The sequence below is a fragment of the Enterobacter sp. 03-F-07-AD-ECC genome (genome assembly GCF_047530935.1).
In the GTDB taxonomy this organism is placed as follows: Bacteria; Pseudomonadota; Gammaproteobacteria; order Enterobacterales; family Enterobacteriaceae; genus Enterobacter; species Enterobacter cloacae.
Map to the genome: position 1 here is coordinate 1 of NZ_JBLKBZ010000007.1, position 55,005 is coordinate 55,005.

61 protein-coding genes (1 of these 61 only partly in view) are annotated in these 55,005 nt (G+C 52.0%); 27 read left to right on the forward strand and 34 right to left on the reverse strand.

Going from position 1 to position 55,005, the window contains the following annotated elements; translation table 11 throughout:
- The coding region (locus ACMWKA_RS12460; RefSeq protein WP_071957402.1) for an IS110 family transposase at window positions 1-92 on the reverse strand (92 nt) is incomplete at its 3' end.
- 160 nt (window positions 93-252) lie between these two features.
- Here ACMWKA_RS12460 and pepT point away from each other — a divergent pair.
- A complete protein-coding gene (gene pepT, locus ACMWKA_RS12465; protein ID WP_414760297.1) occupies window positions 253-1,476 on the forward strand; it encodes a peptidase T in 1,224 nt (407 codons plus the stop codon).
- 99 nt (window positions 1,477-1,575) lie between these two features.
- Complete coding sequence (locus tag ACMWKA_RS12470; RefSeq protein ID WP_094084117.1) at window positions 1,576-2,067, forward strand: REP-associated tyrosine transposase; 492 nt, start codon at window positions 1,576-1,578, stop codon at window positions 2,065-2,067.
- Window positions 2,068-2,110: 43 nt separating this feature from the next.
- On the opposite strand, the gene ACMWKA_RS12475 is transcribed toward ACMWKA_RS12470, so the two are convergent.
- From ACMWKA_RS12475 to rluE, 8 genes are all read right to left on the reverse strand, one after another.
- Window positions 2,111-3,232, reverse strand: coding sequence for a cupin domain-containing protein (locus ACMWKA_RS12475; protein ID WP_014831472.1), 1,122 nt, complete (start codon window positions 3,230-3,232; stop codon window positions 2,111-2,113).
- A 91-nt stretch (window positions 3,233-3,323) separates the two neighbouring features.
- Window positions 3,324-4,787: a two-component system sensor histidine kinase PhoQ gene (gene phoQ / locus ACMWKA_RS12480; protein ID WP_029881973.1), complete on the reverse strand. Its 1,464-nt coding sequence runs from the start codon at window positions 4,785-4,787 to the stop codon at window positions 3,324-3,326.
- The gene (phoP, locus tag ACMWKA_RS12485) at window positions 4,788-5,459 is read right to left on the reverse strand and encodes a two-component system response regulator PhoP (protein ID WP_013097083.1); all 672 of its coding nucleotides are present in this window, start codon (window positions 5,457-5,459) and stop codon (window positions 4,788-4,790) included. It abuts the gene before it with no gap.
- 123 nt (window positions 5,460-5,582) lie between these two features.
- On the reverse strand, window positions 5,583-6,953 hold the full coding sequence (gene purB / locus ACMWKA_RS12490) for an adenylosuccinate lyase (protein WP_048971508.1): 1,371 nt from the start codon (window positions 6,951-6,953) through the stop codon (window positions 5,583-5,585).
- 19 nt (window positions 6,954-6,972) lie between these two features.
- Window positions 6,973-7,602, reverse strand: a complete 630-nt coding sequence (gene hflD, locus ACMWKA_RS12495) for a high frequency lysogenization protein HflD (protein WP_414760298.1) — start codon at window positions 7,600-7,602, stop codon at window positions 6,973-6,975.
- A gap of 27 nt (window positions 7,603-7,629) precedes the next feature.
- The gene (mnmA, locus tag ACMWKA_RS12500; RefSeq protein WP_013097080.1) at window positions 7,630-8,742 is read right to left on the reverse strand and encodes a tRNA 2-thiouridine(34) synthase MnmA; all 1,113 of its coding nucleotides are present in this window, start codon (window positions 8,740-8,742) and stop codon (window positions 7,630-7,632) included.
- Between the two features lie 40 nt (window positions 8,743-8,782).
- The gene (locus tag ACMWKA_RS12505) at window positions 8,783-9,256 is read right to left on the reverse strand and encodes an NUDIX hydrolase (protein ID WP_029881976.1); all 474 of its coding nucleotides are present in this window, start codon (window positions 9,254-9,256) and stop codon (window positions 8,783-8,785) included.
- 9 nt (window positions 9,257-9,265) lie between these two features.
- Window positions 9,266-9,919 (reverse strand): 23S rRNA pseudouridine(2457) synthase RluE, encoded by a 654-nt coding sequence (gene rluE, locus ACMWKA_RS12510; RefSeq protein WP_029881977.1) that lies wholly within the window; start codon window positions 9,917-9,919, stop codon window positions 9,266-9,268.
- 117 nt (window positions 9,920-10,036) lie between these two features.
- Between rluE and icd the strand changes: the two genes are divergently transcribed.
- From icd to ACMWKA_RS12525, 3 genes are all read left to right on the forward strand, one after another.
- Window positions 10,037-11,287 (forward strand): NADP-dependent isocitrate dehydrogenase, encoded by a 1,251-nt coding sequence (icd, locus tag ACMWKA_RS12515; RefSeq protein ID WP_013097077.1) that lies wholly within the window; start codon window positions 10,037-10,039, stop codon window positions 11,285-11,287.
- A 397-nt stretch (window positions 11,288-11,684) separates the two neighbouring features.
- The gene (locus ACMWKA_RS12520; protein WP_062729823.1) at window positions 11,685-12,167 is read left to right on the forward strand and encodes a hypothetical protein; all 483 of its coding nucleotides are present in this window, start codon (window positions 11,685-11,687) and stop codon (window positions 12,165-12,167) included.
- A gap of 17 nt (window positions 12,168-12,184) precedes the next feature.
- A complete protein-coding gene (locus ACMWKA_RS12525; protein ID WP_029881979.1) occupies window positions 12,185-12,721 on the forward strand; it encodes a helix-turn-helix transcriptional regulator in 537 nt (178 codons plus the stop codon).
- A 142-nt stretch (window positions 12,722-12,863) separates the two neighbouring features.
- Here ACMWKA_RS12525 and ACMWKA_RS12530 read toward each other — a convergent pair whose 3' ends face one another.
- On the reverse strand, window positions 12,864-13,463 hold the full coding sequence (locus ACMWKA_RS12530) for a helix-turn-helix domain-containing protein (protein WP_029881980.1): 600 nt from the start codon (window positions 13,461-13,463) through the stop codon (window positions 12,864-12,866).
- A 561-nt stretch (window positions 13,464-14,024) separates the two neighbouring features.
- On the opposite strand from ACMWKA_RS12530, the gene ACMWKA_RS12535 reads away from it, so the two are divergent.
- Window positions 14,025-15,326, forward strand: a complete 1,302-nt coding sequence (locus ACMWKA_RS12535; RefSeq protein ID WP_230202352.1) for an oligosaccharide flippase family protein — start codon at window positions 14,025-14,027, stop codon at window positions 15,324-15,326.
- Window positions 15,327-15,476: 150 nt separating this feature from the next.
- Here ACMWKA_RS12535 and ACMWKA_RS12540 read toward each other — a convergent pair whose 3' ends face one another.
- The 3 genes from ACMWKA_RS12540 to ACMWKA_RS12550 are packed head-to-tail and all read right to left on the reverse strand — an operon-like array spanning window position 15,477 to window position 17,229.
- Window positions 15,477-15,785, reverse strand: coding sequence for a YciI family protein (locus ACMWKA_RS12540; protein WP_029881982.1), 309 nt, complete (start codon window positions 15,783-15,785; stop codon window positions 15,477-15,479).
- A 3-nt stretch (window positions 15,786-15,788) separates the two neighbouring features.
- A complete protein-coding gene (locus ACMWKA_RS12545) occupies window positions 15,789-16,424 on the reverse strand; it encodes an FMN-dependent NADH-azoreductase (protein WP_029881983.1) in 636 nt (211 codons plus the stop codon).
- A gap of 25 nt (window positions 16,425-16,449) precedes the next feature.
- Window positions 16,450-17,229, reverse strand: coding sequence for an alpha/beta hydrolase (locus ACMWKA_RS12550; RefSeq protein WP_029881984.1), 780 nt, complete (start codon window positions 17,227-17,229; stop codon window positions 16,450-16,452).
- A gap of 70 nt (window positions 17,230-17,299) precedes the next feature.
- Here ACMWKA_RS12550 and ACMWKA_RS12555 point away from each other — a divergent pair, with 70 nt between their 5' ends.
- The 5 genes from ACMWKA_RS12555 to ACMWKA_RS12575 all read left to right on the forward strand — a co-directional run bounded on the left by ACMWKA_RS12555 (window position 17,300) and on the right by ACMWKA_RS12575 (window position 22,197).
- Window positions 17,300-18,364 carry a GlxA family transcriptional regulator gene (locus ACMWKA_RS12555; protein ID WP_032618368.1) on the forward strand — a complete coding sequence of 355 codons (1,065 nt, stop codon included), beginning with the start codon at window positions 17,300-17,302 and terminating at the stop codon, window positions 18,362-18,364.
- Between the two features lie 330 nt (window positions 18,365-18,694).
- Window positions 18,695-19,330, forward strand: a complete 636-nt coding sequence (locus ACMWKA_RS12560; RefSeq protein ID WP_029881986.1) for a response regulator transcription factor — start codon at window positions 18,695-18,697, stop codon at window positions 19,328-19,330.
- A gap of 143 nt (window positions 19,331-19,473) precedes the next feature.
- Window positions 19,474-21,471 carry a BCCT family transporter gene (locus ACMWKA_RS12565; protein ID WP_038979854.1) on the forward strand — a complete coding sequence of 666 codons (1,998 nt, stop codon included), beginning with the start codon at window positions 19,474-19,476 and terminating at the stop codon, window positions 21,469-21,471.
- A gap of 61 nt (window positions 21,472-21,532) precedes the next feature.
- Window positions 21,533-21,880, forward strand: coding sequence for a DUF1304 domain-containing protein (locus tag ACMWKA_RS12570; protein WP_013097074.1), 348 nt, complete (start codon window positions 21,533-21,535; stop codon window positions 21,878-21,880).
- A gap of 71 nt (window positions 21,881-21,951) precedes the next feature.
- Window positions 21,952-22,197 carry a YmjA family protein gene (locus ACMWKA_RS12575; RefSeq protein ID WP_414760299.1) on the forward strand — a complete coding sequence of 82 codons (246 nt, stop codon included), beginning with the start codon at window positions 21,952-21,954 and terminating at the stop codon, window positions 22,195-22,197.
- Here ACMWKA_RS12575 and ACMWKA_RS12580 read toward each other — a convergent pair.
- Window positions 22,175-23,701: an EAL domain-containing protein gene (locus ACMWKA_RS12580; protein ID WP_414760300.1), complete on the reverse strand. Its 1,527-nt coding sequence runs from the start codon at window positions 23,699-23,701 to the stop codon at window positions 22,175-22,177. The genes ACMWKA_RS12575 and ACMWKA_RS12580 overlap by 23 nt on opposite strands.
- A gap of 248 nt (window positions 23,702-23,949) precedes the next feature.
- Here ACMWKA_RS12580 and ACMWKA_RS12585 point away from each other — a divergent pair, with 248 nt between their 5' ends.
- Both ACMWKA_RS12585 and ACMWKA_RS12590 read left to right on the forward strand, forming a co-directional pair.
- Complete coding sequence (locus ACMWKA_RS12585) at window positions 23,950-25,434, forward strand: diguanylate cyclase (RefSeq protein ID WP_414760301.1); 1,485 nt, start codon at window positions 23,950-23,952, stop codon at window positions 25,432-25,434.
- Window positions 25,435-25,713: 279 nt separating this feature from the next.
- Window positions 25,714-25,962 carry a GlsB/YeaQ/YmgE family stress response membrane protein gene (locus ACMWKA_RS12590; RefSeq protein WP_008500746.1) on the forward strand — a complete coding sequence of 83 codons (249 nt, stop codon included), beginning with the start codon at window positions 25,714-25,716 and terminating at the stop codon, window positions 25,960-25,962.
- A gap of 54 nt (window positions 25,963-26,016) precedes the next feature.
- Here ACMWKA_RS12590 and yoaJ read toward each other — a convergent pair whose 3' ends face one another.
- From yoaJ to ACMWKA_RS12605, 3 genes are read right to left on the reverse strand one after another with little or no spacing between them, the layout of a single operon-like run.
- A complete protein-coding gene (gene yoaJ, locus ACMWKA_RS12595; RefSeq protein ID WP_071830143.1) occupies window positions 26,017-26,091 on the reverse strand; it encodes a protein YoaJ in 75 nt (24 codons plus the stop codon).
- Window positions 26,092-26,190 (reverse strand): YoaK family small membrane protein, encoded by a 99-nt coding sequence (locus ACMWKA_RS12600; protein ID WP_014883431.1) that lies wholly within the window; start codon window positions 26,188-26,190, stop codon window positions 26,092-26,094. It lies immediately after the preceding gene.
- Window positions 26,191-26,235: 45 nt separating this feature from the next.
- On the reverse strand, window positions 26,236-27,264 hold the full coding sequence (locus tag ACMWKA_RS12605; RefSeq protein WP_029881992.1) for a sensor domain-containing diguanylate cyclase: 1,029 nt from the start codon (window positions 27,262-27,264) through the stop codon (window positions 26,236-26,238).
- 307 nt (window positions 27,265-27,571) lie between these two features.
- Here ACMWKA_RS12605 and ACMWKA_RS12610 point away from each other — a divergent pair, with 307 nt between their 5' ends.
- A complete protein-coding gene (locus tag ACMWKA_RS12610; protein WP_038979863.1) occupies window positions 27,572-27,826 on the forward strand; it encodes a DUF333 domain-containing protein in 255 nt (84 codons plus the stop codon).
- Window positions 27,827-27,906: 80 nt separating this feature from the next.
- Window positions 27,907-28,212: a hypothetical protein gene (locus ACMWKA_RS12615; protein ID WP_013097068.1), complete on the forward strand. Its 306-nt coding sequence runs from the start codon at window positions 27,907-27,909 to the stop codon at window positions 28,210-28,212.
- Here the strand turns inward: ACMWKA_RS12615 and ACMWKA_RS12620 are convergent, their stop codons facing one another.
- On the reverse strand, window positions 28,213-28,557 hold the full coding sequence (locus ACMWKA_RS12620) for a DUF488 domain-containing protein (protein WP_336242213.1): 345 nt from the start codon (window positions 28,555-28,557) through the stop codon (window positions 28,213-28,215). It lies immediately after the preceding gene.
- Window positions 28,558-28,658: 101 nt separating this feature from the next.
- On the opposite strand from ACMWKA_RS12620, the gene ACMWKA_RS12625 reads away from it, so the two are divergent.
- A complete protein-coding gene (locus tag ACMWKA_RS12625) occupies window positions 28,659-29,366 on the forward strand; it encodes a CTP synthase (protein ID WP_014831497.1) in 708 nt (235 codons plus the stop codon).
- 33 nt (window positions 29,367-29,399) lie between these two features.
- Here the strand turns inward: ACMWKA_RS12625 and ACMWKA_RS12630 are convergent, their stop codons facing one another.
- On the reverse strand, window positions 29,400-30,575 hold the full coding sequence (locus ACMWKA_RS12630) for a CynX/NimT family MFS transporter (protein ID WP_414760302.1): 1,176 nt from the start codon (window positions 30,573-30,575) through the stop codon (window positions 29,400-29,402).
- Between the two features lie 99 nt (window positions 30,576-30,674).
- Here ACMWKA_RS12630 and ACMWKA_RS12635 point away from each other — a divergent pair, with 99 nt between their 5' ends.
- Window positions 30,675-31,466, forward strand: a complete 792-nt coding sequence (locus ACMWKA_RS12635; protein WP_038979869.1) for an AraC family transcriptional regulator — start codon at window positions 30,675-30,677, stop codon at window positions 31,464-31,466.
- Here the strand turns inward: ACMWKA_RS12635 and ACMWKA_RS12640 are convergent.
- Window positions 31,450-31,896: a DUF441 domain-containing protein gene (locus tag ACMWKA_RS12640; protein WP_008500737.1), complete on the reverse strand. Its 447-nt coding sequence runs from the start codon at window positions 31,894-31,896 to the stop codon at window positions 31,450-31,452. The genes ACMWKA_RS12635 and ACMWKA_RS12640 overlap by 17 nt on opposite strands.
- Window positions 31,897-32,041: 145 nt before the next feature.
- On the opposite strand from ACMWKA_RS12640, the gene yoaI reads away from it, so the two are divergent.
- Window positions 32,042-32,146, forward strand: coding sequence for a small membrane protein YoaI (gene yoaI / locus ACMWKA_RS12645; protein ID WP_020690334.1), 105 nt, complete (start codon window positions 32,042-32,044; stop codon window positions 32,144-32,146).
- 21 nt (window positions 32,147-32,167) lie between these two features.
- Here the strand turns inward: yoaI and ACMWKA_RS12650 are convergent, their stop codons facing one another.
- The 3 genes from ACMWKA_RS12650 to yeaG all read right to left on the reverse strand — a co-directional run bounded on the left by ACMWKA_RS12650 (window position 32,168) and on the right by yeaG (window position 36,075).
- Window positions 32,168-32,668, reverse strand: a complete 501-nt coding sequence (locus ACMWKA_RS12650) for a YbaK/prolyl-tRNA synthetase associated domain-containing protein (RefSeq protein ID WP_013097062.1) — start codon at window positions 32,666-32,668, stop codon at window positions 32,168-32,170.
- 114 nt (window positions 32,669-32,782) lie between these two features.
- A complete protein-coding gene (locus ACMWKA_RS12655; RefSeq protein WP_013097061.1) occupies window positions 32,783-34,066 on the reverse strand; it encodes a YeaH/YhbH family protein in 1,284 nt (427 codons plus the stop codon).
- Window positions 34,067-34,140: 74 nt separating this feature from the next.
- Window positions 34,141-36,075 carry a protein kinase YeaG gene (yeaG, locus tag ACMWKA_RS12660; protein ID WP_013097060.1) on the reverse strand — a complete coding sequence of 645 codons (1,935 nt, stop codon included), beginning with the start codon at window positions 36,073-36,075 and terminating at the stop codon, window positions 34,141-34,143.
- Between the two features lie 431 nt (window positions 36,076-36,506).
- Between yeaG and ACMWKA_RS12665 the strand changes: the two genes are divergently transcribed.
- Complete coding sequence (locus tag ACMWKA_RS12665; protein ID WP_013097055.1) at window positions 36,507-37,253, forward strand: MipA/OmpV family protein; 747 nt, start codon at window positions 36,507-36,509, stop codon at window positions 37,251-37,253.
- A gap of 91 nt (window positions 37,254-37,344) precedes the next feature.
- Here ACMWKA_RS12665 and ACMWKA_RS12670 read toward each other — a convergent pair whose 3' ends face one another.
- Both ACMWKA_RS12670 and gapA read right to left on the reverse strand, forming a co-directional pair.
- Window positions 37,345-38,229 (reverse strand): D-hexose-6-phosphate mutarotase, encoded by an 885-nt coding sequence (locus ACMWKA_RS12670; protein ID WP_013097054.1) that lies wholly within the window; start codon window positions 38,227-38,229, stop codon window positions 37,345-37,347.
- Between the two features lie 72 nt (window positions 38,230-38,301).
- Window positions 38,302-39,297 (reverse strand): glyceraldehyde-3-phosphate dehydrogenase, encoded by a 996-nt coding sequence (gene gapA / locus ACMWKA_RS12675; protein WP_013097053.1) that lies wholly within the window; start codon window positions 39,295-39,297, stop codon window positions 38,302-38,304.
- A 341-nt stretch (window positions 39,298-39,638) separates the two neighbouring features.
- On the opposite strand from gapA, the gene msrB reads away from it, so the two are divergent.
- Window positions 39,639-40,052, forward strand: coding sequence for a peptide-methionine (R)-S-oxide reductase MsrB (gene msrB, locus ACMWKA_RS12680; protein ID WP_013097052.1), 414 nt, complete (start codon window positions 39,639-39,641; stop codon window positions 40,050-40,052).
- Between the two features lie 41 nt (window positions 40,053-40,093).
- On the forward strand, window positions 40,094-40,372 hold the full coding sequence (locus ACMWKA_RS12685; protein WP_013097051.1) for a YeaC family protein: 279 nt from the start codon (window positions 40,094-40,096) through the stop codon (window positions 40,370-40,372).
- A gap of 60 nt (window positions 40,373-40,432) precedes the next feature.
- On the opposite strand, the gene ACMWKA_RS12690 is transcribed toward ACMWKA_RS12685, so the two are convergent.
- The 4 genes from ACMWKA_RS12690 to sppA form a co-directional block, all read right to left on the reverse strand.
- Entirely contained in the window at window positions 40,433-41,689 is a 1,257-nt protein-coding gene (locus ACMWKA_RS12690) for a glycoside hydrolase family 18 protein (RefSeq protein WP_414760303.1), read from the reverse strand.
- 171 nt (window positions 41,690-41,860) lie between these two features.
- Entirely contained in the window at window positions 41,861-42,502 is a 642-nt protein-coding gene (gene pncA, locus ACMWKA_RS12695; RefSeq protein ID WP_246932025.1) for a bifunctional nicotinamidase/pyrazinamidase, read from the reverse strand.
- 9 nt (window positions 42,503-42,511) lie between these two features.
- A complete protein-coding gene (gene ansA, locus ACMWKA_RS12700; RefSeq protein WP_013097048.1) occupies window positions 42,512-43,528 on the reverse strand; it encodes an asparaginase in 1,017 nt (338 codons plus the stop codon).
- A gap of 63 nt (window positions 43,529-43,591) precedes the next feature.
- A complete protein-coding gene (gene sppA, locus ACMWKA_RS12705) occupies window positions 43,592-45,448 on the reverse strand; it encodes a signal peptide peptidase SppA (RefSeq protein WP_020690337.1) in 1,857 nt (618 codons plus the stop codon).
- A gap of 167 nt (window positions 45,449-45,615) precedes the next feature.
- Here sppA and ACMWKA_RS12710 point away from each other — a divergent pair, with 167 nt between their 5' ends.
- The 3 genes from ACMWKA_RS12710 to ACMWKA_RS12720 all read left to right on the forward strand — a co-directional run bounded on the left by ACMWKA_RS12710 (window position 45,616) and on the right by ACMWKA_RS12720 (window position 49,239).
- On the forward strand, window positions 45,616-46,167 hold the full coding sequence (locus tag ACMWKA_RS12710; protein ID WP_013097046.1) for an NAD(P)H nitroreductase: 552 nt from the start codon (window positions 45,616-45,618) through the stop codon (window positions 46,165-46,167).
- A 116-nt stretch (window positions 46,168-46,283) separates the two neighbouring features.
- The gene (selD, locus tag ACMWKA_RS12715; protein ID WP_014831513.1) at window positions 46,284-47,327 is read left to right on the forward strand and encodes a selenide, water dikinase SelD; all 1,044 of its coding nucleotides are present in this window, start codon (window positions 46,284-46,286) and stop codon (window positions 47,325-47,327) included.
- A gap of 4 nt (window positions 47,328-47,331) precedes the next feature.
- A complete protein-coding gene (locus ACMWKA_RS12720) occupies window positions 47,332-49,239 on the forward strand; it encodes a DNA topoisomerase III (protein ID WP_038979877.1) in 1,908 nt (635 codons plus the stop codon).
- A gap of 58 nt (window positions 49,240-49,297) precedes the next feature.
- Here the strand turns inward: ACMWKA_RS12720 and gdhA are convergent, their stop codons facing one another.
- A complete protein-coding gene (gdhA, locus tag ACMWKA_RS12725; protein ID WP_020688396.1) occupies window positions 49,298-50,641 on the reverse strand; it encodes an NADP-specific glutamate dehydrogenase in 1,344 nt (447 codons plus the stop codon).
- Window positions 50,642-50,869: 228 nt separating this feature from the next.
- Here gdhA and ACMWKA_RS12730 point away from each other — a divergent pair, with 228 nt between their 5' ends.
- A complete protein-coding gene (locus ACMWKA_RS12730; RefSeq protein WP_013097042.1) occupies window positions 50,870-51,142 on the forward strand; it encodes a YnjH family protein in 273 nt (90 codons plus the stop codon).
- Here the strand turns inward: ACMWKA_RS12730 and ACMWKA_RS12735 are convergent.
- Window positions 51,102-51,518 carry a pyrimidine (deoxy)nucleoside triphosphate diphosphatase gene (locus ACMWKA_RS12735; protein ID WP_045295809.1) on the reverse strand — a complete coding sequence of 139 codons (417 nt, stop codon included), beginning with the start codon at window positions 51,516-51,518 and terminating at the stop codon, window positions 51,102-51,104. The genes ACMWKA_RS12730 and ACMWKA_RS12735 overlap by 41 nt on opposite strands.
- 75 nt (window positions 51,519-51,593) lie before the next feature.
- On the opposite strand from ACMWKA_RS12735, the gene ACMWKA_RS12740 reads away from it, so the two are divergent.
- Together ACMWKA_RS12740 and ACMWKA_RS12745 are read left to right on the forward strand one after the other, a co-directional pair.
- The gene (locus ACMWKA_RS12740) at window positions 51,594-52,163 is read left to right on the forward strand and encodes a carboxymuconolactone decarboxylase family protein (RefSeq protein WP_057071569.1); all 570 of its coding nucleotides are present in this window, start codon (window positions 51,594-51,596) and stop codon (window positions 52,161-52,163) included.
- Entirely contained in the window at window positions 52,156-52,773 is a 618-nt protein-coding gene (locus tag ACMWKA_RS12745) for a CDP-alcohol phosphatidyltransferase family protein (protein WP_029881998.1), read from the forward strand. Before ACMWKA_RS12740 ends, ACMWKA_RS12745 begins: the two co-directional genes overlap by 8 nt.
- Here ACMWKA_RS12745 and ACMWKA_RS12750 read toward each other — a convergent pair.
- From ACMWKA_RS12750 to ACMWKA_RS12760, 3 genes are all read right to left on the reverse strand, one after another.
- On the reverse strand, window positions 52,770-54,077 hold the full coding sequence (locus ACMWKA_RS12750) for a sulfurtransferase (RefSeq protein WP_414760304.1): 1,308 nt from the start codon (window positions 54,075-54,077) through the stop codon (window positions 52,770-52,772). The genes ACMWKA_RS12745 and ACMWKA_RS12750 overlap by 4 nt on opposite strands.
- 73 nt (window positions 54,078-54,150) lie before the next feature.
- Window positions 54,151-54,771, reverse strand: coding sequence for an ATP-binding cassette domain-containing protein (locus ACMWKA_RS12755; protein ID WP_013097037.1), 621 nt, complete (start codon window positions 54,769-54,771; stop codon window positions 54,151-54,153).
- On the reverse strand, window positions 54,771-55,005 hold the 3' end of the coding sequence (locus ACMWKA_RS12760; RefSeq protein ID WP_222168290.1) for a thiamine ABC transporter permease. The gene runs 1,295 nt beyond the window's last position; 235 of the gene's 1,530 nt are visible here — the last part of the coding sequence; the start codon falls outside the window, past its right edge; its stop codon occupies window positions 54,771-54,773. Before ACMWKA_RS12760 ends, ACMWKA_RS12755 begins: the two co-directional genes overlap by 1 nt.

Below are 55,005 nucleotides of genomic sequence, written 5' to 3' on the forward strand. Positions count from 1 at the left end.
TTACGGTAAACAGCCTTCCCGCGACGATCCTGGCAATGAATATGGAAAGAGTTTTTACCCAGATCGATACCAATGAGCGCAATGTTTTCCATGATAGTTCTCCGAATGAAAGCCTGTCCTCAGCATAGTACCGGGAAGGAGGGAGTGACCATCTCATTAAATATTCTCGTTTGCGGGATAAAAGTGACCTGACGCAATATTTGCGTTTTGATGCTTATTGATAATGTTGTCACAAAAAGTGAGGGTGACTGCATGGATAAATTACTTGAGCGTTTTTTACAGTACGTTTCGCTGGATACCCAATCTAAACCGGGTGTCCGCCAGGTGCCAAGCACCGAAGGCCAGTGGAAGTTATTAAACCTGCTCAAAGAGCAGCTTGAGGCCATGGGGCTGGTCAATGTCACCCTGAGCGAAAAAGGCACTGTGATGGGAACGCTGCCTGCCAATGTCCCCGGCGATATTCCGGCGATTGGCTTTATCTCCCATGTCGACACCTCTCCGGATTTTAGCGGTAAACATGTTAATCCGCAGATTGTGGAAAACTACCGTGGCGGTGACATTGCGCTGGGAATAGGTGACGAAGTGCTTTCGCCGGTGATGTTCCCGGTGCTGCACCAGCTGCTTAGGCAGACGCTGATCACCACGGATGGCAAAACGCTGCTGGGGGCGGATGACAAAGCGGGTATCGCGGAGATCATGACGGCACTGGCGGTGCTGAAAGGAAAAAATATTCCGCACGGTGATATCCGTGTGGCCTTTACGCCGGATGAAGAGGTGGGCAAGGGGGCGAAACATTTTGATGTCGAGGCCTTTAACGCGCAGTGGGCCTATACCGTGGACGGCGGTGGCGTGGGCGAACTGGAATTTGAAAACTTCAATGCCGCGTCCGTGACCATCAAAATTGTGGGTAATAATGTGCATCCAGGCTCCGCCAAAGGCGTGATGGTGAATGCGCTGTCGCTGGCGTCCCGTATTCATGCGGAAGTCCCGGCGAATGAGAGCCCGGAGCAGACCGAAGGTTATGAAGGTTTTTATCACCTGACCAGCATCAAAGGCACGGTGGACAGCGCGCAGATGCACTACATCGTGCGTGACTTTGACCGTAAAGCGTTCGAAGCACGCAAGCGTAAGATGATGGAAATCGCGAAGAAGGTGGGTAAGGGGCTACACCCGGACTGCTATATTGAGCTGATTATTGAAGACAGCTACTACAATATGCGCGAGAAGGTTATGGAGCATCCGCATATCCTGGATATCGCCCAGCAGGCCATGCGCGACTGCGATATTGAACCGGTGCTGAAGCCGATTCGCGGCGGCACCGACGGTTCGCAACTGTCCTTCATGGGATTGCCGTGCCCGAATCTCTTTACCGGGGGATACAACTATCATGGTAAGCATGAGTTTGTGACGCTGGAAGGAATGGAGAAAGCGGTGAAGGTGATTGTGCGGATTGCGGAGTTAACCGCGAAGCGTTAGCCACATTAAGCCGGGTGGCGGCTTCGCCTTACCCGGCCTACATTCGGATCGTAGGCCCGGTAAGCGCAGCGCCACCGGGCATAAAGGCAAGGAGTGCCCATGTCAAACTACCGTCGCCATTACGTCCCCGGCGGCACCTGGTTTTTTACCGTTAACCTGCAAAACCGACAGAGCGATTTACTTACCCGCCATATTGATATCCTCCGCCAGGCCACCTCATCGGTGAAACGATCAAAGCCCTTTACGATTAATGGCTGGGTGATCCTTCCTGAACATATGCACTGTATCTGGACCTTGCCGGAAGGTGACAGCGATTTTTCCGGGCGCTGGCGTGACATCAAAAAAACGTTCTCACGAAACATTGAAATGCGCCACATCTGGCAGGCACGTTTCTGGGAACATACCATCCGCAACGACAATGATTACCGCCGACATATGGATTACATCTACCTCAACCCGGTGAAACATGGGTACGTTGGTAAGGTTGTCGACTGGCCGTTTTCAACGTTTCATCGGGATGTACGGGAAGGGTTGTATCCGGCGGATTGGGCCGCGGAGAATGTGGATTTTGCGGCGGGGGAGTGGAAGTAAAAACGCCGGGTAAGCGCAGCGCCACCCGGCAATACATTACAACTCAGTCCTCAAAGAACCAATACCCGCTGTTGACCAGCGCGGCAAGCATGGCGAGGAAAGAGGGATCTTCCAGGGCGTCGCCAAAGGTATCGGCAGTCAGTACCAGATGGCTGGCGATGGCTTCCAGCGCCGGGCGATGCGGAGAATCCAGCTTCTCGCCGTTGACGAAGACATCTTCACCGATGCGCAGCACGCGTAACCCACCCAGGCGAACCAGCTTGTCACCCTGCTGCAGCGCATCATAAATCTCGTCGGCCTGGTACGGCGGCTCCGGAGGCGCCACATCCAGCTCGTGACGTGACTGGCTGATAAACTCACCAAACCACTGTCTGAAATGTTCCGGCTCGTTGATCAGATCCAGCATCATGCCGCGCAGCTTATCCAGTTCTGCTGGCAGAATGTCTGCCGGATGCTCGCGGGAAGGCACATCCGGATCGCTGTAGCGATGGCTGCCCAGCTCGCGTTGCAGAACGTAATCGGCAAAACCGCTGATCATCTCACGACCACTTGGCGCGCGGAATCCGACAGAATAATTGAGGGAGTTTTCCAGCGAGTAGCCTTCATGCGGGAATCCAGGCGGAATATAAAGAATATCTCCCGGCTCCAGCTCTTCGTCGATGATCCCGTCAAACGGATCCACCTGAAGCAGGTCAGGATGCGGGCAGTGCTGTTTCATCGGCACTTTTTCACCCACGCGCCAGCGGCGGCGGCCGGTCCCCTGAATGATAAACACATCGTACTGATCCAGATGCGGGCCAACGCCGCCCCCTGGCACGGAGAAGGAGATCATCAGATCGTCCATTCGCCAGTCGGGCAGGGCGCGGAACGGGCGCATTAAGGCTGCCGTCGGCTCGTGCCAGTGGTTGACCGCCTGCACCAGTAATGACCAGTTATTTTCACCGAGGTGATCGTAGCTTTCGAAAGGACCATGGCTGACCTGCCATTTTCCATCCTGGTGGCTCACCAGGCGGCTGTCGACTTCGTTTTCCATGGCCAGGCCAGCCAGTTCATCAGGCGAGATAGGGTCGACAAAATTGCTGAACCCGCGCTTAAGAACTACCGGGCGTTTCTGCCAGTAGCGTTCAATAAACTCGGGCCAGTTCAGTGCTAAGTGATAATCCATATTTTTTTATTCCGCAGGCTCTTACTGAGTCGGATTATAACGGAAGCGCAGAAGCCTGGGTGCGAGATCCGCGCATTTTTCACATAACGGGCTAACTATCGTTCGATGTGGGCTGCTGACGGCCAAAAATCACTTCCATTCTGGCACCGCCAAGTAAACTTTCACCGGTTTCGATTTTGCCGTCGTACTGGTCGACAATCTCGCGTGCGACGGACAACCCCACCCCCTGACCGGGACGCAATGTATCCGCACGCTGACCGCGATCAAATACCACGTCACGTTTGTTTCGCGGGATCCCCGGGCCATCGTCCTCAACAATGATGTGCAGCTCGTTGTCCGTCTGACGGGCGGAAACCTCCACGAACTCCAGACAATATTTACAGGCGTTATCGAGCAGGTTACCCATCACCTCCATGAAATCATTCTTTTCGCCGACGAAACTGATTTCAGGAGAGATATCGAGACTGATGTTCACCCCTTTACGCTGATACACCTTATTCAGCGCAGAGGTCAGGTTATCCAGCAGTGGTGCCACGGGGTGCAGCTCCCGGCTCAGCAGGGCGCTGCCGGAACGCATGCTGGCGCGATGAAGATAGTAGCCAATTTGCTGCGAAATACGACTGATCTGCTCAAGCATCACCGGCTCGGCATCATCGACGCTCATTCTGGAGCTGCGCATGGATCGCAGGGTGCTTTGCATGACGGCCAGCGGGGTCTTCAGGCTGTGAGTGAGGTCAGTCAACGTGGTGCGGTATTTATCGTAGCGCTCGCGTTCACTTTTCAGCAGGCGGTTAAGGTTACGCACCAGACTTGTTAGCTCACGCGTTGTCTCAGGATTAAGCTTCTCGCGATGATGCTCCTCCAGCTCGCGAACCTCTTTCGCCAGCGATTCAATCGGGCGCAAACTCCACCAGGCAGCAATCCACAGCAGCGGTATGACCAGCAGCAGATTGGCAGCCAGCACGTAGACGAACCAGCCCCAGACCCGATAAGAGCGTTTAAGCTCGACGGGGATGGTATCCACCACTACGATGGTCAGCTGCGGCATGTCAGGCGTGGCGGGATAGAGATTGATGGCGACGGAGTGGGTCATTTCTGTTTCGGCGTCATCGGCGCGGATCTCATTCAGCTTTTTTTGCAGAGAGCGATCTTCGCGCAGCAGGCTGCTGGTGGTATTCAGATCGGCTTCAATTTCATGAAATCCGTTGGTTTTCAGCCATTCCGGGCGGATGCTTTTCACCAGCCAGGGAACATCACGCTGTGCCCACAGCAGTTTCCCTTTTTCATTGTAAATCAGCGCCAGCGTGGGACTCTGCTGGTTAAGATTCTCCGGCATTTCAACGCTGATCTGGTTGTTTTCCCACTTTGCGAGGGTATAAAACAGGTTGCTCTCACCGCGCAGCAGACGAAAGGTCGTTTTATCAAAACTGACGCTGTAACCAACCAGCGCCACCATGCCGTAAGAAAGCGACAGCACCAGCACAACGGCGGCTGTAGCCAGCAAAAAGCGAACCCGCAGTGAAAGGGGCATAATATGCCGCATTAGTCGTTTCATTTAGCGTAATTCGAACAGGTAGCCCTGACCGCGCACGGTTGTGATCACATCATGCGGATACTGCGCCTGAATCTTCTTACGCAAACGGCCCATCAGCACATCAATGGTGTGACTCTCACGCAGTTCGGCATCCGGGTAAAGCTGGAGCATTAAGGAGTCTTTGCTCACCACTTTACCGTTGTTACGGATTAGCGTTTCCATGATGGTGTATTCGAAGGCCGTCAGTTTGATGACTTCATTGTTGATTGAGAATTCCCGACGGGAGAGATCCACCTGGAAAGGTGGAAGGGAAATCACCTGGGAGGCGAGCCCGCTGTTGCGGCGTAACAGGGCCTGCATGCGTGCCGCCACTTCTTCAATATGAAACGGTTTGGTGACGTAATCATCGGCACCGGCACTGAGCACTTCCACTTTGTCCTGCCAGCCTTCACGCGCGGTCAGCACCAGGACAGGAAGGGAGACATCGTGGCTGCGCCAGCGGCGAATCAATGACAGTCCGTCTTCGTCAGGTAACCCGAGATCAACGATGGCGATATCCGGCAGGTGTTCATTGAGATAATAATCGGCTTCTTTTGCATCTTCCGCATCATCCACCTGATGTCCCATCTCCTGAAGCTGAACCTTCAGGTGATGACGTAGCAATGCGTTATCCTCAACAACCAGTACGCGCATCATCTTTCTCCCAGAATTAATAGTATGAATAGTTTAACGCTGATTATGTTGTTGTGGGGATAAACATTGAGTAAACCGGGGAAAAAGCAGCCCCCTTTTCGGGCGAAAAGGGGGCGGGGGAGATTACTTCAGCTCGTCGACCATGGTGATGGCGCGGCCAATGTAATTCGCTGGTGTCATCTCTTTCAGGCGGGTTTTCTCCGCTTCCGGCAATGCGAGGCTATCGATAAACTGTTTCATACCTTCCGCATCGACACGTTTACCGCGGGTCAGCTCTTTCAGTTTTTCATACGGTTTTTCGATGCCGTAACGACGCATTACGGTCTGGATCGGTTCGGCCAGCACTTCCCAGTTGTGGTCGAGCTCGTCCAGCAGACGATCGCGGTTCACTTCCAGCTTGCTCACCCCTTTCAGGGTGGACTGATAGGCGATCAGCGCATAGCCAATCCCCACGCCCAGGTTACGCAGCACGGTGGAGTCGGTCAGGTCGCGCTGCCAGCGGGAAACCGGCAGTTTGCTCGCCATATGCTGCAACACGGCGTTGGCCAGACCCAGGTTGCCTTCGGAGTTTTCGAAGTCAATCGGGTTCACTTTGTGCGGCATGGTTGAAGAGCCGATTTCACCGGCGATGGTCTTCTGCTTGAAGTGGTTCAGCGCGATATAACCCCACACGTCACGGTCGAAGTCGATCAGAATGGTGTTGAAGCGGGCGATACAGTCGAACAGCTCGGCGATATAGTCGTGCGGCTCAATCTGAGTGGTGTACGGGTTCCACTGAATTCCCAGGGAGGTCACGAACTCTTCACTGAACTGATGCCAGTCCACTTCCGGGTAAGCGGCGATATGGGCGTTGTAGTTACCTACCGCGCCATTGATTTTACCGAGGATCTCAATCTGTTCCAGCTGACGATACTGACGCTCCATACGGTATGCCACGTTAGCCATCTCTTTACCCATCGTGGATGGCGTAGCGGGCTGACCGTGGGTACGGGAGAGCAGAGGAATGTCGCGGTATTCCACGGACAACGCTTTCACCGCGTCAATGATTTTACGCCAGTAAGGCAGAACCACGTCTTTGCGCGCGGTAGAGAGCATCAATGCGTGAGACAGGTTATTGATGTCTTCAGAAGTACAGGCGAAGTGAATGAATTCAGACACCGCGTGCAGCGCCGGAACGCTTGCCACTTTCTCTTTCAGGAAGTACTCAACCGCCTTTACGTCGTGGTTGGTGGTACGTTCAATGGTCTTGATGCGTGCAGCATCTTCTTCATTGAAGTCAGCAACGATTTTATCAAGGTAATCGTTTGCCTGGGCGTCAAAAGCAGGAACTTCCTTGATTGCTGCCTGGGCGGCCAGCTTTTGCAGCCAGCGTACTTCAACCTGAACACGGAACTTCAGCAGGCCATATTCGCTGAAGATCCCGCGCAGCGCGCTGACTTTATCGCCGTAGCGTCCATCGACAGGGGATACGGCGGTCAGTGAGGATAATTCCATAATTCGCAACTCCGGGAGGTTAACAATGAGCAAGAATTTGTTTTGCCTGAGTCGTCAGGCGATTACGAGAAAACATTAACTGCAGGCGGCCACCGCCAACCTGATGCCACAGCACGGCGGCACGGATACCGGCCAGCAGCGAGGCGCGTACTTTTGCCTGGACCTGCGGGCTTTGCAGTACGGCAGGTGAACCGGTGACCTGGATACGCGGGCCCAGCGGACTGATAACATCAACATAAATACCGGCCATGGCGCTCAACAGCGTTTCAGACTGCAGATCAAAATGGTCGAGCTGACGCTGCAAGCCGGCAATGCGGTCACCCAGCGTATTCAGCGCGCCTTTCGCTGCGCTGAGTTTACGTTCCAGCACCATCAGGCTTAACGTATAACGGGTAAGCTCCGCGTTTAATCCCTGACGGCTGCTGGCATTAAGCACGCCAAGCAAGGTTTCAAGACCGAGACGAAGATTGGTTTCGCTGCCACCGAAGACACCCAGGGTTGAACCGGGGTTGAGATTGATAACGCTGTTGAGCGAAACGTGCAGCGCGTCGGCGTCACAATGACCCTGATGCGCCAGCTGTTGCACCAGACGGGCTGACTGGCAAATTCCTGCCAGTGCCAGGGTGATGTCATAATAGTTCTTCGCCACACGTTCTCCTTTATGTGTGCTATCGGGTTAAACGGCCGGCAGCGGCAGGCGCTGTTCTATGATCCCACCACCCAGGCAGATATCACCGCTGTAGAAGACGGCGGACTGGCCCGGCGTGACGGCTGCAACTGGCTCGTCAAAACGCACGTCAATGCGATCGTCATCCAGCGCGGTAATGGTGCAGGGGATATCCGTCTGACGGTAGCGTGTTTTTACCGTGCAGCGCAGGGTACCTTTGAGCGGTTCACGGTCGACCCAGTGCAACTGTTGCGCGATCAGGCCAACGGACATCAGACGCGGATGGTCGTGCCCCTGAGCGACGATCAGAATATTGTTTTCGACATCTTTGTCGACCACGTACCACGGATCTTCGCTACCGTCTTTGGTACCGCCGATACCCAGGCCTTTACGCTGGCCGAGGGTGTGGTACATCAACCCCTGATGCTGGCCAATTTCGTCGCCATCGACGGTGACAATTTTGCCCGGCTGCGCAGGCAGGTAGCGACCAAGGAAATCGCGGAATTTGCGCTCGCCAATAAAGCAGATACCGGTGGAGTCTTTTTTCTTCGCGGTGATCAGATCCAGCTCTTCAGCGATTTTACGGACTTCTGGCTTTTCCAGCTCGCCAACCGGGAACAGGCTTTGTGCAATCTGTTCATGGCTTAGCGTATAAAGGAAATAGCTCTGATCTTTATTACCGTCCAGACCGCGCAGCAGCTGGCTTTTGCCGTTCACATCGGCGCGACGCACGTAGTGACCGGTCGCAATATAGTCTGCGCCCAGATCTTCCGCCGCGAATTCGAGGAAGGCTTTAAATTTGATCTCTTTGTTGCACAGAATATCCGGGTTTGGGGTACGGCCCGCTTTGTACTCTTCCAGGAAAAGCTCAAACACGTTATCCCAGTATTCTGCGGCAAAGTTAACGGTGTGCAGTTCAATGCCGAGCTTGTCGCACACAGCCTGCGCATCGGCGAGATCCGCAGCGGCAGTGCAATATTCCTCGCCATCATCTTCCTCCCAGTTCTTCATGAACAGGCCCTCCACCTTATAGCCCTGTTGTTGCAACAGGTAGGCGGAAACGGAGGAATCGACACCGCCGGACATGCCGACGATCACTTTTTTCTGGCTGTTATCTGACATGGAATACTCACGACATTGAACTTCAAGGCGGCGTATTCTATCACGCCCCCCCACCATTGACACCCTCTGTAAACGGCCAGTTAAATTCTGCGATGACCTCCAGCGGCAAGCGTGCGCCTGACTGCCAGCAGCGAATGCTTTCGGCAACCAGCGGCGAGCGCAGGTTTGGCGCGTTCAGGATCTCGTCGGCGGTGACCCACAGGCAGCGATCGATATCGTCGTCGTGCGGCTCAGTGGCGCACGTTTCGCTAAGCTCGACGGCAAATAAAAAACGCAGGAAGGGCGTTTTATCAGGCGCAATCCACTGATGCATACGAATGAAGTGCTGAGGCTCCGCGCGGATGCCCGTCTCTTCCCAGAGTTCACGTTTTGCGGCCTGTAATAAGGTTTCATTGGCTTCCAGATGCCCGGCTGGCTGATTCCACAGCGCTTTGCCGTTAATGCTCTCTTCTACAACCAGGAATTTCCCCTGCGCGTGAACCACACAGGCGACCGTGACATGAGGTTTAAACATATTGACTCCTTAAGGGGCAACGTCCCGCCATTCACCGTTAGCCAGGGAATCCAGGGTGTAACTGCCCATGGCATAGCGAATCAGGCGCAGGGTAGGGAAGCCCACGTGGGCGGTCATGCGCCGAACCTGACGGTTGCGGCCTTCATAAAGGGTGATTTTGAGCCAGCTGGTGGGAATAGATTTGCGCTCGCGAATGGGCGGGTTGCGCGGCCACAGCCACTCCGGTTCATTCACACGTTCAATACCTGCGGGCAGGGTGGGGCCATCGTTTAACGTCACGCCGTTGCGGAGTGCGGCGAGCGCCTCTTCATCCGGCTCACCTTCCACCTGCACAAAGTAAATTTTGCCGGTGCGTTTTCCGGGCTGCGTGAGTTTTGCCTGTAGGGCTCCGTCGTTGGTTAAGACCAGCAGACCTTCGCTATCGCGGTCCAGACGACCCGCGGCATAAACGCCCTGAACAGGAATGTAATCCTTTAACGTGCTGCGCCCGGCTTCGTCGGTAAACTGCGGCAACACATCGTAGGGTTTATTGAACAAAATAACCCGCTTTGGCTGGCTTTCTTGCGGTCTTCTGGCGGCTTGTCGTGAGCTGAATCGCTCAACCCGGTGTTTTGTAAAAGAAGTTTTCTTCATGGTATTTTCAGGCGTTATCAATTGCCGCATTATAGCCTAATAACGAAGACCTTTCATGGCGCAGGACAATCAGGTACTATCGAAGGGCTCATTACAATTTATTAACATAAGATCAGTAACAACCAGAAGCGCTCGAAGGAGAGGTTAATGGAAAGCAAAGTAGTTGTTCCGGCGGAAGGTAAAAAGATCACCCTGCAAAACGGCAAGATTAACGTTCCTCACAATCCGATCATTCCATTCATCGAAGGTGATGGTATCGGTGTAGACGTTACCCCGGCAATGCTGAAAGTGGTTGATGCCGCTGTTGAGAAAGCCTACAAAGGCGAGCGTAAAATTTCCTGGATGGAAATTTACACCGGTGAAAAATCTACTCAAGTTTATGGCCAGGACGTTTGGCTGCCAGCAGAAACGCTGGACCTGATCCGCGACTACCGCGTTGCTATCAAAGGCCCACTGACAACGCCAGTTGGTGGCGGTATCCGTTCCCTGAACGTGGCACTGCGTCAGGAGCTGGACCTGTACGTGTGTCTGCGTCCGGTTCGTTACTATCAGGGCACCCCAAGCCCGGTTAAGCACCCTGAGCTGACCGATATGGTTATCTTCCGCGAAAACTCAGAAGACATCTACGCGGGTATCGAATGGAAAGCTGACTCTGCTGACGCAGAAAAAGTGATTAAATTCCTGCGCGAAGAGATGGGCGTGAAGAAAATTCGCTTCCCTGAGCATTGCGGTATCGGCATCAAGCCGTGCTCCGAAGAAGGGACCAAACGTCTGGTGCGCGCGGCAATTGAATACGCGATCACCAACGACCGTGACTCTGTGACCCTGGTTCACAAAGGCAACATCATGAAGTTCACCGAAGGCGCGTTCAAAGACTGGGGTTACCAGTTGGCGCAAGAAGAGTTCGGCGGTGAGCTGATCGACGGCGGCCCATGGCAGAAGATCAAGAACCCGAACACCGGCAAAGAGATCATCATTAAAGATGTTATCGCCGATGCGTTCCTGCAGCAGATCCTGCTGCGTCCAGCGGAATACGACGTGATCGCCTGTATGAACCTGAACGGTGACTACATCTCCGACGCCCTGGCTGCACAGGTTGGCGGTATCGGTATCGCCCCAGGCGCGAACATCGGTGACGAATGCGCCCTGTTCGAAGCAACCCACGGTACTGCACCAAAATACGCAGGCCAGGACAAAGTGAACCCAGGCTCTATCATCCTGTCCGCAGAGATGATGCTGCGTCATATGGAATGGTTCGAAGCCGCAGACCTGATCGTCAAAGGTATGGAAGGCGCGATTAACGCGAAAACCGTAACCTATGACTTCGAACGTCTGATGGAAGGCGCTAAACTGCTGAAATGTTCAGAGTTTGGTGACGCGATTATCGCGAATATGTAATCTATTAGCTGGGTTATACAACAACGGGAGCCGATTGGTTCCCGTTTTTATTATTATTTTTCGGATGGTTATCAATAGCTTATCAAAACCCTTTCTTAAGCAGATGTTATTTCCAGTTCTCTCTGTATCTGCCACAACAATTTACGGTAGGGTATATTCTCTACTGTAAATATATCAACTGTATGCGCATTTTACTTCCTCATGTATCAAAAATAAACAATCCCGAATTTCATTTCCTTAAAATACTTTATCCAGGAATGACTGGTTCGTGTCAGTAGCCTTAGTCAATATATAAAAATAAACATTTTGTTGTGCAATTAAAACTTTTGCATGTGTATTTATATGCTGGTAACACAATTTTATCTCTGTATATTTAAGAGAAATTATTGGAGGAACTATGCATAAATTTAATCTAGCAGCTGCTTTTGTTTTTTTTGGAGCTTTTACCATGCCAGTATTTGCCAGTAATTCAATGTCTATAAATTATGCTGCAGGCAAAGAGAGTGGGGCCGAAAAGATGCATGGCATGAATGTGATATTTAAACACGATATGGGTAATTTTGCACTGGTCGCATCAGGTACTTATATACAGAATACCAGCGGTTCCGGGAACTCTTATTTGAAAAACAAATACGCATCAATTATGCCGGGGCTCGCTATTAATATCACACAAGATATAAATTTTTATGGACTTGCAGGTATTTCTTGTGGTTCAAAAATGAAACCTGATCAAAGTCATGAGATTTATGGGGCAGCTTTTGGTACTGGTTTGTTTTACAATTTAACAAACAATATTCAATTAAATACAGGATATGAATTGGGTCTTGTTGATAACAAAGAAATAGATACTTTCATCATTGGGATAGGATATTTGTTCTGACTTTCAAGGTGAATGAAATGATATCAAAAAAAATAATAAGAATATATGTTATTACTGATAACTATTTTTTATATTACGGCATCAGGGAACTCATTTACGATTCTAAAGTATTTGAATCTTACACATATAACGTTGAGCAAACCGCTAAGCTTCCAGCTCTTATTTTTTATCATAAGTATCATACTCAAGATATCATCATTACAGATAATTTCTTACATTGTTACGCAGTTTCAAAATATAGACCGGAAAAAACGTTAATTTTGCCATGTAATTATGATTTGGATAAATATATAGAGTGTTTTAATGATTTAACAAATCAAGATTATTTTCACAATGCACTTTATTTTAAAAAGTTATCATCGAAAGAGACCCTGCTGTTAACTTTATTTTCTGAGGGAGCAACAGATGACAAAATTGCTATTATGCTTAACATAACAAAAAAGACAATCAGCTCTCATAGGCGTAATATTTTGCAAAAATTAAACCTGAAGAATAGGCATGAATTGTATATGTATGCTTTGGCAACAAAAGAAGGGTTGTATGAACACGTATAACATAATATCTATTTTAACGATAATGGTATTGATTCCATTTTCAATTTATTGTTTTTATGCTAATTATCGCATCAATGAAAACAAAAGAATTGCATCAGAAACAACACCATTATGGCGAAAGATATTTCTGCCTCCTAAATGATTAATATTTTAATGGTAAGTTTTTGATGTTTAGAAGCTTTCCTCTGTGAATGTTAATATATCCACCATCATTCAAATCTTTTAAAACTTTATTTAAGGAACTACGAGAAATTGAGCTTCTGGACAAAATGAACTTGAATACTGAAATTTGAGATCTTTCATTCTCTGGTAATTCCCATATGGCTTCTAAATTGTTTTTTATAATATCGTAGGCATTTTTTGATGAAAATCTCTGGTCTCTTTTGAAAAAGTTTAAAGTGATTTCACAAGTCATTAAGAAAAAATGTTTCCACAAGTTATTACTATCAGCCAAACAATCCAATTCCACAGTTGAAATTGCTGTGAAAGTTGCATCCGTTGAAGCTCGAAAGTAATGGTAATCATCCTTTTCGAACATAAAGATTATCCCTAGAATATAAGGCGCATATACAGTGAAAATTAAAATATCGTCTGCTTTTCTATAAATGTCTACTCTACCTTCAGTGAGAAAGTATACATGTGGTTTATTATTAAGCATGAAGTTTATTCGTTGTCCATTTGACGCATAAATGCGCATAAACTTGTTAGATCCTTCAACAATCTCTAAGATATGGTTAAACATGGTGTGAAGCCTCAGCTACTATTTTCATTCTTAAAGTTTGATGTTAGGTAATCATATAACCTTTTTAGAAGATGGCAAGTTTAAATTTAAATATATGTTTGTGTAATTATACATAATTTAATTTTTATAGGCCAGATCATCAAAAGTAAGTGCTGAGTTCTTAAGATTTTATCAACCTATCATTGTTAATAGTCGATTCGAAGATGGCTTTATGTTATTTGAGCGTGATTTTTAGAGTTAATCATTTATATGGAAATTTATTTCTATATAGGAATGATATACGACTATTTACTTTTTATCGGTATTGCGCAAAACAACTCATTAATTCTATATGGATTGATGCTTGGCACTTAAAAAATCATCTCTTTTTTAAGTTGGGCTGAGTATTAACACGGGGACTCGATATGTTGTTTCTATTGTTATGCATAGCTTTATTGATACTAATAGTAGCTGTTTTTTATTTTATTCGGTTGAATAAAAAAAGTATGGATGTAACTCAATTTATAGATTTGCTTTATAAAGATGATGAAGAGAAATGAATATTTAAATGAGGTTGAGTAAGTGTTAAGCAAAACTCAAAAAAATTTCTTGTGGATGATTGCAGAAAAAACAATCGGCGTAGTGGGCCTTTTCTTTATAAATGCTTTGGTGGCTAAATACCTGGGGCCTGTGGTAATTGGGCAAATAGCAATTGCAACTGCCATTTTTCAAATTGTTCAGGTTGTAGGGGTGTTTGGCAGCGATAGTATATTCTATAAAAGGATAAGCACAAACTTGATTGGCGGCATACAATTAATGATGCCTGTATTTGTGTTGAGAAGTATAATATTTATCTTTTTGGCAAGTATTTGCATAATTTTTTTAAATATGAGAATGGATTTAACAGGTATGACATTAGTGCTGTCAATCTGTTTGGCGTATTATTTTTATACTATTGATACTTACACAATTTTTAACGAGTCACTACTGAACTCAAGAATTAATGCTATTGCAAACGTAGTTGGCCTTATTTTCGGCTTAGTAGCCAGGGCATTAATGGTTAGATATCAAGTGCCGATTATCTATTTTGGATTGCCTCTAATAATAATAAGTGCCATTCCTTATTTTCTAAAATCATATGTATTTAGAAAACAATATAAAAGGATGGTAACAATTAAGTATAGTGTACTAAAAAAAAGATTATTCCATCTGAGTTATGCGGGAAGCATTCTTGTTATTCCTTCAATCATTTCATCAATCTATCCAAGGTTGAATGTGCTTATAATCTCTTTTTTATATGGTAATCATGATGTCGGTATTTATTCAGTTTCTCAAAGCATTGCAACGAGTTGGAGTTTCATTTTATTATCGTTGTTGACGTCTTGTCTTCCATCTGTATTTCGAGAGAAAAATAATCAAAAAATAATTAAATTAGGTGCCAGGTTACATTTAAATATCATTTTGTTGTCGATTCCGGTAATGTTGGTGATTACATTTTTAGTAAACTTCGCAATTCTCTATCTATACGGGGAATCCTATAAGGAGTCAATAACACCCTGCATTTTGTTATGTTTCTCAACATTATTGTCTACACTTGGTATGGCTTCATCAAAAATAATAATTAAGTTTTCTGGGTATAGGTTTTTATTATGGAAGACTATATTTATATTGGTTTTAAGTCTGGTGCTTTCTTATTCCTTTTCTATCAGGTTCGGATTGATTGGTGCTGCATCAGCGGTTATCATTACTGAAGTTTTTTCTCTGACAGTTATTAACTATTTGTTTATGCAGGGATTTATATTATCAGTCCACATCGAGATGTTTAAAATTATTTATGTGTATTTTCGGAGGTTATTTGGAATGAAAAAATCAGATGGAAGCTAAAAAAAGGCAGCCTCAAAACTGAGCTAAATAAAAAATGCTTCTAAGATTTATTCTTAATGGCGCGCTGTTTAATGACAAATAAAAGCGTCCTCGAAATACATGAAACAGACTCATTTCATAGGTTTCAGGACGCTTTACAGTGAGTAATGGTCAGATGAAACGAGCGTTCTCCGCCCATTTTTTTGGGAATCCCAGCGCGCATAACGCCGGCTCAATACTCATTACTTCGGCATCTGCAATGTTATGAATTATAAAGGGGTCATCCTGAAGAAAGTTATGAATATTGCTGATGTTATCCCCCTGAAAAAGAATGAAGCCGCCAGCACCATTGCTGAGCGGGCCGGCAAAAAGAATCACTCCTTCATCAAACCCCCTCAGCAGCCATTGTTTATGTGCGTCAAGATGATCAGAAATCGCATCAGGTTGTGTCAGGTAAGTCAGCGTGACGGCGTGCAACATGGTTTATTCCTTAGCGGCAGAAACGGTATTAATGGCTTGTGGTATTAAAGAGAAAGCACGGGATAGTTCTCTGAGCTTTACTTCCTCCCCTTTAGATGCGCCTTCAGCCCGGACAAACACAACATTTGAAATGCCCAGGAAGCCCAGAAACTTACGCAGAAATTGCTCCTGAAAGTCCATTTCTTCAAATGCCGTACCGGCATAAAAACCACCCCTGGCTGAGGCTATGATGACTCTTTTTTCCCCCGCAAGACCAACAGGGCCTGTTGGGGTGTAGCTGAAGGTTTTCCCTGGCTGCGCGATTCTGTCCATCCAGGCTTTTAATTGGCTGGGAACAGAAAAGTTGTACATTGGCGCTCCGATAACAATCACGTCGCTTTCAAGAAACTCAGAGACCAGAGCATTTGATAATTCTCGCTCAGAGTCCAGACGCGTTATAGTTGCGGGTCGTCCGGTAACAGGCCTGAATTCTGCAGCGATTTCCCCGGTGAGATGGCTGATTTCGTCTTTTACAAGATCCCGGTAAGTCAGTTGATTCCCCTGACTGGTTGCCATCAGTTGTTTCACTGTTTCAGCCGACAACTGTCGGGTTACTGAAAATTCATAATTGATACTTGAATCAAGATGGAGAATTTTCATTGCATATCGTCCTGTTGTGTAAGGGTCAGTGAATACTCTGCGCAGCATTTACAATCAGTGCTGCAACCTCTTTGGGATGAGAAATCATGGATAGATGATCTGAGTGAATTCGTGTGATATGTGCGCCTGCTTCACGGGCAAAATTTGCCTGTACTAACGGGTTCAGCGCGTTATCGTTTTCTGTGATGAGATACCAGGAGGGTTTCTCTCTCCAGGCTGCCGCGTTCACTTTTTCGTTAAAAGCGGCAGCGGCGATAGGCTGTTGCACCGCAGAAATCAGAAGGCTCTGTTTCATGCTTAGCTCATTAGCCATAACCTGATGAAACAACTGTGGCTTATCAAGCCAGATGAGGCCGTTTTTATCGGCTTCCATACCTTTCATGGGGGCATTGAAGTGCGCAAGTGCGTCAGAAACAGACTGATTGCTGTCCGGAACAAGGGCGGACAAATAGACGAGCCCCTTTACGTTATTCGCATTACCAGCCTGGGTGATCACCGCCCCTGCCCATGAATGGCCAACGAGCAGTACGTTACCATTTTGACGCTCAAGTACACGCTCTGTTGCAGCCACATCCTCTCGTAAGGATGTCAGGGGATTCTGAACAGCAGTAACGTGGTAGCCCCGGTCCTGCAGGAGAGCGATGACGGCTGACCAGTTCGATCCGTCAGCAAAGGCACCGTGAACCAGCACGATATTTTTTACACCCGAATCCTGTGCCATAAGCGGCGGGTTGCTCATAAATAAAAGACACAAAGCAAATACTCCTTTTCGCAGCGCGACCGACATTAAATTTTGCTTACGCATAACTGTATTTCCCGTATTTCTCAGTTTCAGGCAGTGTAATCATGCTGACAGGGGGTATGAAGTGTCATTAATGACAGGTAACATGCGAAATAAGACATTCTTCGGCACTGGGGTTAAAATGCGAGTTGCGTTACTTGCGCTTCCGGGCAACATGCGTTCGGCGCTGGCAGGGCTGGCTGATATGTTTTGGCTGGCGAATCAGGTGATCAGGCTAAACCCTACAGTGAGCCCTGAACTATCCAGGGCTGATCCATTTTTTGACGTCAGGACGATTACCGCGGATGGGCAGCCCGTCAGGGACGTTCAGGGACGAATCATCGAAAGTGATGGCTCATTTAATGAACCTGACAACTTCGAGCTGATCATTGCCAGCGGTATGCAGTTGGATGAGCAAAGATTTCCGGCTGACAAAGCAGCTGTATCGAATGCGGCCGAGTGGTTGAAAGTTAAATATTCAGAGGGAAGCTGTATTGCCTCAGCATGTGCGGGCGGTTTTGTGCTGGGAGAGGCGGGTTTGCTCAACGGACGGGTCTGCACCACTACGTGGTGGTTATATCCAACTTTCGCTGAACGCTATCCACTTGCAAAACCCATATGGGGAAAAACCCTGGCAGAACAAGACAATGTGATAACCGCGGGCGGCCCGCTTTCATGGGTCGATCTGGTTATATACCTCGTACGCAATCATGCTGGTAATGAGCTGGCAAAATTGACAGCTGACATGGCCGTTGCTGACAGCCAGCCTTTGTCACAGCAAATTTATGCGCCCGCAGGTTTTCTCAACTCAAGACATCCTCTACTGACTAAAGCAGAGAGTCTGCTTCGTTATCAGAACCCTGCAATGACGGTAAAGCAACTTGCTGCAGCTCTGAATATGACGACCCGCACTCTGAACCGTAAAATGAAAACGCTCATCCAGGAAAGTCCGAAAGACTTCATTACGCGGGTTCGTATTGAAACTGCATCTGTGCTTCTTGAAAGCCCAGGAAAGACTATTTCACAGATCGCAAATATTTGCGGATATAGCGATGAAACTGCTTTCCGGCGCGCTTTTAGCGCCATGATGGGGATGTCCCCCGGAAGTTTCAGAAAGCGGCTTTTGACAACGAACCCTTCAAATTCTGGCTGCGAATGAGCGGCTATTGTTGGCTTATCAAGGGCGTGACTGAGCTGATGATTGGCTGACCATCCGTCAATATCATGTCGTCCTCTGAATATAAAAGTGTGGCGCGGACAGATTCACACTCGAAAGCGAATGTTGTGAAAGTTCAGTTTTTTTTCGGATTGTCCTGATGCTACTCGCAGTCAATAAGCCTGACGGTTGACGAATGGTTGGCTTGTTTGATTTTACCTACTGTTGGTGTGGAAAAGATATCCGGCATGACGTTAGCAGTCATAAATACTTTGGGAATGGACGCAACTGTTCGTATTATGTCCCTGAAAGATTTAATCAGGAGAAATTGATATGGAAGAGGTTATTTATGTTATCGATGATGATGATGCATATCGGTCGTTTGTTGTTCAGTTCTTAACAGCCGCGGGCTATCAGACGTTTGACTTCAGTAATGCCGAAGAATTTTTATCCTCTCCCATCGTTGATCATCCTTCATGCTTAATCCTTGAATTAAACCTTCCGCGTATGAATGGCTTTGACGTGATGGATGCACTCAAAGCGCGTGGATGCGCTATACCGGTACTCATTCTGACGAAGAGCGGCTCAATCCCTTCCTGCGTTCGGGCAATGAAAGCAGGCGCCCGGGATTTTTTGACCAAACCGGTCGAACCTGAACAACTTTTGCGCGTGGTGAATGAGGTATTGATCGACGCGACAAACCATTTTCTGGAACAGCAACGGTTATTTGAACTGTGCAAAAATTACCAAGCGTTGACGCGACGTGAGAAACAGATTTTTGAGCTGGCAATTAATGGCTTGCAAAATAAACAAATCGCATCGGAACTGGGCATAACAGAAATTACGGTGAAGGTACATCGACGCAGGGTGATGGATAAAATGCAGGTTCGTACGTTAGCGGATCTGGTACATGCTGCCGGCACGTTGCAAATCGGTAAATCCCGATGTCCACCCCGCAGGCTTTATTGATAACGCGGCGATCGTCACCGGACAGTTTATACCACCCTGACATTCATTCAGATTATTGTCCCCCTGGGGTGTTGAATTTTGCTACCCTATGAGAGGTAACGCCTCTCAACCGGGGCGGTCTACGATAATGGAATGAATTGATTATGAGTGAAAATGATACTATCCCAAAGAAGTCTACAAGCCAGATTAACAAAGCGGTATTCTTCACATCTGCTTTGTTAATTTTCCTTCTTGTCGCCTTTGCCGCAGTATTCCCGGATCTGGCCGACAAAAAATTCAAACTCCTGCAGCAACAGATATTCACCAATGCCAGCTGGTTCTACATTCTTGCTGTCGCCCTGATTTTACTGAGTGTTACTTTCCTCGGTCTTTCGCGTTACGGTGATATCAAACTGGGGCCGGATCATGCCCAGCCTGATTTCAGCTACCATTCCTGGTTTGCGATGCTGTTTTCGGCAGGGATGGGGATTGGCCTGATGTTCTTTGGCGTTGCCGAACCGGTAATGCATTACCTTTCTCCGCCCGTCGGCACCCCTGAAACCGTAGCCGCAGCGAAAGAAGCCATGCGCCTGACGTTCTTCCACTGGGGACTGCATGCATGGGCCATCTATGCCATAGTGGCGCTGATTCTGGCATTCTTCAGCTACCGTCACGGTTTGCCATTAACGCTGCGTTCCGCACTCTATCCCATCATCGGCGATCGCATCTATGGTCCTGTCGGCCATGCAGTCGATATTTTTGCGGTGATAGGGACGGTCTTTGGCGTTGCCACATCGCTGGGTTACGGTGTTTTGCAGGTTAATGCCGGTCTGAACCATCTTTTTGGGGTGCCCATCAATGAAACGGTGCAGGTCATTCTGATTGTGGTCATCACGGGGTTAGCGACGATTTCAGTGGTGTCCGGTCTGGACAAGGGAATACGTATCCTCTCTGAACTCAATCTGGGTCTGGCTGTTTTACTTCTGGCGCTTGTGCTGTGTCTTGGACCAACCGTACTTTTACTGAAATCTTTTGTCGAAAATACCGGCGGTTATCTTTCGGAATTAGTGAGTAAAACCTTTAACCTTTACGCCTACGAACCGAAATCAAGCAACTGGCTTGGTGGCTGGACGCTATTGTACTGGGGATGGTGGCTTTCCTGGTCGCCGTTTGTCGGTATGTTCATCGCGCGCGTATCCCGTGGCAGGACAATTCGTGAGTTTGTCACGGGCGTGCTGTTTGTTCCCGCAGGTTTTACCCTCATGTGGATGACGGTGTTTGGTAACAGCGCCATTTATCTCATCATGAATCAGGGAGCAACAGATCTGGCAAATACCGTCCAGCAGGATGTCGCGCTGGCCCTGTTTAATTTCCTTGAACATTTCCCGTTTTCCTCAGTGTTGTCATTTATTGCAATGGCGATGGTCATTGTCTTCTTTGTAACCTCGGCTGACTCCGGGGCGATGGTTGTGGATACGCTGGCATCGGGTGGCGTCGCTAACACGCCTGTATGGCAGCGAATTTTCTGGGCCTCGCTCATGGGGATTGTGGCCATTGCATTGCTGATTGCGGGTGGGCTGAGCGCGCTGCAAACCGTGACAATAGCGAGCGCATTACCGTTCTCCGTGATCTTATTGATCTCAATATACGGACTGTTAAAAGCCCTGCGTCGGGATTTGACCAAACGTGAAAGTCTGAGCATGGCGACGATTGCGCCGACTGCCGCACGTAACCCTATTCCGTGGCAGAGAAGGTTGCGCAATATTGCCTATCTGCCGAAACGTTCTCTGGTGAAACGGTTTATGGACGACGTTATCCAGCCTGCCATGACGTTGGTTCAGGAAGAACTGAACAAGCAGGGGACGTTGAGTCATATCAATGATGCGGCTGACGATCGTCTCCGGCTTGAAGTTGATTTAGGCAATGAGCTGAACTTTATTTATGAAGTGAGGCTACGTGGCTATAATTCGCCAACTTTTGCTCTTGCCGCTATGGATAATGACGAGCAACAGGCAGAGCAACACCGCTATTATCGCGCTGAAGTGTATCTGAAAGAGGGCGGTCAGAACTATGATGTGATGGGCTGGAATCAGGAACAGCTTATCAATGACATACTGGACCAGTACGAAAAACATCTGCACTTCCTGCATCTGGTTCGTTAATACCAAAATGCCGTCCGATGGGACGGCATTTATTTTGCCACTGACTGTGTGAGACAGCCTCATGTTAGCCACTGTACTTATCATTATTGTTGCGTTAATCCATCTCTATATTCTGGTGCTGGAGATGTTCCTGTGGAACACCAAAACCGGGCACAAGGCTTTCAATCTCACGCCCGATTTTGCGCGTGACACCCGCGTACTGGCTGCGAATCAAGGGCTGTATAACGGTTTTCTGGCGGCGGGTCTGCTCTGGGGACTCTGGCTCGGAGAGCGCGGTGTCCCTGTGACCGTCTTTTTCCTGAGCTGCGTGCTACTTGCCGGAATTTTTGGCGCAGCGACTGCCAGTCGAAAAATCCTCTATGTTCAGGCTATGCCGGCTCTCGCTGCCTTACTTGCGCTGCTTATCTAATACTTTGGTCAACGTAATGCGTCCGCTATACTCGGTGCATCACCCGCTAAATGACAGACGAGAGACTGTTTATGAACAACGATATTCCGCTTAAATATTATGACATCGTCGATGAGTATTCGACGGAAACCGCTGAGCCAGTCAGTGAGTCAGAGCATGACGCGCTGGCGTACTATTTCCAGCTGCTGCTGACGCGGTTAACGAACAACGAGGAAATCAGCGAGGAAGCCCAGCAGGAAATGGCCAGTGAGGCGGGGCTCCGCACGGCACGCATCGATGATATTGCGAATTTCCTTAATCAGTGGGGGAACGAGTAGCCCGCAAGGGCATTCTCATCGTAAGTTTCTTCGCCAGTTCACTGCGTGTCAGTGATTTTGAGAAGTACCACCCCTGGATCAGCGCGTCAGGATACCTGTCCGCAATAAAACGAAACTGGGTTTCACTTTCCACCCCTTCGAAAACGAGCGTTTTGTTGAGCCTGGCAAGCGCATCGCAAAAAATAGCAAAAATATTCTGCTTATAATGTTCATTGATACCGTCCACCAGCGACTTATCGATTTTGATTTCGTCATATTCCAGCAGAGAGAGTCGGTCCAGGTTTGAGTTTTTCACTCCGAAATCGTCTATCGATATTCTCACCCCAAGTTTTTTCAGCTCCAGACAAAACCCTTCAAGAATATCTGCACTGGATACCGCTTTTTCTGAAAGTTCCACTTTTATCAAAGACAGGGGGATGTGATTAAATGCACATTCACGACGTAACGTCTGGATAAACTGTCCATCTTCAATCTCCGTTCGCCCAACGTTCAGCGAAATCATCAGCTGATGTTTAATGGCAAGCGGTGCGATCTCAGACAGCGATTTTTCAATAATATTAATATAATACTGTCGGTACAGCCCAATTTTCTTAATTAAAGGAATAAACAGTTCCGGAGAAACATCGGTGCGATGATAATCGCGCCATCTCGACAGCACTTCTATCCCGACAATGCTTTTATCCTGGATACGTATAATCGGCTGGTAGTTAACGCTGATAGAATTGTTTTTTACCGCCTTAACCAGCGTTCGCTCCAGTGAGAAGCGATCTTCGTAAATGCGCATGAAAAACAACGAGATTGCTGTCCAGATAAAACACAGAATAGTCGTCAGAAGAATAAACACCACAATGGGGAGCGAAGCCAGGCCCGCATCGTAATGCTTCACCGTAACGCATATGTCCCATCGCGTGCTGCACTGCGTCAGGATCAGGGTAAAAAGCGCTGAATCTGGCCAGTGGTGTTTTATGACATCTGGCTTAACCGAGAAAAATGTTCGGTCGAAATCTTTCGTCGTGGTACTCAGCGCATAGTTTGCCGTAACCGGCGTGAATTTATCGTAGGCATAACGCGAGGTGAAAATAATCACATTATTATAGATTGCCGCGTTGCCAGTGAAAAAATCTTTTCTCGAAAACTGCGCTAACAGAAAGCCTCTTGGTGTTTTATGGAGTTCTGTCGGTAGAGGGACTGGAGTGGCGAGCTTACCCCAAAAGGCAGTACAGACGACTTGCCCATTTTCAACAAAACCGATATCGGAAAAATAGGGGCTGTCGAGTTTTAGCTTTCTGTAGCGATCAAGGCTGGTTTGATTGCAGCCTCGGGTTGTTACCTCTTTAAGGGCCAGCGCGATGCTTTCGGATAATCCTTCGGAATAGTGCAAAAGCGTCTGGGCGATCTCACGCTGTTTATCCTTCTGCTGGCTGATGATAACCGCATTCACCGCATACAGAGACAGAATGACCAGAATCGTTGATACGATAGCAACGGCAATGATTTTTTTCATTTTCCGGTTATCCTGTCAGCTCCCTGATGGGGTGAATCTTAACACAGCCGGGGCAGGGTACAAGCCTGGTACTCACGGGAGAGAGCGGCAGGCGCCAGGGGATCTCCGTAATAACCCTGACGCAAATTTTAGTGAAGCAAAATAATAACCGCTTCTTATTGTGCGCTTAAGTGCAATTTATTTTCCTCTTATCCTGACCTTTGTTACAGTGACACGAGTTGTCAGCCAGGGATGTCAGGCGTGATAAGGTGGAAAAGCTCGTGCATGTGAAAAATACTTTTTACACAACAACCATTACTGTCATCATTGTCTCGTTGATCATCTCGTTGTCGCTTGCGGTCCAAATTACCACGTCCAGACAGCAGTCAATTCAGCAAATTAATACCGGCGTTGCTAACCTGAGCCATACCCTGGATGTTTATACTGAGGGGATCATGCGTCAAAGCGAAATGCTGATCACCACCATTTCAGACATGATCGACATTTATGGTATGACCCCGGAACAGGCGACCAATATTCAGCGGATAATAGAAAATCAGGATAATCTTCTTAGCCAGATTAACAATGTGGTTATTTACGATGTCAATGGTGACATCTTTACGGCATTGTACGGACGTTTTTCCGGGCCGCGAAAAGGGGCTGACAGATCGTTTTTTATCTATCACAAGGAAAATAAAAGTCAGCAGATTTTTATTGGCCAGCCGGTCGTGAGCAGAACGAACGGGAAATGGGTGATTACGATCAGTCGACGGCTTGAAACGCAGACCGGAGACTTTAACGGCGTTGTCGTGGTGACGCTTGGAATCGAAAATTTTCTGGCACTCTACGGGCAGATTAATATTGGCCATGCTGGTGTCATTGGCCTCACGACACAATCCGGCGTGTTGCTGGTTCGTTATCCGTTTAAAAATAACTACATTGGCGCGATTGTTTCAGACTCACCCCTGTTCAGAGAATACCTGAAGGTACAAAATTCAGGGATTGCCAGCTCGGTTTCGCGGTTTGATAAAGTCGAACGCATTTTCGCTTTTGAGAAAAACAAACGTTACGGATTGGTTACCACCGTTGCAGTGAGTAAAGAAGAAGCACTTGCAGCCTGGCGTAAGCAGGCCATTCAGCTCGCCGTACTCATTCTTATTTTTACCGTGGCGCTTATCGTCGCGTCTTATTTCCTCTATTCGGGTCTGTCCAGAAAAACCAGAGATAACAAAGAGCTCAAGATAATAGCCTCTGAAGATGCGCTGACGGGGCTTTTCAACCGCCGCACGTTTGATGAAAAAATTCTGTCTGAAATCGCCACGTGTGCGGATAACGACACGCCAATTTCTATCCTCATTGTCGATGTCGATTATTTCAAAAAATACAATGATAACTACGGTCACCCAGAAGGAGACCGATGCCTTACCCTACTGGGGAATAGCCTCAGAGAGAGCCTCACCCGCAACAACCAGCTTGTGGCGCGTTATGGCGGCGAAGAGTTTGCGCTGATCCTGCCAGACGCCGATATTCAGGAAGCCATCCGCCTGGCCCAGACGATCATCCGCAATGTATTTTCACTGCATATTGAGCATGCCTTTAGCCCCTTTGGACGGGTAACGGTCAGCGTCGGGGTGTCAACCGCACGTGCCGTTGACATTGCAGGCAGCCAGCAGAACATTATTATTGCGGCTGACCAGGCGCTCTATCAGGCAAAACGCGCAGGACGCAACCGCTATGCCTTTATCGCCGTTTAAGCGGGCAAAAAAATGCCCACTAAAGCGTGGGCAAAAATACTGGAAGCAATGTGAGCAATGTCGTACTGAATACCTGAGCGTTTAACTCAACTATTCAATGTTGAGAAAGATAATCTTTCTCATCTTAAGTTGCAACCCCACATTTCGTGTGGTGCGGTTTTGGATACTAAATGCGCACTCTCTCGCTGTGATACTAATCACAAATTTCCTTTCCCGGATCCTGTGCTATCCTTTTTGTGTCGTTGATTTAATGACAAAAACCATACAGAGAGGAAAGTTATGGGAATTTTATCCTGGATTATCTTTGGGCTTATTGCGGGTATTCTGGCGAAGTGGATCATGCCGGGCAAAGATGGCGGTGGTTTTATCGTTACCGTGATACTGGGTATTGTCGGCGCGGTCGTCGGCGGCTGGATCAGTACGCTGTTCGGGTTTGGCAAAGTTGACGGTTTCAACTTCGGCAGTTTTGCTGTCGCCGTGATCGGCGCGCTGGTTGTTCTGTTTATCTACAGAAAAATCAAAAGCTAAGTTTGATAAGCGTTAAAAAAGGCTGCCAGATGGCGGCCTTTTTACGTTGCGGTGTTACCACCAGCCAAATTGCGTGCCAGCAACGGCGACGATGGCGACGAGCAGCATTATGAGGGTGGTTTTTCTCATTTATGCTCCCGGAGCCGCGTAACCACCGACAAAAAACCATGCTAAAAAAACCACTGCCGTTATAAAAATAACGACCGGGAAGAGGATCCCTATTCTCATGCCATCACCTGTTTTGGTTTTCAGAATGCCGTAGAGTGTACGGGGTTAATCCAAAACGTGAAAGCGCGTTTTGCCTTTACCCTTTTTATCCTGATACATCGCAACATCCGCGACGCGTAATGCGCTGTCCGGATCCATCCCGGCAGGATCAACTTCGACAACTCCCAGGCTTGCACCCGGGTACACAATACTCACACTGCCCAACCCGTATTGGCCGGCAATCCGGTCGCGAAGCCGCGCCCTGAGCAGGTTAATCTGGCCCTCATCAGCCTGATTTTCCGCTTTACTCAGGCAGGCTACCAGGAACTCATCGCCACCCAGGCGGCCGATTATCTCGTCTTCGGTCTTTTCATCTGACAGACGTTTGCCGACTTCAATGAGGAATTGATCGCCTGCTTCATGCCCGTACTGGTCGTTAATCCGTTTAAAATCATCCAGATCGATAAAAGCGATAATTACGTTGCGTTTAAGGTGGCGGCCTAAAGAAAACAGGGTATTGAGATCTTCAAAGATGGCGCGGCGGTTGGGTAAACCGGTGAGAACGTCGGTAAAGGAGTAGGCGATGAGCGCTGCATTTGCTTCTCGAAGTTGAGAAAGCAACGACTCTTTCTGAATATACTGGGCAATCAGCCCGGCAAAGAGTTTTAGCACGTGTTCGCCGCGTTCACTGAGCAGCTTCTTTTCCGTGCTGGTCGCACAGAGCGTGCCGTACAGGGAACCATCCGCCAGGTGAACCGGCACGCTCATGTACGTGGTAATACCGAGCGCTTTCGCGGCGTCGCAATCCGCCCAGCGTTCAGGAACCTCGTTACTGAAAATGGTGTCACTGTCCAGCGCACGTTTGCACAATGTATCGCCCCAGGGCACGCTTAGTCCCTCCGGGATCTGCATCTGCTTACTGTTTCGGGCATACAAAATATGCTGAAGACGGGCATTGATATCGACCTTCGTCAGGTAGGTCGACTCCATTTCGGTCACAAGTTCCAGCATCTCCAGCAACTGGCGAACGAGACTTTCAAGGGATTGTTCCGTGGTGAGCGTTTCTGACACTCGGGCCAGGATGATATCTGACATGACGTAGGTTGACTCCCATGCACAAGACGTCTGCATCTGCATGTTATGCTGAAAATTTCGACTTCAGCCATAGTAAAACATGAATGGTGAGAATTTTATATATCCACCAGAAGCAGGCAGGGGAGAAAAAGGCCCCGTTGTTGAGACCGGGGCAAAGACATCTTGATTACGGAATGATGTTCTCTGGTCATAAGGAGAACACGCCTCACTATAGTGTTGAAAAGTGCAGTTAAAATGGAGAAATGATGGAGAAAGCGACGGCGACCCGTTACCCTTATCTTCTGATGATGTAAAAAGGATCAACACGATGAGATTTCTGCTTTTGGCTCTCGCGCTACCCCTGGCGGCCTGTACCACAAAAACGTCTCCACCTGTTGCCCCACCGCCGCCGCATAGGGTGGGGATGGCTAACCCTGCCTCTGTCTATTGTCTGGAAAAAGGGGGAGAGCAGATCCCAATCCAGAGCCCGCAGGGCGTGCGTACGGAGTGTAAATTGCCCGGTGGCGAAGTGATCGACGAATGGGAGCTCTACCGCCGCGATCATCCGCAACCCGCCAGGTGACAGCAGGACAAAGATTGCGATACACTTCTCTTTAGGATTATTCTTAGCCAGTTTCTGGCCACCGTTATCGTGAGAGAAGTATGTTTCAGCTTAAACCGGGCAGCATGGCGTTGATCATTGGTGCCCGCACGGCCTCAGGCCGTCGCAATGTGGGTAAATCCGTTGAGTTGTTTGGCCTTTGCCAGCCCGGCCAGCGCTTCGTTAACCCAGTCAATGGCGTGATGACGCAGCTGCCTGCGACAGCGGATCGCGCGCTCTGGCTGGTAACTGGCGATGTCTACGCCTTTGATAATCAGCACGGTTTTGCGTTTGTGCGCGCCGAACATCTGCTGCCGCTCACGCCGGATGAGGCACCGCAAACCTTCGATGCGCTGACGGCCAGCTAATTACAGATGGCGCAGCCAGTCGGCTAAGACCATCGCGTGATTCTGCTCGGTATTTTTCGCGGCGTAGAGAAGGGTTAAGGTTTGCTGTCTGGCGAGGGTTGCAAGACGCAAACCTTCGTCTTTATGCTGCGCCAGCTCTTCCCGATACGCCTGGCTGAAGGCAGTGAAATCAATGGTTTCACTGTGAAAGGCCTTACGTAACCCGTCAGAAGGCGTGAGCGCCTTGCACCATTCATTATGCACAAGGTCTGCTTTTTTCACCCCCCGCGGCCACAGTCTGTCCACCAGCACCCGATAACCATCCTCCGGGGCTGCCTGTTCATAGACGCGCTTGCACTGAATCATCATTTCCCCCTCCCAATTTAAGGTATTGTGATTATTGCAGAAGATCGGTAGTCTGAGGTTCCTTATGTTATCTGATAATACTCTGGCATAAGGAACCTTTCATGGAACACCTCCCGGTTAAAACGACGCTGCGCATTGCGCTGGTTGGCGATTACAATCCCGATGTGATTGCGCACCAGGCGATCCCGCTGGCCATTGATGATGCTGCTGCAGTACTGGATCTCACCGCTGATTACGACTGGCTTGCTACGACGGAGCTGACCAGCCCTGAAGATCTGGTGGGTTACGATGCCATCTGGCTGGTTCCTGCAAGCCCCTACAAAAACACCGAAGCCGCCTTTATCGCTGCACGCTACGCGCGCGAAAACAGCATTCCGTTTCTCGGCACCTGCGGCGGTTTCCAGCATGCATTGATTGAGTATGCGCGTAATGTGCTCGGCTGGAGCGATGCGGCGCACGCCGAAACGGACACCGAAGGCTCAATGGTGATTGCGCCGCTGACCTGCTCGCTGGTGGAAAAAACCGATGCGATTGAACTGCGCAACAACACGCTTATTGCGAAAGCCTACGGCAAGCCGGAAATTGAAGAGGGATATCACTGCAACTACGGCGTATCCCCGGAATTTGCGCAGGAGCTGGAGAGCGGTGATATGCGCGTGACGGGCTGGGACGAGCAGGGGGAAATCCGTGCCGCAGAACTGGTCACCCATCCGTTCTTCGTGATTACCTTATTCCAGCACGAGCGTGCAGCGCTGGCGGGGCGTCCGGTGGTGTTAGTACAGGCGATGCTGCGTGCGGCACGGGGATAAATAACAGGCAGACCGTCAGGTCTGCCACTGTTTTTAGCGGGGCGTGATCTCCCGGTCGCGCCCGGCAAGCATGCCGCAGATGGCCATCACCACCGAGGCCAGCGCGCAGGCCAGAAGGGGAATCTGCCAGTCACCGGCGGTATCGTGAATTTTCCCCATCAGCGGAGGCCCGCAGGCGGCCAGCAGATAACCAATCGACTGCGCCATACCGGACAGTGCCGCCGCCTGATGAGCAGAGCTGGCGCGCAGGCCGATGAACGTCAGACCGAGGATCATCGTTGCTCCGGTGCCAAAGCCAAACACCAGCGTCCACACGACTGCCAAATCCGGTGCAAACCAGAAACCGGCCGCACTCACTGCGCACATCAGGGCTACGGCGCCGGCGATCCCGCGTTGATCGTTCAGACGATGAAGGATCAGCGGTACGGCAAGGCCCGGAATGGCCGTGGCCAGCTGTAAGAGTCCGTGCATGGAGCCCGCCTGCGCTTCGCTGTAGCCGTGGCTGAGTAATATCGCGGGCAACCAGCCGATGATGACGTAGTAAATCAGCGAGTTAATGCCGAGAAAGAGCGTCACCTGCCAGGCGAGGGCAGAACGCCATATGGCGCGATTGTGCAGCGCCCCTGCACCGGTCACCGTGGCGACCTGCTTCTGGCGCCACTGCGGCAGCCAGAGCAGCAGCGCCAGCAGGGGAAAGATCATCAGCATCAGCAGCGCGCCATGCCAGCCTGCGGCTCCCTGGGCGAGAGGAACAATCAGCGCCGAACCGAACGCCGCCGAAACGCCCATCGTCAGGGAATAGGCCCCGGTAAGGCGGGCAACCTGGCTGGGAAAGTCGCGTTTGATTAAGCCCGGTAACAGCACATTCCCGAGCGCGATACCGCAACCGATCACCGCCGTGCCGGTAAACAGCAGGGCCGCAGAGGGCAGAGGGCGCACGGCAATCCCGGCGCAGATCAGCAGCAGGGCGAGGAACAGGCTGCGCTCCATGCCGATACGCCTAGCTACGCCCGCGGCAAGCGGCGAGACAAGGGCAAACGCTAATAGTGGCAGGGTGGTTAGCAGGCCGGTTTGCGCGGTGGTTAATCCATATTCAAGGCGAATGGTATCGAGCAGCGGCGCTGCTCCGGTAAAGGTGACGCGAAGCGTCGTGGCAATCATCAGAATGCCGGCGATCAGCAACGCGCCTTTGCGAGTAGCAGTAGTCATTGTTTTCTCATACGTTCAGGCGAGCGCACACAATACCGATTTTCGCCGTGGTTGAAATCAGGCTAAAATGACAGTTTATCGCTAATATCGGACAACCTGATGAACGGTCTGGGACTCGACGGCTACGATCCCGATAGCCAATTCGATGCCGCGGTCGCGTTTCGCATCCGCGTGGTAGCGCAGGAGCAATATATTCCGCTCCATCAGCACCGCAAAGGGCAGCTGATTCTGGCGCTAGGGGGCGCAATCACCTGTGAGGTAGAAAATGCCATGCTGATGGTACCGCCCCAGTATGCCGTGTGGATCCCCGGGCAGATGCCCCACAGCAACAGGGCCACGCCAGGCGCGCAGCTCTGCTTTTTGTTTATTGAACCGGGTGCCGTCAGTCTGCCGGACCGGTGCTGTACCCTGAAAATATCGCCGCTGGTGCGGGAGCTGATTCTGTCGCTGGCGGGAAAAACGCGTGAGCAACTGCCGCTTGCCACCACCTCTCGTCTGGTGGATGTGCTGTTTGATGAACTGCCGCTCCAGCGACAGGAGCATTTACAGCTGCCTGTTTCCCCTCATCCTAAAATTCGGTTGATGAGCGAAAAGATGGCGGAAGAGCCCGCCGCGTGGCAGACGCTGGCGCAATGGGCGAACCACTTTGCCATGAGTGAGCGCAACCTGGCGCGGCTGGTGGTCAAAGAGACGGGCTTAAGCTTTCGCCGCTGGCGTCATCAGCTGCAGTTGATTGTGGCGTTGCAGCTGCTGATTGGCGGGAAGTCAGTTCAGCAGGTGGCGCAGTCACTTGGTTATGACTCCACCACCGCCTTTATTACGATGTTTAAAAAGGGGCTGGGGCAAACGCCCGCGCGCTATATTGCCAGCCTGACTACGACTTCCCAATAAACAGCGAAACCAGCCCGGCGGCAATGAGCGGGCCCACCGGAACGCCGCGAAAGAGCGCCACGCCAAGCACCGTTCCCACCAGCAGGCCAGCCACCAGCGAGGGCTGGCTGCTCATCAACGTGACGCCGCGACCACCCAGCCATGACACGAAAATCCCCACCGCGATAGCCACCAGTGATTTCCAGTTAACAAACGAGTGCAGCAGCGTTGAGGCCGGAAGCGTGCCGCTGGCAATGGGGGCCATCACCCCAATGGTCAAAATGATTATCCCGATCGTCAGGCCTTGTTTTTCTATCCACGGGAAAAAAGTGTTTAACGGGGTGACGCGCACAATGATCAACACCAGGATCGAGATGGCGACGGTGGTGTTATGGCTGATAAAGCCGAGTGCAGCGAGTGCCAGAAGAATGAGCAGAGTAGGGTCAAACATGAGGAGTCCTTGCCAGAATAGTAAGCCTGCTTACTTTACGCGGAAAAACGGCTGACGACAGCGTTTTAAAAAAATAGGGTATTGTCATATCCGTGTCATTTGCAGGGGATAAAACGGCATCAGGCATCGCAAAGGGTCGCTAAAGATGAACGATCACATGTTTGTTGAAACGCTGATTATCTCCTCATCGTTTTTCGCTATTGCGGTGATTTTGATCGCATCAGTTCTGTTTCTGGAAAAGAGAGGCTGACAGAGGTGTCAGCCATCACGGTCACGCTTTACGAAACGTCACCAGTTCAGGGCGGGCAATGCGCAGATAATCCTGGGTATCCATGATCACGGATTTTTCCAGCAGACCGGCATTGAACGCGATTTCGTCAAAACGCTCGAACAGGAGCGGGTCGGCGACCAGCGTCAGATCCGGATGGAAGCTAAACGGTGGGATAGCGCCAAACACGCAGGCGGTCAAATGATCGACTTCGGCCGGGCTTGCGAGAGAGGCTTTTAAGCCGCCGAAATGGCTGGCAAGCTGGCTCAGGTCGGCCTGCTGGTCAGCGGCCAGGATCGCCAGAACGTGTTTTTTTACGCCATTTCCCTTCACTTTGCAGACCAGCGCTTTTGCGCCTTGCCCCAGATCGGTTCCGCGAATTTCGCTTACCGCTTCGCATTTTCCTACGGCCTCGTGCTCCATCACGCGAAAGCGCGCACCTTGCTGCGTTAACAGCGAAATGAGTTGCTGGTGGGTAGCCGTACCCTTAACCTCATCAGACATAGTCAGTTTACCTGTTATCTGCCAATACGCAGTTTCCAACAGTAACACAGATCATTTTGCGAAGGGGATGGACGAAGGGGAAAGAAAACAGCCAGCGTGTTGCTGGCTGTGGGGTCAGGCATTGCTGGTGGCCGATTGCTTGTGGAACAGCTCCCGGAACACCGGATAGATATCATCCTGGTCACGGATGTGTTGCATGGCGAAATTTTCGAACATCGATTGCAGATGTTCATATTCACGCCACAGCGTCTGGTGAGCACGACGCGTGATTTCGATATAGCTGTAGTAACGCACCACCGGCAAAATTTTCTTCGCCAGAATGTCGTGACACAGCGGCGAATCATCCGCCCAGTTGTCGCCATCCGACGCCTGCGCAGCATAGATGTTCCACTGAGCCGGATCGTAACGCTCTTTCACCACCTCATCCATCAGCTTCAGGGCGCTCGATACGATGGTGCCGCCGGTCTCCTGCGAGTAGAAGAACTCATGTTCATCCACCTCTTTGGCCTGGGTGTGGTGGCGAATATAAACCACTTCCACGTTCTTATAGGTTCTGCTCAGGAACAGATAGAGCAAAATGTAAAAACGCTTCGCCATATCCTTGGTGGCCTGGTCCATTGAACCGGAGACGTCCATCAGACAGAACATGACAGCCTGGCTCGAAGGCTCCGGCCGTTTTTCGTAGTTTTTATAGCGCAGGTCGAAGGTATCAATAAACGGTACCCGCTCAATCTTCGCCCTCAGCTCGGCAATCTCTTTACGCAGGCGCTCCTCTTCCAGCAGTTGCGCCGGTTCTGTGTTTTCTACCACCTTCAGGCTGCTTTCCAGTTCGCGCAGCTCCCGCCGTTTACCGGCCGTCATGGCCGTGCGCCGCGCCAGCGAGTTCTGCAGCGAACGAACGACGCTGATATTGGCCGGTACGCCGTTCGCGGTATAACCCGCGCGATGGGTTTTGTATTCGTTAAGCTGACGGTGCTGGTTCTTTTTCAAATTAGGCAGCGCCAGATCCTCAAAGAGCAGGTCGAGATACTCATCTTTTGAGATCTGAAAGACGAATTCATCCTGACCTTCACCATCCTGACTGGCCTGTCCTTGACCGCTTCCTGAACCACCGCCGCCTCCTTGTGGGCGCTCGATTCTGTCGTTCTGAACGAAGTGGTCATTACCTGGGTGTACGCGATGGCGCAGGCCGCCACGCCCCTGATGAAACATCGGTTCGCTGATGTCATCGGTGGGGATGGAGACAGACTCGCCGCTGTCGACGTCGGTTACCGAGCGTTTGTTGATGGCCTCGGAGATCGACTGTTTAATTTGCGCTTTGTAACGGCGCAAGAAGCGCTGGCGATTCACCATGCTCTTGTTTTTGCCGTTCAGACGCCGGTCAATAAACCAGGTCATATACCCCCCGTACTGCATTTGCCAACTTGCATTTTGTCGGCCCGGTGAGCGTTAAACGCTACCGGGCACTTGTTTTAAGACGATTTCCGTACGCGCAGATACCATTCGCAAAGCAAACGAACCTGTTTGCGGGTGTAGCCTTTTTCCATCATACGGTCGACAAAATCGTCGTGTTTTTTCTGCTCGTCAGTTGAGGTTTTGGTGTTAAACGAAATGACGGGTAACAGCTCCTCGGTATTAGAGAACATTTTCTTCTCGATGACCGTGCGCAGTTTCTCGTAGCTGGTCCAGTTCGGATTACGACCGTTGTTATGCGCTCTGGCACGCAGTACGAAGTTCACAATTTCGTTACGGAAGTCTTTCGGGTTACTGATCCCGGCAGGCTTCTCAATTTTTTCCAGCTCCGCATTCAGGGACTCACGGTCAAACAGCTGTCCGGTATCCGGGTCGCGGTACTCCTGATCCTGGATCCAGAAGTCAGCATAGGTGACGTAACGGTCAAAGATGTTCTGGCCGTATTCTGAATAGGATTCCAGGTAGGCCGTCTGGATCTCTTTGCCAATGAACTCGGCATATTTCGGGATCAGATAACCTTTCAGGAACTCAAGGTAACGTTCCGCCTGCTCCTGTGGGAACTGCTCGCGTTCAATCTGCTGCTCCAGAACATAGAACAGGTGGACCGGGTTGGCCGCCACTTCCGCATGGTCGAAGTTAAACACGCGGGAGAGGATCTTAAACGCGAAACGCGTGGACAGACCGTTCATGCCCTCGTCGACACCCGCGTAATCGCGGTACTCCTGATAAGACTTCGCTTTCGGGTCGGTATCTTTCAGGCTTTCCCCGTCATACACGCGCATTTTGGAGTAGATGCTGGAGTTTTCCGGCTCTTTCAGACGCGACAGGATGGAGAAGCGCGACAGCGTTTCCAGCGTGCCCGGTGCGCATGGGGCATGCATTAGCTCACTGTGGTTAAGCAGTTTTTCGTAAATTTTGATCTCTTCGGAGATCCGCAGGCAATAAGGCACTTTGACGATGTACACACGGTCAAGGAACGCCTCATTGTTTTTGTTATTTCGGAAGGAGACCCACTCGGATTCGTTCGAGTGCGCCAGGATGATGCCGTTGAACGGCAGGGCAGAGATACCTTCCGTCCCGTTGTAGTTCCCCTCCTGGGTGGCCGTCAGCAGCGGATGCAGCACTTTAATGGGTGCTTTAAACATCTCGACGAATTCCATAATGCCCTGGTTCGCCCGGCACAGTGCGCCGGAGTAGCCGTAGGCATCCGGGTCATTCTGGGCGTAGTTTTCCAGCTTACGGATATCGACTTTACCGACCAGCGCCGAGATGTCCTGGTTGTTCTCATCACCCGGTTCCGTTTTGGCGATGGCGATCTGCTCCAGAATGGATGGCCACACTTTTACGACGCGGAATTTGGTGATATCGCCACCAAACTCATGCAGGCGTTTCGCCGCCCACGGCGACATGATGGTGCCGAGATAACGACGCGGAATGCCGTACTCTTTATCCAGAATTTGCGCATCTTCCTGCGGGTTAAACAGGCACAGCGGATGGTCGTTCACCGGGCTGCGTTCACCGTTGGCGCTCAGCACATAGATAGGCACGCGCTGCATCAGCGATTTCAGCCGTTCAGCCAGCGACGATTTACCGCCACCCACCGGGCCGAGTAAATAGAGGATCTGTTTCTTCTCTTCCAGACCCTGAGCAGCATGCTTCAGGTAGGAGACGATTTGCTCGATGGCATCTTCCATGCCATAGAACTCTTCAAACGCCGGGTATCGGGCGACCACCCGATTCGAAAAGAGACGGGAAAGCCGTGGTTCTTGGGCAGTATCAACCATGTTTGGCTCACCAATAGCCATCAATAGCCGTTCTGCCGCGTTGGCATAGGCACTGCGATCTTGCCGACAGATGGTAAGAAACTCCTGCAGTGTGAACTCTTCGTCCTTGGCAGCTTCATAGCGCTGGCGATAGTGATCGAATATATTCATGGCATGCCGTCCTTTCGTTTTTTAGCACAGGATAAGAGCCGTTCGTATGAGTAGTGGAGGCTCCCGGAAGAGAATCTCTCGCACCTCACTGCCAGAGCAGCAACCTGTGTGCCAGGTCAGACGCTAAGAACCGCGGGGCGTGCAGGAAAACTCTTCTTAAATTAAAGCGTAGATGGCATTTGCAAAACTTGCATGCTGATAAAATCTAATTTCAATGACATATCAATAACTCATCCAAAAATATCCATTGCCGTTATATGTCATACGGGCATTTTTCACCCTGCGGTCACAGAAGTGAAAACGGCCTGTCATCTGAAAAATGAAAAATAACGGGTTAATCAAACTGATTAGCAGGCAAAAAATTTGGGGAAGTACGGGTCTGGCGGTTACACTTCTCCCGCTGATTATTTGACTACAGGAAAGAATGGATTGTGACCAAACTCAAACTTCTGGCATTGGGCGTACTCGCCGCGACCGCAGTTAGCACCGCACAGGCGGAAAGCCAGTGGACGGTAGGTGCGGGCGTTGGCGTCATTAACAGCCCGTATAAACAGTATGATCGTGATGTTTATCCCGTTCCGGTTGTCACCTATGAAGGCGATAACTTCTGGTTCCGTGGACTCGGCGGCGGCTACTATCTGTGGAACGATACGGCCGATAAGCTCTCCATTATGGCCTACTACGATCCGACGCACTTCAAACCGGGTGACAGCGACAGCCACGCCCTGCGTCGACTCGACAAGCGTAAGAGCACCATGATGGCGGGTCTCTCTTATGTGCATAACACCGAGTATGGCTTCCTGCGTACCGCGCTGGCGGGAGACACGCTGGATAACAGCAACGGCTTTATCTGGGATCTGGCGTGGCTCTATCGCTACACGAACGGTGCGTTAACCCTGACGCCAGGTATTGGTGTGCAGTACAACAGTGAGAACTACAACGACTACTACTATGGCGTTTCTAAGAATGAATCCCGTCGTAGTGGTCTGAAGAGCTACAGCGCAGATGATGGTTGGGATCCGTACCTGGAGCTGACCGCGAGCTACAACTTCCTGGGTGACTGGAATGTATACGGTACTGGCCGTTACGAGCGTCTGAGCGACGAAGTGAAAGACAGCCCAATGGTCGACAAGTCCTGGGCGGGTATTTTCTCTGTCGGTGTGACCTACAAGTTCTGATTGCGCATTAAAACAGTGCAATCTTTGCATTATAACGGGGCGCTTGCGCCCCGTTTGCATTGTGCTGGTGCGGTCAAAATAATACCGCGTCTTAGCGCTTCACAATGCGAATAGTTTGCCCTAAGCGAGACGGTTTTTCTTCGCTGGCTTTTTGCGCCGTAGTGACGCAGGCCGTTTCGACGCAGACAAACGTTTTGTAACCGTCATCGGGCACGTCGGCCATGCTCACTGAGAGCGCCGGACCTGGGTTCCAGCCCACCACGTTGCTGTGATGATGGTGAATCACTTCGATGCCACGGTTGAGGGCACTGTCGTGGATCACGTTGCACGCTTCCGGATGCAGGTAAACGCGGTCGGTACGGTCAGGGAAGGTCTGCACGCCGTCGCTGAGTTTCCCTTCTTTTGCATTGTCCACTTTGTCGATATAGGTATCGCCAAGGCCGCTCACTTTTACCGCGCTGATATCACCCACGTTGAAGTAGGTGTGCAGGGCAGAGGTCGTTTCAAACTCGCCGTGCGCTTCCAGCTCAATCTCGCAGGTTTTACCCAGCTTGAAGCGGGCGTACAGGGTAAACTCGTGCGGCCACAGCGCACGGGTCTCGTCATTGGCCTGAAGCTCAAAGGTCAGCACGGCACCGTTATCATCTTCGTTATGCGCTTTCAGGGTCCACTGCTGGTTGCGGGCAAAACCATGAGAAGGCAGTCCCTGCTGCGCTGACGGGCCAAACCATGGCCAGCAGACAGGCACGCCGCCGCGGATCGCCGCTCCTTTTTTGAAAGAGGTCGCATCGCTCAGCCACAGCACTTCCGTTTCACCTTCTGGTTTCCAGGAGAGCAGGTGGGCGCCGTTCAGCGCAACGGAGGCTTTCACACGCGGGTGGTCAACGACGATAACATCAGCGCCATCAATCTGACGACGGGAGAGCACAGGGGTAAGTTGTTCGACTACCGGAAGTGCAAAAATTTTATTAATCATTAAGCAATCCTCTGTCTTATAAATAAAAAAGGCGACCGAAGTCGCCTTTTTGGATCAAGCACTCATTCCAGTTTATTTGGAGATGTGAGCGATCAGGTCCAGTACTTTGTTAGAGTAGCCAGTTTCGTTGTCGTACCAGGATACCAGTTTAACGAAGTTGTCGTTCAGTGCGATACCTGCTTTAGCATCGAACACGGAAGTGCATACTTCGCCGTTGAAATCGGTAGATACAACGTCGTCTTCGGTGTAACCCAGAACGCCTTTCATTGGGCCTTCGGAAGCAGCTTTGATTGCTTTCTTGATGTCTTCGTAAGAAGCAGCTTTTTCCAGACGAACGGTCAGGTCAACAACGGATACGTTAGGAGTTGGAACGCGGAACGCCATACCAGTCAGTTTGCCATTCAGTTCTGGCAGTACTTTACCTACCGCTTTAGCAGCACCGGTAGAGGATGGGATGATGTTCTGAGCCGCGCCACGGCCGCCACGCCAGTCTTTGTGAGACGGGCCGTCAACGGTTTTCTGAGTAGCGGTGGTCGCGTGAACGGTAGTCATCAGACCTTCGATGATGCCGAAGTTGTCGTTGATAACTTTTGCCAGCGGTGCCAGGCAGTTGGTGGTGCAGGATGCGTTAGAAACGATATCCTGGCCAGCGTAAGTTTCGAAGTTAGCACCACGAACGAACATTGGGGTGTTGTCTTTGGAAGGACCAGTCAGAACAACTTTTTTCGCACCCGCGGTGATGTGTTTACGCGCAGTTTCGTCGGTCAGGAAGATACCGGTTGCTTCAGCAACAACGTCAACACCGATTTCGTTCCATTTCAGGTTAGCTGGGTCTTTCTCAGCAGTAACGCGGATGGTTTTGCCATTAACAACCAGGTGGCCGTCTTTCACTTCAACGGTGCCGTCGAAACGACCGTGAGTTGAGTCGTACTTCAGCATGTACGCCATGTATTCAGCGTCCAGGAGATCGTTGATACCAACGATTTCGATGTCAGAACGTTTCTGAGCAGCACGGAAAACAATACGGCCGATACGGCCAAAACCGTTGATACCTACTTTGATAGTCATATATTCCACCAGCTATTTGTTAGTGAATAAAAGGTTGCCTGTAAAATTACAAAAACCTTACGCAGCGTCAAGCGGAATCGTGTCAATCATTGCGACAAATCAATCCTGTGACTAACGTTTGTGCGACTGACTCGCCTCACTTTCCCTTTGAGCTAGCAACCACATGGGGGCTGCGCCCGGAATTTTAAAGGCCTCGCAGGATAAATATGTGAGCATGATCACAATTGCCTGACCGCCTTTTCGCGACACATAAGTTTAGATCAAAAGTGCACGCAAGGGTGTTAATGTTTTGTTAGAATCCGGGTTAAAAGGTGTCTGTTTCTACAGCGAGATGTAAGCATATGTCGAACCAACGTAACCCTGACGATTTGAAAAAAAACCTCACAGAAATGCAGTTTTACGTGACGCAGAATCACGGCACGGAGCCGCCATTTACCGGGCGTTTACTGCACAACAAACGCGATGGCGTATACCATTGCCTGGTCTGTGACGCCCCCCTGTTCAATTCACAAACGAAATACGATTCTGGCTGCGGCTGGCCGAGCTTTTACGAGCCGGTGAGCGATGACGCGATCCGCTACTTAACTGACTCGTCGCACGGGATGGTGCGTACCGAAATTCGCTGCGGCAACTGCGATGCGCACCTGGGGCATGTCTTCCCGGATGGCCCTCAGCCAACGGGCGAGCGTTTCTGCGTTAACTCAGCTTCTCTGAGCTTTAGCGACGATGAAAACGGCGACCAGATTAAAGGTTGAAAAAACGATTCAGCAAATTATTCCTTTAAAAGGGAGAGATCGTGAATATTGATGACATGATTAACGGTATGACGCCGGAGGTTTATCAGCGTCTGGTCACCGCCGTTGAGCTGGGGAAATGGCCTGATGGCGTTGCCTTAACCCCGGAGCAAAAAGAGAACAGTCTGCAGCTGGTCATGCTGTGGCAGGCGCGCAACAATACCGATGCGCAGCACATGACAATCGATACCAACGGCCAGATGGTGATGAAGAGCAAGCGTGAACTGAAGGAAGAGTTTGGTATCACGCCAAAGCCGATTGCGACGATGAAAATACAATAACGGTGTGGGTTGATGCCCTCACTCAACCCTCTCCTTGTGGGAGAGGGTTTGATTGCCTCATTACTTGTGCGAGATCCCGAGCGACTCCGCCAACTGCTTCGCTAACTGGTTGTTATCATCCGCCCCATACTCCCAGAACATTGCGCCTGCCAGACCTTTCTCTTTGATATAGTCCGCTTTGATAGCGACGGAACGTGGATTCTCATACGAGAGGGCAAACAGATCCTTCCCGTCGGCGCCCTTCACGGAAAGCCACGGCACTTTCGCCTGGTCGTCCCAGTGTTCAGTAAAGCGCTTTTGCGGGTCGTTTAGCAGTTTCTTCACGATATCGTTGTACTTCACGTAGGTATCTTTGGTCAGGTCATAACCGAGTGATCTGAACAACCCGATCTCCTGTGGGCCGAAGTAAGGCTGTGTCACCGGATTGTTTTGCGCATCGGGCTTACTCCAGTCAATGCCCGGTTCCACAGCGCGTTTTGGCACGCGCCCATAGAAACCAATCCCAAGGTTCATCTGCTGTGGCTTCAGCCCCGCGGCCAGATAATTGTTCACCACAAAATCAACGCTGTATTTATCTGCTGCCGCCACGGTCGGCCAGGCGCTGGAGTCATACAGGTTCGCGTTAAAATACTGAGTGCCGTACGCCATGTCGTAGGTCATCAGGTTGATATAGTCGAGAAGGGGAGCGATGGCTTTCACATCGACCCAGTTTTTCGGACTTTCCGCATTGGCCCCAACCGCAATCGTGACCAGTTTTTTCTGCCCGAAGGCGGCACGCAGCTCTTTCAGCAGGAAGGTGAAGTTATCCCGGTCAGCAGGCGTGCTTGCGACCAGCCCCCATGCGCCGTTTACCGGGTACTCCCAGTCAAGGTCGATCCCGTCCAGACCGTATTTCTCAACAATCTCCTGCGCCGAGCGGATAAACACCGCGCGGCTCTCTTTGGTGGCTGCTGCGCCCGAGAAACCACGGGCACCCCAGCCGCCGACGGAAAGCAGAACGTTTAAATTCGGGTTTTGTTTACGAAGCTGTGGGATAAGCGCCAGATCGGACGCCACTTTCGGAGATAACCAGATCTGATGCAGCTTCGCCGGATCTTTCAATGCGGCGTTGGTTTCGTCTTTTTCGTTATTGTAGATAAGGCCAAACGAATAGTTCAGGTGGGTGATCTGGCGAACATCAAGCGTATTGATATCGCCGCCGGGTCCGGCAGTGACATCACCACCGCCGTTAAAGTAGCCCACGGACATCAGGGGAGCGGCGTAAGCAACTGACGCGCAAAGCAAGGGTAAAGCTGCCAGCAATGGCAAACGTTTCATAGGTGTTCCTCTTTGACAGAATAAAAATAACCACGCCACAGAAAAAGCGTGGCGAAAAAACAGCCTGAAAAGCATAGCATTGCCGCTTCGCTTGTGATGCGAGGGAGTTCACTTTATGGGGATCGGAGTGGAAATGCCGGGAAAGGCGAAGCCGCCCCCCGGCATAAAAGACTACGCCTGCGTCTCCAGCCAGTCTGCCAGCATATACAGCGTCGCGCCTTCAGCGGCCATATCCATAAACGCCTGCGCGCTGTCCTGCGGTTGAATGTTCACCCCGCGACAGCCGTCGGTGATGACGCTGACCGTATAACCCAACTGGAGCGCGTCCAGCACGCTAAACTTCACGCAGTAATCGGTTGCCAGACCCAGCACAATCAGCTCGGTGATTTCGTGGTGACGTAACCACGCGTCCAGCGCCGTTTTCTGACGATGTCCGTTATCGAAAAAGGCGCTGTAGCTGTCAATAGCCGGGTTTTCGCCTTTATGAAACACCGCGTCGATGGCTTTCTGATTCAGCAGCGGATGTAGCGCGGCGCCTTCCGTTTGCTGCACGCAGTGATCGGGCCAGAAGGTTTGCGCCAGACCGTCGAGCTCACCCTGGCTGAAGGGTTCAACGCCGTGCTGGCTGGCAAAACTGCCATGGTTGGCCGGATGCCAGTCCTGGCTTGCGACAACGGCTTCACCGCGCAATTTACACCAGTCAATCAGGGTATTGGCCACGTCGACCGTGCTGTCACCTTCTGCGACGGCCAGTGCGCCGCCCGCGCAGAAATCATTTTGCAAATCGACCAGTAACAGGGCGCGTTGCTTCATGAGGCCTCCTTATTCGTCCGGGGTCAGTTCGCCGCGCAGGTTTTGCATCATGGCGCTGCGAATGGACTGGATGTCCAGATCCTGACTCAGTAAATAATGAAGTTTAGTCAGTGTGGCCTCGACGGTCATATCGAATCCGCTGATCACCCCCGCATGCGCCAGAGCGTTACCGGTGGCATAGCCGCCCATATTGACCTTGCCGGACATACATTGCGTCAGGTTAACCACCACAATCCCGCGCTCGCTCGCTTCCTGCAGCTCTTTCAGGAATTCACTGTTCTGCGGCGCGTTACCCACACCGTAGGAGCGCAAAATCAGCGCTTTTACCGGCTGGCGCAGGAAGTTACGCACCACATCAGCAGAGATGCCCGGATAAATGGTTACCACACCGATCGGCTGCGGAGTGATCGGGTGAACGATCAGCTCGCCTGAGGTGGTCGGCGCAGGCGGCGTGCCCAGACGACGAATATGAATACCCGCTTCCAGCAGCGGTTGCAGGTTTGGAGAGGCGAAGGCGTCAAACCCATCGGCGTGCGCTTTGGTGGTACGGTTGCCACGATACAGACGGTTGTTGAAGAACAGCGAGACCTCGTTAATCGGGTAGTTCGCCGCCACATAGAGAGAGTTAAGCAGGTTAATCTGTCCATCCGAGCGCAGTTCCGCCAGCGGAATTTGCGAGCCGGTGACAATCACCGGTTTGCTCAGGTTTTCCAGCATGAAGGAGAGCGCCGAGGCGGTAAAGGCCATGGTGTCGGTACCATGCAGGATCACAAAGCCGTCGTACTGGTCGTAATGGGCTTTGATGTCATCCGCGATATGCTGCCAGTCTTCCGGCGTCATGTCGGAGGAGTCCATCAGCGGCTCGTACTCGTGGATGGTAAAGTCAGGCATTTCCGGGCGGTGGAATTCCGGCATCAGGGCAAGCTGACGTTGAAGATGACCGGACACAGGAATATAGCCGTTTTCAGAGCGCTGCATCCCGATGGTACCGCCAGTGTAGGCTACATAAATCGATTTCTTCTGCATGGTAGTGATTTCTTGTTCTTCAAAAGAAAAAAATCCCCTCTTCACCGGAAGAGGGGACGGGGTTTAACGTACGTTTGCGCAGGTCAGGCAAAACGCGTAACGACTTTGTGGATCATTAAACGCCGCGAGCTTATCGCTTTCCGCTTTCATCGCTTTAGCGGCCGTGGCGACAGGCGCTGGCAGATAAGCCTGCAGCGCTTCCGGCAACATGGCGCGCACGGAGACGGACATGCTGTCCATCACCATATCGAAGAACGACGGCTCATCCTGATAGTATTCAACATGCCACTGTTTGAGCTTCGCCAGTTCGGCGGCTTTCTTCACCGCGTCATCAAAGTCACCCAGGCTGTCGACCAGGCCGTTGCTCTTCGCATCCTGTCCTGTCCAGACGTGGCCCTGAGCAATTTCGTCGATCTGCTGCGGCGTCTTTTTACGCGAGTCAGCGACCAGCGTGATAAAGCGCTTGTAGCCATTCTCAATGCTGAGCTGCATCATCTCGGACACTTCAGGTGGCAGGGATTTGGTTACCGACACATCCGCCAGCGGTGAAGTGGCCACACCATCCGTATGCACACCCAGGTAATCCAGGCTGTTCTCTACCGTGTTGATCACCCCGAAGATGCCAATTGATCCGGTCAGGGTGCTTGGGTTAGCGACGATGTAGTTAGCCGGGGTTGAGATCCAGTAACCGCCGGAAGCCGCCATGCCGCCCATGGAAACCACCACCGGTTTACCTGCTGCACGCGCAGCGGCCAGCTCGGCGCGGATCACTTCAGAGGCGCTGACGCTGCCCCCCGGGCTGTTCACACGCAGCACAATCGCTTTCACTTTCGGGTCAAGACGCGCGTCACGGATCTGCGACGCGGTGGTATCACCCCCGACGTTCCCCGGAGTCTCCTGACCGTCCATGATTGCGCCATTGGCGAAGACGACCGCAACGCTGTCACCGCTCTCATCCGGTTTTTTCGCCGCGTAATCGTACATGCTGATCGCGCTGTAATTTTTATCCTCTTTGCTCCAGCCGAACTGTTTGCTCAGGGACTTTTCGATCTCCGCGCTGGTTCCCAGGGCATCGACCAGCTTGTTATCAAGCGCATATTTCGCGGTATCGCCGTCAACCTTGCGCAAGCCGTCCAGCACGCCCTGAGCACCAGGGAAGACCTGTGCAGGGGTAATCTGGCGGTTACTGGCAACTGTGGTCAGGTAGTTCTGCCACAGCTCACCAATCCAGCGGCTGTCCGCTTCACGGGCGGCAGGAGACATGTCATCACGGATAAATGGCTCAACGGCAGATTTATACGTACCGACGCGGAACACGTGGGTGGTGACCTTCAGCTTGTCGAGCAGAGATTTGTAGTAAAGCCCGTTCGTGGCAAAGCCGTGCAGGTCGACCGTACCCTGAGGTGAAAGCCAGATTTTATTGGCAAAGCTCGCCAGATAATATTGCCCCTGGCTGTAGCTGTCGCCTATTGCGATCACCGGTTTACCGCTGTCACGGAATTCACGCAGGGCTTTGCCGATGTACTGCATAGAAGGCTGGTCGGCCCCGGCAAAATCTTTCAGATCCAGCACGATACCCGTAATGTTGCGATCATCTTTTGCCTGACGAATGGTATCGACAATATCGAACAGGGAGTTTTCCTGCAGGCGGTCCGAGGTAGCGCCGAACAGCTGACGACCAATCACTCCCAGACGATTGCTGGTGGAAGGCTTATCGACAATCACGCCGGTGATGTCGAGCAGCAGCGCGCCGCGCGTCGAATGCTGTGACTGGTTTGCGTTACTGATGTGCATCCAGATGCCCGCGCAAACCAGCACCAGGAGGATGAAAACGAGGTTCATCACCAGGTTGCGGACGAAATTGAGCAGTCGCCACGTCCATTTAAAGAAACCGGCAAAGATTCGCCAAAGGGTTCGCATGTATTCTCCCTAACCAGAAAATGACTGTTTCCGTCGCCACTGGACGGTAATGTTGGGTTATCGTAATGACCCAACCGCCACTTGTCAGCAGGAATCGCCTGCCAGGCTGTAACAAAATCTGCCGTCGTGTTAATTTTGTGAGTAAATTTCAAGAAAGGAGTTAACCAATGGACGCACTTGAACTGCTTGTTAACCGCCGTAGCGCGTCACGTCTGGCGGAACCTGCGCCAGCGGGTGAGCAGCTGGAGAACATTCTGCGTGCCGGTATGCGTGCGCCGGATCACGGCACACTTCAGCCGTGGCACTTCTTTATTATTGAAGGTGAAGGCCGCGAGCGCTTCAGCCAGCTGCTGGAGCAGGGGGCGGTTGCCGCCGGTCAGGATGAGAAAGGGATCGATAAAGCCCGTAATGCGCCGTTCCGTGCGCCGATGATTATCGCCGTCGTGGCGAAGTGTCAGGCGGAGCATAAAGTGCCGGTATGGGAGCAGGAGATGTCGGCGGGATGCGCGGTGATGGCGATGCAGATGGCCGCTGTTGCACAAGGCTTCAACGGTATCTGGCGTACCGGGCCACTAACTGAAAGCCCGGCGGTGCGCGACGGACTCAACTGCGGCGAGCATGACAAAATCGTCGGTTTCCTCTATCTCGGCACCCCTCAGCTTAAAGCCTCCAGCACCATTAGCGTGCCGGACACCACGCCTTTCGTCAGCCGTTTCTGATAACGCGCGCTAAACTGTCTGGATTCTGAGCATCTGCCGCAGAATTCAGACAGTCATACTTACCTCTTTAAGGAATGAGCGCTACCATAGCGCGATTGCATTGACAGGAGATGTCCATGAGCGAGCAAACCATTCGTTTAACGCAATACAGCCACGGAGCCGGTTGCGGTTGTAAAATTTCCCCCAAAGTGCTGGAAACCATCCTGCACAGTGAACAGGCGAAGTTTGTCGACCCGAACCTGCTTGTTGGCAACGAAACGCGTGACGATGCAGCGGTTTATGACTTGGGTAACGGCACCAGCATTATCAGTACCACTGACTTCTTTATGCCGATTGTCGATAACCCGTTCGATTTCGGGCGCATCGCAGCGACCAACGCCATCAGCGATATCTTCGCGATGGGCGGTAAACCGATTATGGCGATTGCGATTCTGGGCTGGCCGATCAACACCCTTGCGCCAGAAATAGCCCGCCAGGTGATTGAGGGCGGACGCTTTGCCTGCCAGCAGGCGGGGATTGCCCTGGCCGGTGGTCACTCTATTGATGCGCCGGAGCCGATCTTCGGTCTGGCGGTCACGGGCGTGGTGCCTACCGAGCGCGTCAAACGCAACAGCACCGCGCAGGCGGGTTGCAAGCTGTTCCTCACCAAGCCGCTGGGCATTGGCGTGCTGACCACCGCCGAGAAAAAATCCCTGCTGAAACCCGAGCATAAAGGTCTGGCAACGGAAGTGATGTGCCAGATGAACCTGGCCGGTGCCGCTTTCGCCAATATCGACGGCGTGAAGGCGATGACCGACGTCACCGGTTTTGGCCTGTTGGGGCATCTCTCTGAAGTGTGTCAGGGCGCGGGTGTGCAGGCGCAGGTCTGGTATCAGGACGTGCCGAAGCTGCCAGGCGTGGAAGCGTACATTGCCCAGGGCGCCGTGCCGGGCGGTACTCAGCGTAACTTTGCCAGCTATGGTCATCTGATGGGCGAAATGCCTGAAGAGTGGCGTAACCTGCTGTGCGATCCGCAAACCTCGGGTGGTCTGCTGCTGGCAGTCACGCCGGAGTCAGAAGCCGAGGTGCAGGCAACGGCCGCCGAGTTTGGTATTACCCTGACGGCGATCGGCGAACTGGTGACCGCGCGCGGTGGCCGACCGATGATTGAGATCCGTTAATTCGATGCGGTTGTTTATTGCCGAAAAGCCGAGTCTGGCTCGTGCCATCGCCGATGTGCTGCCGAAGCCGCATCGCAAAGGCGACGGCTTTATTGAATGCGGTAACGGGCAGGTGGTCACCTGGTGCATTGGTCACCTGCTTGAGCAGGCACAGCCAGACGTCTACGACAGCCGCTATGCCCGCTGGAACCTCAACGATCTGCCTATCGTGCCGGAAAAATGGCGCCTGCAACCGCGCCCCTCCGTCACCAAACAGCTCAACGTCATTAAGCGCTTTCTGCATGAAGCGTCTGAAGTTGTCCACGCCGGTGACCCGGACAGGGAAGGACAACTGCTGGTGGATGAAGTGCTGGACTATCTGGAGCTGGCGCCGGAAAAACGCCAGCAGGTGCAGCGCTGCCTGATTAACGACCTCAACCCGCAGGCGGTGGAGCGGGCGATTTCACGTCTGCGCGCCAACAGCGAGTTTATCCCGCTGTGCGTGTCCGCGTTAGCCCGCGCGCGCGCAGACTGGCTGTACGGGATCAACATGACCCGCGCCTACACGATCCTTGGGCGGAATGCCGGCTATCAGGGGGTACTCTCCGTAGGCCGCGTGCAAACGCCGGTGCTGGGGCTGGTGGTGCGCCGTGATGAAGAAATTGAAAACTTCGTCGCCAAAGATTTCTTCGAAGTGAAAGCGCACATCGTCACCCCGAAAGAGGAGCGTTTTACCGCCGTCTGGCAGCCGAGCGATGCCTGCGAATCGTATCAGGATGAAGAAGGCCGTCTGCTGCACCGTCCGCTGGCGGAGCACGTGGTCAACCGGATCACCGGTCAACCTGCCATCGTCACCAGCTATAACGATAAACGGGAATCCGAACCCGCACCGCTGCCGTTTTCACTTTCTGCCCTGCAGATTGAGGCCGCGAAGCGCTTTGGCCTGAGCGCGCAGAACGTGCTGGATATCTGCCAGAAGCTCTACGAAACCCACAAGCTCATCACCTATCCGCGTTCAGACAGCCGCTACCTGCCTGAAGAGCACTTTGCCGGACGCCACGCGGTGATGAACGCCATCGGCGTGCATGCGCCGGATCTGCTGCCGCAGCCGGTCGTCAACCCGGATACCCATAACCGCTGCTGGGACGATAAAAAAGTCGATGCCCACCATGCGATCATCCCGACGGCGCGGGCCAGCAACGTCAACCTGACGGAGAACGAAGCGAAGGTCTATAACCTGATCGCGCGTCAATATCTGATGCAGTTCTGCCCGGACGCGGTGTTCCGCAAGTGCGTCATTGAGCTGGAGATCGCCAAAGGCAAATTTATTGCCAAAGCGCGTTTTCTGGCGGAAGCGGGCTGGCGTACGCTGCTTGGCAACAAAGAGCGTGACGAAGAGAACGACGGCACTCCGCTGCCGGTAGTGGCTAAAGACGACGAGCTGCTGTGTGAGAAAGGGGAAGTGGTAGAGCGCCAGACGCAGCCACCACGCCATTTCACCGATGCGACGCTGCTCTCCGCCATGACCGGGATTGCCCGTTTTGTACAGGACAAAGAGCTGAAAAAGATCCTGCGCGCCACTGACGGGCTGGGAACTGAAGCGACCCGCGCGGGGATCATCGAGCTGCTGTTCAAACGCGGCTTCCTGGAGAAAAAAGGGCGCTATATTCACTCCACCGAGCCGGGCAGGGCATTAATCCACTCCCTGCCGGAGCTGGCCGCCAGGCCGGATATGACGGCGCACTGGGAATCGGTGCTGACGCAAATCAGCGAGAAACAGTGCCGTTATCAGGACTTTATGCAGCCGCTGGTGGGGACGCTGTACCAGCTGATCGATCAGGCACGCAGCACGCCGGTGAAGCGGTTCAGAGGAATGGTGGCACCGGGTGGTGGTGCGAAGAAACCGTTTAAAAAGAAAAAGAGCGCGGCCTGATACCCTCGTTTTTTTCCCCTCTCCCAAAGGGAGAGGGCACCCGGCCGCACGTTAAAACTTAAATCACACCTTGTCCAATCATCGCGTCCGCCACCTTCACGAACCCGGCGATATTCGCACCACGCACGTAGTTGGTTTGCGAGGCCTCACCGCCGTACTCTACGCAGGCGTGGTGAATATCCAGCATGATGTGGTGCAGACGGGCATCCACTTTCTCTGCTTTCCAGCCCAGACGCGCGGCGTTTTGCGCCATCTCCAGACCGGACGTTGCCACGCCGCCGGCGTTGGCGGCTTTGCCCGGTGCAAACAGTACGCCTGCTTCCAGGAACAGATCGGTCGCCTCGATGGTGGTTGGCATATTCGCCCCTTCGGCTACCGCTTTTACGCCATTGCTGATTAAGGTGCGGGCGGCTTCAACGTCCAGTTCGTTCTGGGTTGCACACGGCAGGGCGATATCCACCGGCACGCCCCACGGTTGTTTACCCTCAAGATAGGTCAGACCAAACTCGCGGGCATAATCGGCCACGCGGCCATCGCGACTGGCTTTGATTTCACACAGACGCGCCAGTTTCTCAGCCGTGAAGCCGGCTTCATCCACAACGGTACCGCTGGAATCAGACGCGGTGACCACGCGGGCACCAAACTGCATTGCTTTTTCGATGGCATATTGCGCCACGTTGCCGGAGCCGGAGACCGCCACGCGCATGCCTTCGAAGCCTAAGCCGTGGCGTTTCAGCATCGCTTCGGTGAAATAGACCAGACCGTAGCCGGTCGCTTCCGGGCGGATCAGGCTGCCGCCAAAGGAGAGTCCTTTGCCGGTAAAGACGCAGGCGCTGTTGTTTGAGAGCTTTTTCATCATTCCGGCCATAAAGCCCACTTCACGCCCGCCCACGCCGATATCACCAGCAGGGACGTCGGTGTCCGGGCCAAGGTGGCGATAAAGCTCGGTGATCAGCGCCTGGCAGAAGCGCATCACTTCGCCTTCGCTTTTGCCTTTCGGGTCAAAATCGCTGCCGCCTTTACCGCCGCCCATCGGCAGGGTAGTGAGCGCGTTTTTAAAGGTCTGCTCAAAGCCAAGGAATTTCAAAATCGACAGGTTCACTGAAGGGTGGAAGCGCATCCCGCCCTTAAACGGCCCGATAGCCGAGTTAAACTGCACGCGCCACGCGCGGTTCACCTGCACCTGATTGCGGTCGTCCACCCACGCCACGCGGAACTGGATCACGCGCTCAGGTTCGACGAGGCGCTCAAGCAAAGACATCTGACGATAACGTGGGTTTTGTTCCAGGAAGGGCCACAGGGTGGTCATTACTTCACGTACGGCCTGCGCAAACTCGCTCTGATGCGGGTCGCGCTGCTGAACATGGGTGAGAAAACTTTCCAGAGTGCGTGTCTGATCCATAGATATAAGAACCTCTTATGATAATTTCCGTATGTGTCTTATACGATTTGTGTTGTTTTTTTGACTATACCACCCGTACCGCTTTGCGAAGCAAGCAGAAATTTATGTCGAAAGGGAAATTAATGACCAGTGCGGCGTCATAACCAAAAGCGATGACGAGATAAATTAAAGGTTCCGCGATGATTAACCGTTATAGTCATTATCAGGACACAACAGGAAGAGAAGTCTATGAACCGTTACGTGATGACCGCGTTATGTTTGATGCTGAGCGCTGGCGCGCAGGCTGACCGCATTCGCCCGGATGTGGAAGTGAACGTACCGCCGGAGGTCTTTAGCTCCAGCGGCCAGAGAGCGCAGCCCTGTAACCAGTGCTGCATCTATCAGGATCAGAACTACTCAGAAGGGGCGGTGGTGAAAGCGGACGGCATCCTGCTGCAGTGCCAGCGCGATGAACGCACCATCAGTACGAATCCACTGGTCTGGCGTCGCGTAAAAGAATAAAGGCTTCCAGCAGCGGAATATCCGCCGGGGCTAAGGGGTAGTCAAACGCCTCTTCAGGCGTACACCACACCAGGGCGCTGTGGTAGTGCGCCGTTAGCTCACCACTGAAGTGGGGCACGTGCCAGGCGTGTAAATGGATTAACCGCTGTGACACTTCCCGCTGGTGGCTTGCCACGTAGTACGACGGTCGCGCGTGGATCCCTAACTCCTCCTGCAGCTCGCGGATCAGCGCTTCGGGCTGCGTTTCTCCGGCTTCCACCTTTCCACCGGCAAACTCCCACAGGCCCGGCTGATCGGCATGCATGGGGCGCTGCGCCAGTAAAATTTTATTGTCTTTTTCGATGATTGCCGCAACGACATCGAGTGTTTTCAGCATGGTCGTCAATACTTGATAGCGAAAAACACCATATTATCGTGCCCTTTCCAGGAGTCCAGTCATCAGGAGAATCACGTGAAAGAGACATCCACCTGGGTTGCCCCGGTTGAATCCCTTCCCGCCAGCCTCAAACCTATTGCCGCCATGCAGAAAAAACACTTTGGCGCAGTGCTTAACCCCACGCGCTGGTGGGGACGTATGCCGCGCCTGTTCTGGCTGGTGGCGCTGTTTGTCGGGTTTCTGGAGCGACGCAACGCCCGCCTGACGCCGGTGCTGCGCTCGCTGCTGATGACGCGGGTATCCCAGCTCTGTCACTGTGCATTTTGTATTGATGCCAATAGCCTGCGTCTTGCCGAACGCGCGGGCGCGTTGGATAAAGTGCAGGCCGTGAGTCAGTGGCGTGACGCCGCGCTTTTCAATGAGCAGGAGCGCGCGGCGCTGGCCTACGCGGAGGCCGTCACCGCCACGCCGCCGCAGGTGGATGAGGCGCTCAAAAGCGAGCTCAAACGCCTTTTTACCGATGAGACGATTAGCGAAATGACGGCGCTGATTGCGTTTCAAAACCTTTCGGCCCGCTTTAATGCCGCCCTTGATATCCCGGCGCAGGGACTGTGCGACACGTTTAAAGGAAAGCCGCATGCTTGATCGACATATTCATCCCCGGGTAAAGCCCGCCCTTAACCGGCTGGCCTCCTGGCTGGATAAACCCGGCATCACGCCCGATGGCTTAACGTTAACCGGATTTGCCGCAGGCGTGCTGACGCTACCGTTTCTGGCGCTTGGCTGGTATCCGGCGGCCCTGGTCGCCATTGTGGCTAATCGCCTGCTGGATGGCCTGGACGGCGCACTGGCACGCCGCAGAGGGCTGACGGATGCGGGCGGGTTTCTGGATATCGCGCTCGATTTTCTGTTCTACGCGCTGGTGCCGTTTGGTTTTGCCCTCGCGGCTCCCGCTGAGAATGCGCTGGCCGCGGCCTGGCTACTGTTCGCCTTTATCGGAACCGGCAGCAGCTTTCTGGCCTTTGCCGCTCTGGCGGCGAAACACAATATCGATAACCCCGGCTATGCGCACAAGTCGTTTTACTATATCGGCGGATTAACGGAAGGGACGGAGACCATCGTGCTGTTTGTGTTGTGCTGCCTGTTTCCGGCGCACTTCACGCTTCTCGCGTGGGTATTTGGCGCGTTGTGCTGGCTGACCACCACAACGCGCATCTGGAGCGGGTATCTGACGCTGCGTTCACTCACGCCCTAGCGCGAACTGTCGGGTCCGCGTTCGCCAGACGACACCGGGTTTTGCGGGTGGCTGCTCCATTCGTACCAGCCACCGTCATAGACGGAGATGTTTTTCCAGCCCATCGCCCGGGCATACATAAAGCCCTCTGAAGCTCGCCAGCCGGTACCGCAATAAAAGGCCACGTGCTGTTCCGGCAGGATGTTCCAGCTTTTCCACATGGCGGCGATGTCATCGGCGCTGCGCATGGTGCCGTCCGGGTTATGGAAATCTTCCATATGGGTGGCATCGCTTCCGGCATGACCCCAGCGGGCACCGGCAATTTCACCTTTGGGTTTGATGTAGCTGTAGCCGCTGGTTTCGCCAGTAAACTCCGGCCACGAGCGAATGCTGACCAGCGAAGCATCCTGGCGATGCAGCATCCCGCGCGCCTGCGCCATATCGATCATCAGCTGTGGCTGACCGGGGAGCGGCGCGCCGAAATCGGGAGCGGGTTTGACATCAGCAGGCATCCCTCTTTCCACCGGCAGGTTGGCCTCTGACCACGCTTTCCAGCCACCATTAAGAATACGCACGTCCTTCACGCCCGCGTAGAGCATAATTTGCGCCACGCGGGCGGCGGTATAGACATCGCGACCATACAGAATGACGGTGGTATCGTGACGGATCCCGTGTTTTGCCAGCATCGCTTTCAGTTTGTCGTCAGAAACCTTATTCCACAGCGGCTCGCTTTCCACTTCGTTGGTATCAATATAATCCGCGCCGGGAATGTGGTTCAGTAGATAGAACTTCGGCGCACCCCAGGCGGCTTCAATCACTTTCCAGTCACCGGCCGGGGCGGCTGCCACCGGTTTGCCCTGCGAAAGCTGATAAATCCACTGCGGGTAAACGAGCTGTTCAAAGTGCGGCAGGCGCTGCAGACGCTCAGGGGACTGCAGGGCATCACTGAGAACGGAAACCCGGGGATAACCGGCTTTCTTCAGGCGGGCGCTCACCGCCTGGTTGTCAGCGTCACTGCCGTAGAGGGCGATAGTCGTTGTGGGGGTAAGCTGATGCTGTTTTGCCCAGCGGCCAATCTGGTCGTCGCTCATCGCGCTCAGCCAGGTGGTAGAGAGGTTAAGCGCAGCGGGCTCGTGCCCGGAGGGGGCGCTCAGCGTTTGCGGCCAGCCGTTATAAAACGCACTGGCACGGGTATCGATCGCCGCGCCGTGCTGTTCCTGAAGCTGAGCCAGTGTGAGCGAATGGGGCATATCAGCGGCCATGCAAGAGAGTGAGGCGAGGCCGCAAAGCAGGGCCAGCGCGGTCAGTTGAGAAACACGTTTCATCGAATAACCTGACGTCAGTAAAAGAGGGGGGCATTGTCGTCTCTCCTGAAAGGTAAAACATTGCGTTAGCACATTATTGCCAGCGAGAAATCTCAATCACCTCGCCACCCGGCGGAATATCTTCATCGTCATGCGTGACCAGCACTACCGGGATATTGCGTGCGCGCAGGGCATCAAACACCCATGTCCGAAAGGACGACCGCAGTGATTTATCAAGGCGGCTAAACGGTTCGTCCAGCAACAACGCCTGTGGCTCGGCAAGCAGAGCCCGCAGCAGGCTCACCCTGGCACGCTCCCCGCCGGATAGCGTGGCCGGATCGCTGGCATAGTGGCGATTTAGCCCGGCTGAATCCAGAGCCTGTTGCACCTTTTCCCGGCGTGCGCGTCCGGTTATTCGCGCCGGTAACGCCAGCAGCAGATTTTGCCCGACGCTGTACTGGTCAAACAGCAGTGCGTCCTGAAAGAGAATACCGATCCCGCGTTGCTCGACAGGCAGCCCGTCACAGCGGCGATCGTCAAGCCACAGCTCGCCCTGCGCCTGAAAGTCGTCAGACAGTGCCCCAACCATCCATGAGAACAGGGTCGATTTCCCGCTGCCGGACGGCCCCATCAGGGTGACAATTTCACCGCGAGGGACATAAAAGTTAACTTCACGGAACAGCGGCGCAATGGTGAGATTGTTGACCTTCAGCATTAACGTAATCCTCGTCGATAATGGCCTGCGAGCCGGGATAACAGTGCGGCAACGCCGAAGACGGCCCCTGTCACCAACAGAAGCCACAGCGCCCGGTTAGCCAGAATCGGGATGCTGCCGCCGCTGCTGAGCGCCACGGTTTCGGTGGTAAGGGTGCTGAAACGCCCCGCGCCGAGCCAGAGTGTTGGCATGTATTGCGCCATGCTGACCGAAAATCCGGTTGCAAACGCCAGC

Excerpts from the sequence above, each read along its gene's own strand:
- ACMWKA_RS12580 (WP_414760300.1), bottom strand. The coding sequence starts at position 23,701 with ATGAAAAAAATCATTGCCGTTGCTATCGTATCAACGATTCTGGTCATT.
- ACMWKA_RS12670 (WP_013097054.1), bottom strand. The coding sequence starts at position 38,229 with ATGATTAATAAAATTTTTGCACTTCCGGTAGTCGAACAACTTACCCCT.
- ACMWKA_RS12650 (WP_013097062.1), bottom strand. The coding sequence starts at position 32,668 with ATGTCTGATGAGGTTAAGGGTACGGCTACCCACCAGCAACTCATTTCG.
- ACMWKA_RS12610 (WP_038979863.1), top strand. The coding sequence starts at position 27,572 with ATGAGATTTCTGCTTTTGGCTCTCGCGCTACCCCTGGCGGCCTGTACC.
- purB (WP_048971508.1), bottom strand. The coding sequence starts at position 6,953 with ATGGAATTATCCTCACTGACCGCCGTATCCCCTGTCGATGGACGCTAC.
- ACMWKA_RS12635 (WP_038979869.1), top strand. The coding sequence starts at position 30,675 with ATGAACGGTCTGGGACTCGACGGCTACGATCCCGATAGCCAATTCGAT.
- gapA (WP_013097053.1), bottom strand. The coding sequence starts at position 39,297 with ATGACTATCAAAGTAGGTATCAACGGTTTTGGCCGTATCGGCCGTATT.
- ACMWKA_RS12605 (WP_029881992.1), bottom strand. The coding sequence starts at position 27,264 with ATGTCAGATATCATCCTGGCCCGAGTGTCAGAAACGCTCACCACGGAA.
- mnmA (WP_013097080.1), bottom strand. The coding sequence starts at position 8,742 with ATGTCAGATAACAGCCAGAAAAAAGTGATCGTCGGCATGTCCGGCGGT.
- ACMWKA_RS12570 (WP_013097074.1), top strand. The coding sequence starts at position 21,533 with ATGTTAGCCACTGTACTTATCATTATTGTTGCGTTAATCCATCTCTAT.
- ACMWKA_RS12575 (WP_414760299.1), top strand. The coding sequence starts at position 21,952 with ATGAACAACGATATTCCGCTTAAATATTATGACATCGTCGATGAGTAT.
- ACMWKA_RS12470 (WP_094084117.1), top strand. The coding sequence starts at position 1,576 with ATGTCAAACTACCGTCGCCATTACGTCCCCGGCGGCACCTGGTTTTTT.
- ACMWKA_RS12505 (WP_029881976.1), bottom strand. The coding sequence starts at position 9,256 with ATGTTTAAACCTCATGTCACGGTCGCCTGTGTGGTTCACGCGCAGGGG.
- ACMWKA_RS12600 (WP_014883431.1), bottom strand. The coding sequence starts at position 26,190 with ATGAGAATAGGGATCCTCTTCCCGGTCGTTATTTTTATAACGGCAGTG.
- ACMWKA_RS12720 (WP_038979877.1), top strand. The coding sequence starts at position 47,332 with ATGCGGTTGTTTATTGCCGAAAAGCCGAGTCTGGCTCGTGCCATCGCC.
- sppA (WP_020690337.1), bottom strand. The coding sequence starts at position 45,448 with ATGCGAACCCTTTGGCGAATCTTTGCCGGTTTCTTTAAATGGACGTGG.
- ACMWKA_RS12655 (WP_013097061.1), bottom strand. The coding sequence starts at position 34,066 with ATGACCTGGTTTATTGACCGGCGTCTGAACGGCAAAAACAAGAGCATG.
- ACMWKA_RS12710 (WP_013097046.1), top strand. The coding sequence starts at position 45,616 with ATGGACGCACTTGAACTGCTTGTTAACCGCCGTAGCGCGTCACGTCTG.
- ACMWKA_RS12530 (WP_029881980.1), bottom strand. The coding sequence starts at position 13,463 with ATGTTTAACCATATCTTAGAGATTGTTGAAGGATCTAACAAGTTTATG.
- ACMWKA_RS12540 (WP_029881982.1), bottom strand. The coding sequence starts at position 15,785 with ATGTTGCACGCCGTCACGCTGACTTACCTGACACAACCTGATGCGATT.
- ACMWKA_RS12615 (WP_013097068.1), top strand. The coding sequence starts at position 27,907 with ATGTTTCAGCTTAAACCGGGCAGCATGGCGTTGATCATTGGTGCCCGC.
- yoaI (WP_020690334.1), top strand. The coding sequence starts at position 32,042 with ATGAACGATCACATGTTTGTTGAAACGCTGATTATCTCCTCATCGTTT.
- ACMWKA_RS12755 (WP_013097037.1), bottom strand. The coding sequence starts at position 54,771 with ATGCTGAAGGTCAACAATCTCACCATTGCGCCGCTGTTCCGTGAAGTT.
- ACMWKA_RS12590 (WP_008500746.1), top strand. The coding sequence starts at position 25,714 with ATGGGAATTTTATCCTGGATTATCTTTGGGCTTATTGCGGGTATTCTG.
- ACMWKA_RS12475 (WP_014831472.1), bottom strand. The coding sequence starts at position 3,232 with ATGGATTATCACTTAGCACTGAACTGGCCCGAGTTTATTGAACGCTAC.
- pepT (WP_414760297.1), top strand. The coding sequence starts at position 253 with ATGGATAAATTACTTGAGCGTTTTTTACAGTACGTTTCGCTGGATACC.
- ACMWKA_RS12550 (WP_029881984.1), bottom strand. The coding sequence starts at position 17,229 with ATGCGTAAGCAAAATTTAATGTCGGTCGCGCTGCGAAAAGGAGTATTT.
- yeaG (WP_013097060.1), bottom strand. The coding sequence starts at position 36,075 with ATGAATATATTCGATCACTATCGCCAGCGCTATGAAGCTGCCAAGGAC.
- ACMWKA_RS12640 (WP_008500737.1), bottom strand. The coding sequence starts at position 31,896 with ATGTTTGACCCTACTCTGCTCATTCTTCTGGCACTCGCTGCACTCGGC.
- ACMWKA_RS12750 (WP_414760304.1), bottom strand. The coding sequence starts at position 54,077 with ATGAAACGTGTTTCTCAACTGACCGCGCTGGCCCTGCTTTGCGGCCTC.
- ACMWKA_RS12555 (WP_032618368.1), top strand. The coding sequence starts at position 17,300 with ATGACAGGTAACATGCGAAATAAGACATTCTTCGGCACTGGGGTTAAA.
- rluE (WP_029881977.1), bottom strand. The coding sequence starts at position 9,919 with ATGCGGCAATTGATAACGCCTGAAAATACCATGAAGAAAACTTCTTTT.
- ansA (WP_013097048.1), bottom strand. The coding sequence starts at position 43,528 with ATGCAGAAGAAATCGATTTATGTAGCCTACACTGGCGGTACCATCGGG.
- ACMWKA_RS12690 (WP_414760303.1), bottom strand. The coding sequence starts at position 41,689 with ATGAAACGTTTGCCATTGCTGGCAGCTTTACCCTTGCTTTGCGCGTCA.
- ACMWKA_RS12630 (WP_414760302.1), bottom strand. The coding sequence starts at position 30,575 with ATGACTACTGCTACTCGCAAAGGCGCGTTGCTGATCGCCGGCATTCTG.
- ACMWKA_RS12625 (WP_014831497.1), top strand. The coding sequence starts at position 28,659 with ATGGAACACCTCCCGGTTAAAACGACGCTGCGCATTGCGCTGGTTGGC.
- gdhA (WP_020688396.1), bottom strand. The coding sequence starts at position 50,641 with ATGGATCAGACACGCACTCTGGAAAGTTTTCTCACCCATGTTCAGCAG.
- selD (WP_014831513.1), top strand. The coding sequence starts at position 46,284 with ATGAGCGAGCAAACCATTCGTTTAACGCAATACAGCCACGGAGCCGGT.
- icd (WP_013097077.1), top strand. The coding sequence starts at position 10,037 with ATGGAAAGCAAAGTAGTTGTTCCGGCGGAAGGTAAAAAGATCACCCTG.
- msrB (WP_013097052.1), top strand. The coding sequence starts at position 39,639 with ATGTCGAACCAACGTAACCCTGACGATTTGAAAAAAAACCTCACAGAA.
- ACMWKA_RS12730 (WP_013097042.1), top strand. The coding sequence starts at position 50,870 with ATGAACCGTTACGTGATGACCGCGTTATGTTTGATGCTGAGCGCTGGC.
- ACMWKA_RS12545 (WP_029881983.1), bottom strand. The coding sequence starts at position 16,424 with ATGAAAATTCTCCATCTTGATTCAAGTATCAATTATGAATTTTCAGTA.
- ACMWKA_RS12560 (WP_029881986.1), top strand. The coding sequence starts at position 18,695 with ATGGAAGAGGTTATTTATGTTATCGATGATGATGATGCATATCGGTCG.
- ACMWKA_RS12565 (WP_038979854.1), top strand. The coding sequence starts at position 19,474 with ATGAGTGAAAATGATACTATCCCAAAGAAGTCTACAAGCCAGATTAAC.
- pncA (WP_246932025.1), bottom strand. The coding sequence starts at position 42,502 with ATGAAGCAACGCGCCCTGTTACTGGTCGATTTGCAAAATGATTTCTGC.
- ACMWKA_RS12745 (WP_029881998.1), top strand. The coding sequence starts at position 52,156 with ATGCTTGATCGACATATTCATCCCCGGGTAAAGCCCGCCCTTAACCGG.
- ACMWKA_RS12620 (WP_336242213.1), bottom strand. The coding sequence starts at position 28,557 with ATGATTCAGTGCAAGCGCGTCTATGAACAGGCAGCCCCGGAGGATGGT.
- phoP (WP_013097083.1), bottom strand. The coding sequence starts at position 5,459 with ATGCGCGTACTGGTTGTTGAGGATAACGCATTGCTACGTCATCACCTG.
- ACMWKA_RS12735 (WP_045295809.1), bottom strand. The coding sequence starts at position 51,518 with ATGCTGAAAACACTCGATGTCGTTGCGGCAATCATCGAAAAAGACAAT.
- ACMWKA_RS12520 (WP_062729823.1), top strand. The coding sequence starts at position 11,685 with ATGCATAAATTTAATCTAGCAGCTGCTTTTGTTTTTTTTGGAGCTTTT.
- phoQ (WP_029881973.1), bottom strand. The coding sequence starts at position 4,787 with ATGAAACGACTAATGCGGCATATTATGCCCCTTTCACTGCGGGTTCGC.
- ACMWKA_RS12525 (WP_029881979.1), top strand. The coding sequence starts at position 12,185 with ATGATATCAAAAAAAATAATAAGAATATATGTTATTACTGATAACTAT.